This window comes from Palleronia caenipelagi (genome assembly GCF_007004065.1).
Classification (GTDB): domain Bacteria; phylum Pseudomonadota; class Alphaproteobacteria; order Rhodobacterales; family Rhodobacteraceae; genus Palleronia; species Palleronia caenipelagi.
This window is the reverse complement of sequence record NZ_VFSV01000015.1, coordinates 1-56849: the sequence shown is the minus strand read 5'-3', so window position 1 is coordinate 56849 and position 56849 is coordinate 1. Positions and strand designations below refer to the sequence as shown.

The window sequence follows — 56849 nt, the reverse complement described above, 5'->3', positions numbered from 1 at the left end:
CACGGTCACGGTCTGCTCATTCTGGTTCGAGGTCACGACGCCTTTGAGGATACGCTTGGGCATGGTCTCAGGCCTCCGTGCCAGCCGCTTCGGCGGCTTTTTGGTTCAGAATTGTCATCACGCGGGCAACGTCCCGACGAACGACACGCATACGCGCGGTGTTCTCGATCTGATTCGTTGCCGCCTGAAAGCGCAGGTTGAACTGCTCTTTCTTCAGTTGGGAAAGCTGCTCACGCAGCTCATCCGGGGTCTTGCCCCGGAGCTCTTGGGCGTCAAGCGCCATGATGCGTTCCTTTCAACATCACCGGATGGCCCGCTGGAGGCGGTCACCTTAAAACCCGGTGGAGGTAGATGAGCGCCGCACATACATGCGAGCAGGGGATGGCGCAACCCCGTTCTTCGCAGAGGGCGCGGAGTGACTTCTCCGCGCCACGGGCGCCCGACTCGCGGGCGTCCCGGCATGACCCCGGATCAGGAGCGTTTCTGGATCTCGGTGGGGATCGAGAAATAGCGCGACGGCAGGCTCCCCACCTTGCGCAGATCGCCCAGCACTGTGGTCGTGCGCTGCCCCTGTCCGTCGATCACCACCCACTGACGCAGCTGGACCGGACCGCCGGTGAAGACCATCTCCAGCTTGCCATATTGCGGGCGTTGGGGGTCCTGCGCGGTGACGATGGTCTTGTTGCCGTCCTGGCGGTGGCCCACGACCATCCCCGCCTGCCCGAGGTTCACGTTGCTCGCCAGAATGATCGAGAGCGGTGTCTGGTTAAGCGGGTATTGCTCCGGGCGCTTGCTGTTGGAGCCGCTGTCGAAAATCGCAACCTGCCCGCCCCCGGCCATGACCAGCATGTCGGTGGGCTTGTTATAGTCAAAGCGCAACCGGCCCGGGCGATGGATATAGAGCGTTCCGGTGGCGATGGTGCCGTCCGAGTTGATCTGGGTGAAGTCTGCCTGCGCGGTGGTCAGGCTGTTGAGATAGCCCGACAGCTGGTTCAGCGGTATCGTGGCGGCACTCGCCCGGCCAGCGGTCAGCGCCGTGGCACCAGCGGCCATGAGAAAGGTTCTGCGGTCGAGCATGGGGAAGGGCTCCGTGTCAGTGTCTGTGTTCGATATGGGCAGACAGGGCCGAAATGCCAGCGTCATGCCATATCAATCATCTGTCAGGCGATAAACGGGCCGGATGCGGGAGGGTTCCGTCAAAATCCGGCCCCTCCCCACGATCTCAGTTTGGCTCGGGCAGGAGAACCTCGCGCTTGCCCACATGGTTGGCCGAAGACACCACGCCGTTATCCTCCATCTGCTCCACCAGACGCGCAGCCTTGTTGTAGCCGATCGCCAGCTTGCGCTGGATATAGGAGGTCGAACATTTGCGGTCATTGGCCACGATGGCCACCGCCTGATCGTAGAGTGCGTCTTCGCCATCGGTGTTGCCACCTGTGCCAAGGCCGAGCACAGCGTCGATGTCAGCGCCTTTCTCTTCGTCAGGACCCTCGACCACGCCAGATTTGTAGTCAGGCGGGCCAAAGGATTTCAGGTAGCTGACGATCTCCTCGACCTCTTCATCGGAGCAGAAGGGCCCATGCACACGTGTGATCTTCGAGCCGCCCGCCATGTAGAGCATGTCACCCATGCCAAGCAGTTGCTCTGCCCCCTGCTCGCCGAGAATCGTGCGGCTGTCGATTTTTGACGTCACCTGGAAGGAAATCCGGGTCGGGAAGTTCGCCTTGATCGTGCCGGTGATCACATCGACGGAGGGACGCTGGGTCGCCATGATCAGGTGGATTCCCGACGCCCGCGCCATCTGCGCCAGACGCTGGATACAGGCCTCGATCTCCTTGCCTGCGACCATCATCAGGTCTGCCATCTCATCGACCACCACGACGATGAAGGGCAGGATCTCGGGCACAATTTCTTCGGTCTCGAAGATCGGCTCGCCCGTCTCGTCGTCAAAGCCGGTCTGCACGGTCCGCTCGAACAATTCATTTCGCGACAGCGCATCGCGCACGCGGCCGTTATAGCCTTCGATGTTGCGCACGCCCATCTTCGACATCTTGCGGTAGCGGTCTTCCATCTCCGCCACGACCCATTTCAGCGCCACAACGGCCTTTTTCGGGTCGGTCACGACGGGCGACAAGAGATGCGGGATGCCGTCATAGACGCTGAGTTCCAGCATCTTCGGGTCGATCATGATCAGGCGGCACTCGTCCGGCGTAAGCTTGTAGAGCAGCGACAGAATCATCGTGTTGATCGCTACGGATTTACCCGAACCCGTGGTCCCCGCGATCAGAAGGTGGGGCATCTTGGCGAGGTTGGCGACCACCGGATCGCCGCCGATATCCTTGCCCAAGGCCAGCGGCAGGCGCTGGTTGCCGTTCGAGAAGTCCCGGTGCGAGAGGATCTCGCGCAGCACGCACATCTCGCGGTTCTCGTTCGGCAGTTCGATCCCGATAACCGACCGGCCCGGCACAGTCGAAACCCGCGCAGAAAGCGCCGACATCGAGCGTGCGATATCGTCGGCGAGACCGATCACCCGGCTGGCCTTCAGGCCCGGTGCAGGCTCCAGCTCGTACATAGTGACCACGGGACCGGGGCGCACAGAGACGATCTCGCCCTTGACCCCGTAATCCTCCAGCACGGTTTCAAGCGTCCGCGCGTTTTCCTCCAGGGCTTCGTCCGAGAGCACATGCCGCTGAACCGTCGCAGGATCGGATAGCAGATCCAGAGGCGGATGTTCGTAAGCATCATCAACCTGAGACGCGGCCGACATCGCAGGCCGGGTCTGCATCTGGGGCGTGGCCATGGCTTGAGCGGGCGCAGGCTTCGGCGCATCACGGCGGATCTGCGGCGCGACCAACGGGGCGTTGCGAGAGACCGCCTGTGCCTCATCGACCACCGGTGCCTGAACAGGCGCGACCTCATCAACAACCACCGAGGGTTCCGTCTGCGGTACGATCGACATGCGACCCTGCGGCGTCACGGCGGCGGTCAGAGTCGGCTGCCGGCGAGCGCGCTGGCGAATAGCATCGCTGATCTTGCCCCGCACCCGGTCATCTGTCTCCGGCGCGGCCGTCAGCGGCGGCTCATCCGGGAGAACAGGGGCCGCGCCGCCAATGCCCAATGCCCCGCCTATCCGCGAAAAGAGACCTTCCTGAGTGGGCGCGTCCTCGTCGTCATCGAAGAAGTCATACGGATCCTCGCGCTCGACCGGCTGCGGCTTCAGCGCCCTCAGAATGGGGCGGGGCCGGTCCTCAGGTTCGAGGAGCAGATCGTCTTCTTCTTCCCGGCGCGCATCCGCCTGGGCAGCCCGGCGGGCACGGTGGGTCTCAACCCGATCCGACGCGATCTTTGCCCCGCTTTGCATGCCCCGTGCGAGCCCGCGACCGCCGAGACCAACGACCGAAAACAAGGCCGCATAGGTCTTTACGGTGCCTCGAAGGAGCCAGCCGCCGATGGCGTTCAATTCTTCACGGGTGAAGCCGAGCACAAACGCCCCGGCGACCACGGTCAGTATGGCCAACACCAGCGCCACAAGTTTGACGCCAACCGCACTCGACAGACCGAGGATACTGATCAACGCCCCCAGCGCCGTGTCGCCAAACATGCCACCGAGACCAAAGCTCTGCCCCCAGTCTGGACCGGGCACGTGGGTGGCGAGATATATCGCCGCCAACGCCACCCAGATCGGCACGAACACTGCCCGTCCCATGACGCGGTCATAGCCACGATGGGACAGGAACCGCCCGCCCCAGACAAACAAGGCAAGTGGAATTGCCCATGCGCCCTGCCCTGCGATAATCATCAGCGGAGCGGCAATCGACGCGCCGAACCGGCCCAGCGCGTTCTGCGCCTCATCCCCGGTAGAGGACAGCCAAGACGGGTCGTCAGGCACATAGCTCGCGAGCATCGCCGAAAGCGCCAGCCCGAAAGCCACGAGAAGAAGCCCGATGAGCTCCTTGCCGCGGCGTTCGAGAATGGCTTGGGTGTCGCTATCGAAAAGCGGGTCGCGCCCTCTGGTCTGGTAGGCCATGTGCTCACTCACCCCTTGAAAAGACAATCGCGGAGGCGCGTCAGCCCCTCCTCGAGTTCTTGCTCCGCCGCCACCAGAGCGACACGAATATAACCCGCGCCGGGGTTCTCACCGTTCACATCGCGGCTGAGATAGGCCCCGGGCAGCACGCGCACGCCCGTCTCGCGCCACAGACGCAGCGCCGCGGCCTCTCCGTCCTCGACCGGCAGCCAGAGGAAAAAACCCCCCTCGGGCGGCGCGCAGCCGTCAATCCCGTCAAAAACCCGCGCGACCATGGCGAACTTGTCATGATAGCGCGCAAGGCTCGCCTCCACATGGGCTTCGTCTGCCCAGACGCGCGCGCTGACCTCCTGGATCGGCCCGGGCAGCGGGGCGCCGGCATAGTCACGCAACTGCTTGCACTGCGCGAGGCTCTCCGCCCCGCCGGCGACGAAGCCAGAGCGCAATCCCGGCAGGTTCGACCGCTTCGACAGGGAATGAAAGATCATCACCCGCTCCGGGTCAGCAGCCATCTCCCGCGCGACCTGAAACGCACCGGGCGGCGGCGCGTTGGCCCAGATCTCAGAATAGCACTCGTCCGCGAAAATGCGGAAATCGTAGCGCTCCGCCAGTCCGATGAGATCGCGCCAATAGTCCCGCGTCGCGATCGCCCCCTGCGGGTTCGAAGGCGAGCAGAGATAGGCAATAGCCGCGCGGTCGAGGATCTCGGCGGGCAAGCCGCTGAAATCCGGGAGAAAGCCGGTGTCGCGCGTGGCGGGAACGTAAACCGGTTCCGCCCCGCAGGCCAACGCAGCAACGGCGTAGACCTGATAGAACGGGTTCGGGATCAGCACCACGGGCCGCTGTCCCCGCACCTCCTCGGGACAGAGCGCCAATGCCGCATTGAACAGCCCCTCCCGGGTGCCGTTCAGGGGCAGGATTTCTGTATCTGAAGCGACACGAACCCCGTAGCGACGGTCGATCCATGCGCCGATGGCCTCTTGCAAGGCGTCGATTCCGTCATTTTTAGGGTACTGGCGAAACGACGCCAGCGAACCCGCGAGCACCTCGCCCACGAAGGCGGGCGGGTCGTGGCGGGGTTCACCGATGGACATGTGCACCACCGGACCGCCCGGCTCATGCACGTCCAAAAGGGCGCGCAGACGCGGGAACGCGTAGTCTGGCAGAGCCGAGAACCGCTCAGGAAACTGCATTTTTGCCTCAGTATACGGGGTCTTGTGCCCCAGTTTTGAGACATCATAGCGCGGTTTGGCGGCTTCGGTCTAGCTTGAGTGTCTTTTTTTGTGTCAGGTGTCACATCTCTCCCGTGACCCTTGTGCCCAGCGCGGCCTCAGCCGCAGCGGCGAGCCGGAGCAGCAAGCCCTCCCGCCCGGGGACAGTCTGGAGTGTCAGCCCGGTCGAGGGCACGCCCGTAGGCAGGGTCACCGCCGCCAGCCCCATCAGGTTGCCGATCCGCGTATTGCGCAGAGTCATGAGGTTGCGGTCGCGGTAATAGGCGCCGTCCGTTTCCAGCCGCGCGCGGTTCGGTGGCAGGATGGGACAGGTCGGCAAGAGCACCGCGTCAAACCCCGCCGTCCGCTCCGCATAATCCGCCCGCAAACCGTCGAGTCGGGCCCAGGCAGCGACGAAATCGGCGGCAGAGACGTCCCGCCCGCCCCGGAACCGCTCACGGATCTCGGCAAACATCTTGTCCGGGCTAGCCTCGATGACGTCTTTCCAGATGCCGTAGGCTTCAGGGGCAAAGAGCGTCGCCGAGAGCGGCAGCGCCTCCTCGACGCAGGTGAGCGTCTCCTCTACCAGCGTGGCGCCAGCAGCCTCAAGCGCCTGTAAAGCGCCGGAAAAGCTCTGCGCCACGGCGGGTTCGAGATCCTGCTGCGCCACCCCGCCGAGGACGAGGAACCGCCGCCCCGCGAGCCCTGCCTGACGCAGATCCGGCGCCGGGCGTGCCGCGAGGACAGACCAGAGCGCGGCGACATCCTCTACCGTGCGGCAGAGCGGCCCGAGCGTGTCGAAACGGGGGCAGAGAGGCACGACCCCATCAATAGGCAGGCTGCCATGGGCGGTCTTGAAACCAACGAGGTCGTTCCAGACCGAGGGCAGCCGCACCGACCCGCCCGTATCCGAGCCGATCCCCGCTGCGGCCATCCCAAACGCCACCGAAGCCGCCGCGCCGGAGGACGACCCGCCGGGGGCGGCGTCGGGGTCGTTGATACAGGGCGGCGTCGCCGTAACCGGGTTCAGGCCGAGACCCGAAAAAGCGAGTTCAGTCATGTGGGTCTTGCCCAGACAGACGAGCCCTGCCGCCGACGCCCGCGCCAGTACCGCCGCGTCGCGCTCGGGCACCCGACCTGCCAGCAGCGCCGACCCTGCCTCGGTTGCCACCCCGGCCGAATCGAAGAGATCCTTCCACGACACCGGCACGCCATCGAGACCGCCGCGCCGCACCCCGAGCCGCGCCCGTTCGGCAGCGGCGGCGGCCTCGGCCTGCGCACGCTCTGGCGTCAGGCGCGCATAGATCCGCGCGCCCAGCTCCGTTCCCGCTGCGTCGAGATACCCCTCGACCAGATCGCGGGGGTCCAGCCTCCCCGCTCCGATCGCCCGGCCCTGCTCCACTGCGCTCTGTTTCAGCCAATCCGTCATTTTCCCCTCCAGCGGCGTCGCGGCGCATGGACATCCGCGCCCGGTCTCCCATAGTTCACGCCATGGAACACGATGTCATCATTGCAGGCGGTGGTCTGGCGGGCACGTCGCTGGCGCTTGCGCTCAGCCAGAACGGCCTGTCCACCCTGCTGGTCGATCCCGCCGCACCCGAAACTCTCGCCGCTAACGACTTCGACGGTCGCAGCTACGCACTGTCACTCGGCTCTTGCAACCTCCTGAAGATGCTGGGGCTGTGGCGGGATCTCGCCCCTGATGCGCAGCCGATCCTCGACATCCGCATTTCGGACGGTCGGCTGGGCGAAGGGCCGTCCCCCCTGACGCTGCATTTTGACCATACCGAGATCGAGGAAGGGCCCATGGGGCATATGGTCGAGGACCGCCACTTGCGCCCCGCCCTGATCGCCGCGGGGACCGGCATTGACCGAGTTCAGGCCACGGTCGTCTCGGAACGACCGGATGCGGGCGGCATCACCGTGACCCTGTCAGACGGCACGACCCAACGGGCGCGACTCCTCGTGGGCTGCGACGGCAAGCGCTCCGCCATTGCCCGGCGCGCGGGCATCCGCCGTACGGGTTGGGAATACGGGCAAAGCGCGCTGGTCGCCGCCATCGCCCATGAGCACCCCAATAATGGCGTCGCGCACCAGTTCTTTATGCCTGAGGGGCCGCTGGCGATCCTGCCGCTCAAGGGCAACCGGTCCTCCATCGTCTGGAGCGAACGGCGCGACCGGGCCGAAGCGCTCACCCGCCTCGATGACGAGGCCTATCTGGCGCTGCTGCGCCCCCGGTTTGGCGATTTCCTTGGTGAGATTTCCCTGGCCGGAAAGCGATTCACCTATCCGCTCTCTCTCTCCATCGCCAATCGCTTTTACGCTGACCGGGTGGCACTGGTTGGCGATGCAGCGCACGCCATGCACCCCATCGCCGGGCAAGGTCTCAATGCAGGACTGAAGGACGTGGCAACGCTAGCCGAGGTTTTGATCCATGCTGCACGGCGGGGCGAAGAGATCGGCTCCACCGATGTGCTGGCCCGCTATCACCAGTGGCGCAGTTTTGACGTGGCGGCGCTGGCGCTGGCCACGGACAGCTTCAACAAGCTGTTCTCAAATGACAACCCTCTTCTCCGGGCGGCACGGACCGCCGGGCTGGGGCTGGTGTCGAAAATGGCCGGGCTGCGGCGGGGCTTCATCCGCGAAGCGGCGGGCCTGACAGGCGACCGGCCCCTTCTGCTGCAAGGCCGGCCCCTCTGAGGCCGGTCAATCGTCGAGCCGACGCGCTTCGTCCACCAGCATGATCGGGATGCCATTACGGATCGGGAACGCCAGATGGGCGGCCTTGGAAATCAGCTCCTGCCGCTCGGCGTCATAGGTCAGCACGGCGTGCGTCTGGGGGCAGACAAGCGCCTCCAGCATGGCCCTGTCGTGATCAATCATTGTAGTCGATCCTTTCCGTCCCCCGCCATGGCAAAGCGGATCAGGGTTTCCAGCGTCTCGCGGCGGGTGGTGAGCGTGGGCGATTCGAGCAGCGCCTGTTTGTCCTCGGGCTCGAACGGGCAGAGCATCGACAGCGCGGTGATCAGCAGCTCGTCCTCCGCCTCGGTCAGCGCATCCCAGTCGGTGCGCAGCTCCTCGGCCGCGAAATAGCGCTTCAGCAGGTCGAGGAACGCCGTCCGGTCAAAGCCCGGATCCTGCTCCGGCTGGCCGAGATCCCGGGAAAACCCGTCCCATGAAATCCGGCACCGGCGGTAGGGCGCAAAGCCCTGCTCTTCTTCGATCACACGGAACCGCGATACCCCGGCAAGGGTGATCATGTAGCGCCCGTCTTCGGTCTCTGAAAACCCCGTAAGGCGACCGGCACATCCGATGGCGTGCAGGCGATCCTCTCCCGCAGGACCGGTACGGGGCTGGATCATACCGATCAGACGCTCGGAGGTTTTCATGCAATCCTCGATCATCGCCAGATAACGAGGCTCGAAGATGTGCAGGGGCAACCGTCCCCGGGGCAGCAGAAGCGCGCCGGGGAGCGGGAAAATCGGGATGGTTTGGGGCAGGTCAGATGCACTGATCATGAGGCAAAGCTAGGCCGAAGCCCGGATCAGGCAAATATCATGGACGACAGGCGACGGCGGCCTTTGAGCATCACCGGGTCGGTGGGCGGCAGCGCGTCGAAGATTGTCATCAGCTGCGCCCGTGCAGCACCGTCATTCCACTCGCGATCCCGCCGGAACAGCTCAAGCAGTTGGTCCACGGCCTCTTCCGTCTGGCCCGCACCATGCAGCGCCTTGGCGAAATCGAGGCGCGCCTGAAGATCGTCGGGATTGGCCTCCACCTGTGCGCGAAGCTCATCCACGGGACCAGCCTCCTGAGCCTGACGCGCCAGTTGCAACTGGGCTGCGGCGGCCTCAATCTCTGCGGCATGGCTCAGCTGAGCGTCAATCCCGTTCAGGATGGCTTCGGCATGGTCCAGATCGCCGGTCGCGATGTGTGCGCGCACCAGTCCACCATGTGCGGCGGTGTTCGCCGGATCCTCGGCGAGGATCGCGGCAAAGGTCTGAGCGGCGTCAGCCGCAGCCCCCTGCTCCAGCATTTCCTCGGCCATGGCGACGGCTTCGGCCAGACCACCATCGGCCTGCCCGCCGGACGCCTCGACGATCCGCTCGACAAAGGCCTTGATCTCAGAGCCCGGCACCGCGCCCTGAAACCCGTCAATCGGCTGCCCCTGCCAGAAGGCATAGACGGTCGGGATCGACTGGATGCGGAGTTGCGCGGCGATTTGCTGGTTCTGGTCCACATCGACCTTCACCATCTTCACGGCCCCCTTGGCCGCGCGCACCGCGTCCTCGAGCATGGGGCCGAGCGTCTTGCACGGACCGCACCACGTTGCCCAGAAATCCACGATCACGGGCACCGTCTGGCTGGCCTCGACCACATCCGCCATAAAGGTGGCCTCTGTGGTGTCTTTGATCAGATCATCGCCCGTCTGGCTGGTCGCTGCGCCGCCTTGTCCAAGTTCGAACACGCCGGTCTCCTTCCGTCATCCTGTTCCTGCGTACATGGGGCGGTATCGCCCCGGACACAACCACTCAGACGTCGAATGACGCAAAGACCGGGGCGTGATCCGAGGGTTTCTCCCAGCCACGGGCGTCGCGCAGAATGCGGCTGGATCCCGGCACCGTGGGCAGATCCGGGCTCGCCCAGACATGATCGAGCCGCCGCCCCTTATCCGCCGCCGACCAGTCGCGGGCGCGATAGGACCACCACGAATAAAGCTTGCCCTCAGGAAGGTGATCGCGGGTCACATCGACCCAGTTCCCGGCCTGCCGTACATCTTCGAGATGCGCGACCTCGATGGGCGTGTGGCTGACGACTTTCAAAAGCTGCTTATGGGACCAGACATCATCCTCAAGCGGCGCAATATTCAGGTCACCCACAAGAACCGCGCGTTCGGGCTTCTGTGCGGAGAAGAGGTCGCGCATGTCGGTGAGGTAGTCGAGCTTTTGACCGAACTTCTCGTTCACCTCGCGATCGGCCACATCCCCCCCCGCCGGAACATAGTAGTTGTGAACAGTGACACCCGAGGGATGGCGCGCGGCCACATGGCGCGCATGGCCCAGCCCCGCATGGTCATGGGCCGCGACCTCTTCGAGCGGCTGGCGGGAGAGAATGGCGACGCCGTTGTAGCCCTTCTGCCCGCGCGCAATGATGTGCCCATAGCCGAGTCCCTCGAAGGATGGGATCTTTTCCACCGGCGACTTGCACTCCTGAAGACACAGAATGTCGGGCGCTTCCTCGGTCAGAAGCCGCGCTACGAGAGCCTCGCGCAGGCGCACCGAGTTGATGTTCCACGTGCAGATCGTCAGGGGCATCGCTCACTCCGTTGTTGCGGAGTCCGGCTTAACGCTCCCCGACGCCGGGCACCAGCGCTCAGGTCGCCAGCCGATAGCCGCCGGTCTCGGTCACCAGCAGACGCGCGTTGGAGGGATCAGGCTCGATCTTCTGCCGGAGGCGATAGATGTGCGTTTCCAGCGTGTGCGTGGTCACGCCCGCATTGTAGCCCCAGACCTCGTGCAGCAGCACATCCCGGGCTACCATTCCATCAGGCGCGCGGTAGAGAAACTTGAGGATGTTGGTCTCTTTCTCAGTGAGACGGATCTTCTTCTCGTTCTCATCTACCAGCATCTTTTGCGCCGGGCGGAAGCTGTACGGCCCAAGCTGGAACACCGCGTCCTCGGACTGCTCATGCTGGCGCAACTGCGCTCGGATCCGGGCCAGCAAAACGGCGAACTTGAACGGCTTCGTCACATAATCATTGGCTCCCGCATCGAGCCCCATGATCGTGTCCGCGTCGCTGTCATGGCCAGTGAGCATGAGGATCGGGCATTTCACCCCCTCGGCACGCATCGCCTTGCACAGGTCACGCCCGTCCATATCGGGCAAGCCCACATCCAGGATCACCAGATCGAATAGCCCGGCGCGAACCTTTTCGAGCCCCTGCGTCGCATCTTCGGCCTCGAACACGTCGAAGTCCTCCGATGCCAGCAATTGCTCGCTCAGCGCCTCGCGCAGGTCGTCGTCGTCATCAACCAACAGAATTTTCTTGAATGCACTCATTTTATCCTCCGCCTCAGCTCTTTGAACAAAGATGTGCTCGCGCCGGTTCGGTTTGCACAGATGAGACAAGAACTCACGCTTCTGTGATGAGATGCAATCCATGTATTTCCCTTTTTCGCAGCGCTCTTCTAAGGGGAAAGCATGGACATCTTTGCGCCCAACCTCACCGAGCTCTACGCGCGCGCTCGCAGTGACATGCTGCTGGGTCTGCCGGTCTGTCTGTCGAACGATGGCTGCCTGTGGCTTGCCGGAGCGGTGGAGCGTCTCAGCGACGCCCGGATCGCGGCCATGCGGGCGGGGGGCAAGGCAGAATTGGCACTAACTCATCTCCGTGCTGAGACGCTCCGCATCCGGGTCTATGACAACGACCTGACGCGCATCACGCCGGATCCATTGTCGTCGGCGGCGGAATTGCGGGATCTGGTGGATCCAGGACGGGATCTCAATCGTCCGCTCATGGGACCGTTTCAGGAAATTCGTGGCGGCGTGCCGGACGTGGCGCGGCTGGCGTTGCGGCTGGCGAAGGCGGCGCAGCTCTTGCCTGCCGTTCTGCTATGCCCGATCGACACGACACCAAAAGGCGTGACGGTTCTGGAACTCGGATCCCATGGCACGCCAACGCGGGCCGATATTCGGCACGTCGTCAACGCGCGCCTTCCCATCACGGCGACACCGGCGGCGCGGCTCCATGTGTTCCGCCCCGATGACGGCAGCGTCGAGCATTACGCCATCGAGATCGGCCAGCCCGACCGTACTCAGCCCGTGCTCGCGCGGCTCCATTCGGCGTGTTTCACCGGTGATGTTCTGGGCTCGCTCAAATGCGACTGCGGCCCCCAGCTCCATGCGGCGCTGGACAAGATGGCAGCGGCGGGCGGAGGGATACTCGTCTACCTCAATCAAGAGGGGCGTGGCATCGGCCTCGCCAACAAGATGCGCGCGTACGCGTTGCAGGATCGCGGATTTGATACTGTCGAAGCGAACCACCGGTTGGGCTATGACGATGACGAGCGAGATTTCACACTCGGCGCGCGGATCTTGTCGCAGATGGGAATCAGAGCCGTGCGGCTGATGACAAACAATCCGCGAAAGGTCCGCCAGCTGGAGACCCAAGGCATTACGGTCGCCGAGCGCGTCCCCCTCTGGACGCCACCCACCGCCGAAAATGCCGCCTACCTGCGGGTCAAGGCCACCAAGTCAGGACATTTGAAATGACCCCTCTCGACATGGTCCTGACCCCACGGGGGCTGCGGTTTCAGGGCCGCCACCTGCCCTGCTCCTTAGGTCGCGGCGGCCTCACAAAGCGCAAGCGGGAGGGTGATGGCGCCACGCCTCGCGGGACCCACCGGATCGTCGGCCTGCTCTATCGTCCGGACCGTATGGCCCGCCCCACGGATTGGGCTGTCCCGATCCAGCCGCGTGATATCTGGTCTGACGACCCGGCCGACCCGGACTACAACCTGATGACAACAGCTCCGAGCGCTTACAGCCATGAAAGCCTGCGCCGGGCAGATCCGCTCTATGATCTGGTCCTGCTAACGGATTGGAACTGGCCGTATTCGGTCCCGGGCCGGGGCTCGGCGATCTTTATCCATCGCTGGCGGCGGCGCGGCTATCCGACGGAGGGCTGCGTCGCACTCGCACCAAACGATCTCCTTTGGCTGGCGCAACGCATTCGCTACAAAACCCGGCTGATTATTCCGTAGGACGTTCTCCAAAAATCGCCGAGCCCACACGCACATGCGTGGCGCCCGTGGCGATCGCCGTCTCAAAGTCGCCGCTCATGCCCATGGACAGAATGTCCAACCCATTCCGTTCGGCAATCTTCGCGAGCAGGGCAAAATGCAGCGCCGGGGTTTCCTCGACCGGAGGGATGCACATCAGGCCTCGGATCGGCAGGTCGAGCGCCAGGCAGTCGGCGATGAACGCATCCGCATCTGCGGGAAGGATGCCGGCCTTTTGCGGCTCTTCCCCGGTGTTGACCTGCACCAGAAGATCCGGACAGCTCCCGAGTTCCTGAGCAAGCCGAGCGAGGGTCTTCGACAGCTTCGGCCGGTCCAGCACCTCGATCACATCGAACAGCTCCATGGCAACGCGCGCTTTGTTGCTCTGCAACGGGCCAATGAGGTGAAGCATGCAGTCCCCAAACTGCTCGCGGAACGCTGGCCACTTCCCTTGTGCTTCCTGCACCCGGTTCTCGCCAAAGACCCGATGACCTTGCTCCAGTACGGAGAGCACCCGCTCGTCGGGCTGCTTTTTAGAGACCGCAACGAGTTCGACAGATCCTTCGGGCCGATCCGCCTTGCGTTCCGCTGCGGCGATTCTTTGGCGAATATCACTCAGAGACATGGGCACCCCTCCTGTGCGTTGGCTAGACCGACCGTCCACAAAAGAAAAGGGCGGCTCGTTAGAGCCGCCCGATCCTGACGTCCGATCCGGTTAGGATCAGAAGGCCATCGAGATACCGAAGGAATAGGTCTCGACGGAGTCATCGTCGAGGCCGAAGTCTTCGGCGTCGAGGCCATCAACTTCAACCTTGGAGTTGGAGTAGCCAGCCTGCAGGGAGGCACCACCGCCGAGGTCGTAGTTCATGATGAGGCCCCAGCCGCGGGACTCAGCGTTGTCGTAGTCAAACTTGCCGTAGTTGGCAGCGACCAGCAGCTCGCCGAACTCGTAGCCCATGGCGATGCCGTAGTGCTTGTCCAGCTCCTGAGCACCAACTTCCAGCGAGTTGTCGCCGTCGCCGGTGAAGTCGAAGTCACCCACTTTGGTCTGATACAGCTCGTCGTAGTCGGAGTAGTTGACGATGGCCTGGAAGCCGTTGTCCATGCCGAGGCTCATCGAGATGCCCCAAGCTTCGGGATCCACGTCACCGTAGTAACGACGGGTCACTGTGTACTCACCATCAATGATGTCGGCGTCGGTGTCGACGAGGACGTCATCAGCAGAACCGGACTGATAGCCGAGGCCAAAGCCCATATCCCAGCCGTTGAACTCGGTGGCGTACTTGAAACCGATGCCCCAGACCGGGTCGCGGTTGTCGGACTGGTCGAAGTCGGAGTCGGCGATGACATTGTCGTTCAGGACAATATTGCCATCGTCGTCAATGGTGACGTCGGACTCGTCATCGGAGATCTCGAACGACACGGCCACGCCGAAGTCGCCGAAGGAGTAGTCGTAACGGGCGATCTGGCCGTCATAAAGACCGTCCAGCTGCGAGTTACCGTTGTAGCCGAGGTGCTCGTTGTCGTCGATGAGCGAAGCGCCGATGATGGCTTCGTCCATCGCCCAGTCGAGAGCGCCGTCGGTGTCACCCATGGTCAGGGTACCCCAGTCGCCGGAGATGAAGATGGTCTCACCGCCCTGCTTGGAGTTATCAAAGGCGTCGCCGTCGTCGGACTCGTCGAGGTCGATGCTGGCGCCGAAGGTCAGGCCCTGATCGGTTTCACCGGACATGGTGAAGGTGACGTCGATGTCGGTGTGGAACTGGAGGTCCTGATCTTCACCGAAAGTTTCGCCGCCAAAGACACCCATTTCAGCAGAACCGGACAGGTCCACTTCAGCCATGGCGAAGGTCGCGGAGGCAACCAGAGCCGTGGAGGCAAGGAGAAGCTTGTTCATGTTTTCCCTCATGATCTTGAACTCGCCCAAAGGGTCCAGCCCGATGGGTACGCAACTGAGATGCGCCCAAATGATCCTTTCATCAAGCTTAGTAGACAACCGTGGGTACAAGCTTGGGCGACGTGGTGCAGTGATGCCACACCGGCCCTGCACGTGCCGCAAAACAAAACGACCGCCCCGAAAGGGCGGCCGTCCACTCTGCATTTATGAAATGCGTCAGGATATTACATGCCGTCGCGGGCCAGAGCTTCGATCTTTTGGCAGTCGTTGCTCTCGGAGCCTTCGACCATCAGGATGCCGGCGGCCTGGGTCATGGTCATGTTCATGACATCTTCATCCGTCATATCCACGTTACACTCCTGAAGCACCATAGCGAGACGCTTCTGGGCCTCCATCACGTAGTCCGGTTCCGCATGCGATTCGGCGAAAGCCGGAGCGGCGAGGAGGGCAGCAGCAGCAAAGGTCACAAAACGAGTCATTCGAGGTCTTCCTTGTCTATGCGGGACAGACCGCTTTCCGCGCGCCCGCCCAGGTTGCGAGGCTGGCTTGGTTTCGCCGCCCCTGTGAGTTGAGTTGTAGATCGCACTTTGCGTCCGTCACGGGTTCGGCTGAAAAAAATTTGGGCTCGAGGACAAACAGGTCTGCCGGACAGAATGTGCGGTCAGCCATCACGGTTCAGATGTATTCTTGCCGCGCTGCGGTGGCTCGGTTAGTCACAGGCTGACCGGTTCTTCGGAGGCACGACTATGATCCGTACATTTATTCTCCCGCTCTTTGCGCTGTCGCTCGGCGTCGTGGGCCTAGGCGGGTGCAGCGGTGGACAGGACACAGCCACGGGGAAAAGCGAATCAGCGCAGCGGCAGATCGACAGTTTTCGCAACTCCGAGGAACGCGACGGCGTGAAGATTTTCGACGACGACCGCGAAACGATCTGGGACCTGTTTCTGAACGTGGATGATCCCGACCGGAAGGTCGAAGTGAACAAGTATATATGGACCGCAGCGCAAGAGGTTCTGGACTTCCTGCCGGTGGAGACTGTGGACCCGTTCTCGGGTGTGATCGTCTACGGCTACGGCCGTCCGCCCGGAGGCGGCCCAGCCTATCGTGCTACTGTATTCGTGCAGGATCCTGCGTTGGACGCCCGTTCGCTGAACGTGGCCCTCGCGACGCAAGCCGGGCCGGTGAACCCGGACACCACCCGCGCCATCGAAGACGCGATCCTCACCCGCGCCCGGCAGCTTCGGATCGCAGACGGAAAGCGCTGAGATCGCTTCGGCACCCCTACGCGTCAAGAAGGCCTTCTGCCCATGCTATCTGCTGCGGCAGGCAAACAGACCGCAAGTCATAGTGCTCGCGCGCTGCCTCGCGCGCCGCAGCGCCGAGCCTCGCCCGGACATCCGGCGCGTCAAGTAACTCGACGACCCCTTTGACCAAGGCCTCCTGATCGAAGAAGTCGAAGAGGTGGCCCGTGTGATCGTGCGTCAGGAATTCCCGCACGGGGCCGGTATCGCTCGCCAAGATTGTGCAACCGGCGCTCATCGCCTCAACCATCGACCAACTCAGGACGAAGGGGTACGTCATATAGACATGGACGCCGGAGACCTGCAGCAGCCGGGTGAAGTCGTTGCGTTCCAGCCGTGGCACGAACAGAGCCCGGGCCCAGAGATCGTCAGTCATTCGCGGCTGGATCTCTTTGGTCAGGAGCTCGCGCCAGGTGCCGCCCTGCTTTGGCGCTGCTCCGTAACTGGTCGAATCGCCGCCGACAATGATTACTCTTGCGTTCGGGCGCCTGCGCAACAGATCGGGGAGCGCCCTCATGAAGACGTGAAATCCCCGATACGGTTCAAGATTGCGATTCACGAAGGTCACAATCTCCTCGCCCGCGCGCAGTTCCTTCCCATCCGGCAAGACAAGCCGGGCGTTTCTGTCAGGGTGGATGGCCTTTGTGTCGATGCCGTCAAACAAGGTGGTCATCTTGGCGCGCAACTCTGGCGCATGCGTCCGGCTTTGCCATTCGGTCGGGCAGATCAGCGCATCCGCCATCTGGGCCTGAAGCGAGGTGTTGAGGTTGCGCATCTGCACCCGGGCTCCCCGACCGAACTCGTCCGATGAGTCGAATTCAGGATCAAACCCGATATCGGCACCCTCAACTTGAAACATGAATTCACTGAATACCGCGATTTTGGTGTCCGGCCAGACCTGACGCAGGAAAAGCCCTTCGCCCCAACCGGAATGAACAACGATCAGGTCGGGGGTCAGCCCGTGATTCTTCAGAGACAGGCAGATCCGCATGACAGCTTCGGCGCGCTGCACCGCATTGTTCATGCCGCGCAACCAAGGATGCGTGCTCTCAGACCGATGTTGAGTAAACTTGTAGGGCTGTATTCGCACGCCGCGCCAGATCGTCGCCTCCATTTCCTTGTTGTTCAGCGCAACCACCCGATGCCCCCGCGCCGCCAGAGCCGGCGCCAGGTGAAGAAACTGCCCAGGAAAGTTCTGATGGATGAAAAGAATCGTCTTGGGCATCGATTTTCCTCTTTACGGCCACGCGAAGGCAGGCTTGCGGCTGGACCACCAGCCTGTCGCTGCATATCAAGGCGCGACCAGTTTGACAGCCCCGGGGTCCCCGATGGAACGATACGACGCCTCCCAGATCGAAGCAAAATGGCAAGAGGCCTGGCGCGAGGCCGGCTGCTTTGTCGCCAAACCCGATCCCGACAAGCCGAAATATTACGTGCTGGAGATGTTTCCCTATCCCAGCGGCAATCTCCATATCGGCCATGTGCGCAATTACGCCATGGGCGACGTTGTGGCGCGCTATAAGCTGTCTACCGGCCATGCCGTGCTGCACCCTATGGGCTGGGACGCCTTCGGCCTGCCTGCCGAAAACGCGGCTATGGAGCGTCAGGTGCATCCCGGCGCCTGGACCTATGCCAATATCGACAACATGAAGGCGCAGTTCGACAAGCTCGGCCTGACCCTCGACTGGTCGCGCGAGTTCGCCACCTGTGACCCGGAATATTACGGCCAGCAGCAGGCAATGTTCATCGACTTTCTCGAAAAGGGGCTGGTCTACCGCAAAAACGCAGTGGTGAACTGGGATCCGGTGGACATGACCGTTCTGGCCAATGAGCAGGTCGAAGACGGCAAGGGGTGGCGCTCGGGGGCTCCGGTGGAGCGGCGCGAGCTCACCCAATGGTTCTTCCGCATCTCCGACTACTCCGAAGAGCTTCTCTCCGCGCTGGACCGGCTCGACAACTGGCCGGAAAAGGTGCGCTCCATGCAGCGCAACTGGATCGGCAAGTCGCGCGGCCTGCAATTCTCCTTCTCCGTGGTGGACGGGCCTGCCGGATATGATCGGGTGGAGGTCTATACAACCCGCCCAGACACGCTGATGGGCGCAAGTTTTGTCGGCATTTCCCCCGACCATCCGCTGGCGAAAACCCTCGAGGCCGGGAATTCAGACCTGGCGGCCTTCAACGCGGAATGCCGCAAGATGGGCACCTCCGAGGAGGAGCTGGAAAAGGCCGAAAAACGTGGCTTCGACACCGGGCTGCGCGTCCGTCACCCGCTGGACACCGCGTGGGAGCTGCCGGTCTATGTGGCGAACTTCATCCTGATGGATTACGGCACGGGCGCAATCTTCGGCTGCCCGGCCCATGATCCGAGAGACCTCGAATTTGCACGCAAATTCGGGCTTCCCGTGCAATCGACCTTCGAGCCTCTGAGCGGCGAGCACCATTCTCCGGAAGAGGGTGGCGAGGCGTACGTGCCGGCCAAGACCGAGACCGTCCGCTACATCAGCGGATTTGCGGGCAAATCCGAGCAGACCGGCGATGAGGGCATCGACAGCGCGATCTCATTTTGCGAGCAAAATGGCATCGGCCACGGTGTCACGAAATTCCGCCTGCGCGATTGGGGCATCTCGCGTCAGCGCTATTGGGGCTGTCCGATCCCGGTGGTCCATTGCGACGCTTGCGGCGTGGTCCCGGAGAAAAAAGAAAACCTCCCCGTGCGCCTGCCGGAAGATGTCAGCTTTGACCGTCCCGGCAATCCGCTCGACCGCCATGACGCGTGGCGGAACGTCCCCTGCCCCTCCTGTGGCCAGCCCGCCAGGCGTGAGACGGACACGATGGACACCTTCGTCGATTCGTCCTGGTACTACGCCCGCTTCACCTCGCCCGGCGCCTCCACACCCACCAATCCGGACGAGGCAGCCTATTGGATGAACGTGGACCAGTATATCGGCGGGGTGGAGCACGCGATTCTCCACCTGCTCTACTCTCGCTTCTTCGCCCGCGCGATGAACGAAGCCGGCCACCTGCCCGACACCGCCCGCGAGCCCTTCGACGCGCTGTTCACTCAGGGCATGGTGACCCACGAGATCTACATGACCCGCGATGATACTGGCCGCCCGGTCTATCACTTCCCCTCGGACGTGACTGACGGCAAGCTCGCGGACGGTACCGAGGTCGAGATCATCCCCTCGGCCAAGATGTCGAAGTCAAAGAAGAACGTGGTCGATCCCATGGAGATCATCACTCGCTTTGGCGCCGATACCGCGCGCTGGTTCGTGCTGTCAGACAGCCCGCCCGAGCGGGACGTGGAATGGACCGATGCGGGCGCAGAGGCTGCGTCGAAGCACCTCGCGCGGGTCTGGCGCGTGGCGCAGGCCGCAAAAGACGCTCCTGAGGCCGGTCAGGGCGACGAGGACCTCCTGCGCGAGATGCACCGGGCAATTCGCGACGTGACTCTGGCCGTCGAGAGCTTTGGCTTCAACGCCGCCATCGCGCGGCTTTACGCGCTGACCAACACGCTGGCCAAATCAATGGCCGGGCGCGCGGCGCAGGTTGAGGCGGCCCGCACGCTGGCGCAGCTCATGTCCCCCATGACCCCCCACCTGTCCGAGGAGATCTGGGCTGCGCTGGGTGGCGAGGGGCTTATCGCCACCGCGCCCTGGCCGGTGGCCGATGAGGCGATGCTGGTGGACAGCCAGATCACCTTGCCGATCCAGATCAACGGCAAGCGTCGCGACGAGATCAAAGTACCGCGCGACATGGCAAAGGACGAGATCGAGGCACTGGCCCTCGCCACGCCTGCGGTTCAGAAAGCCCTTGACGGCGGCACCCCCAAAAAGGTGATCGTGGTCCCCGGAAGGATCGTCAATGTCGTGGTCTAGGCGCAGTCTCATCTTTGCTGCGGGCGGTCTCGCCGCCTGCGGCTTTACACCTGTCTACGGCCCCGAGGGCGCGGCGGACGGGATCTCGGGCCTCATCGCGATCGCGCCTCCTCGGGACGAACCCGGCTATATCTTCGTACGCCGCATGGAAGAGCGGATCGGCAGGGCCAAAGGCGCCCGCTATGAGCTCAATGCCGAGATTGAAGTCGAAGAAGAGGGACTTGGCATCACGCCGGGCCGGGATACCACGCGCATCCGGCTGGCGGGCACGATCGTCTACACGCTCCGGGACATGGCCACTGGCCAACAGGTCTGGCAGGGCCGGGCGACGAATTTCACCGGGTATTCGACGCCCGTTGTGGACCAGAGCCGGGTCAGTATCGCGGGTAACCCCGTCACCGTGCGGGCCGCCGAGCGCGACGCGCTGGACCGGCTGATGACCATCCTTGCCGATCAGGTCACCGGGCAACTTCTGGCGACGGCCCCCGACTGGTACCGGGGCCCGAGCGGGTGAAGCTCAGCGCCCGCGACGCCCGAAGCTGGATCGCCAAGCCCCCCGCCGACCGGCCCGGGACGCTGATCTATGGGCAGGACGCCATGCGGGTTGCGCTGAAACGGCAGGATCTGGTGGCAAACCTCGCTGGACCGGGTGCCGAGGAAGAGATGCGCCTGACGCGCGTATCGGGGGCGGAGCTGCGCAAGGAAAAAGCACTGCTGGCCGATGCGCAAAAGGCGCAGGGCTTCTTTCCCGGGCCTCGCGTGGTGCTACTGGAAGACGCGACGGCCCATGTGGCCGACACGGTCGTCGCTGCGCTCTCCGACTGGCTGCCGGGCGACGCTCATATGGTGGTGACAGCGGGATCTTTGAAACCGTCTTCGCCCCTGCGCAAAGCCTTCGAAAAGCATCCTCAGGCGGCCTGCATCGCGGTCTATGACGACGCGGCGGGACCCGAGGAGATCTCGGGCTGGTTGGCGGAGGCCAGGGTCGCGGCGGATCGGGACGCCATGGCGGCGCTGCTCGCTCTGGCACAGCAAGTCGGGCCGGGCGACCTCCGGCAGGTGATTGAAAAACTGGCGCTGTATATGCGCGGCGAGGACGGTCCGGCCAGTTCAGAGGACGTGCGCGCTTGTGCTCCGGCCTCGACCGAGGCTGATCTGGACGACGTGATCCACGCGGCCGCCGAAGGCCGGACGGACGAGATCAAGGCCACCCTGACCCGGCTCGAATCGCAGGGAGCGCAGCCCGTCGCGATCCTGATTGCCGCTCAGCGTCACTTCAGGCAACTCCATACTGTCGTTTGGGACCCGGAGGGACCCGGCGCGGGTCTCGGTCGCCTCCGTCCGCCGGTCTTTGGCCCGAGACGCGACCGGATGATGCGGCAGGCCCAGCGACTCGGGCGCCATCGCACCGAAGACGCGCTTGGTCTATTGCTCGACGCCGATATGACCCTGCGATCCCCGGCGCCGGTCCCCCAGCGCCCGCTGGTGGAACGCACGCTGATCCGCTTGTCCCTGCTAGGAGAAAGATGATGCTGACCCTTTACGGAACATCGAAAGCACGCCCCTTCCGCGTGCTCTGGATGCTGGAGGAACTGGGCCTCAAATTCACCCATAAGGCACTGGAGCCCCGATCAGATGACGCGTTCCGGCTCTCGCCTCTGGGTAAGGTGCCGGTTCTGGAGGTGGATGGTGAGGCTATCACCGATTCGGCTGCGATCCTGACCTATCTGGCTGACCGCGAGGGTCGCATGACCGCCGCTGCGGGGACGGTTGCGCGGGCGCAGCAGGATGCTGTGACCCATATGGTGCTGGACGACATGGATGCGCTCCTGTGGATGGCGGCGAAAAACACCTTCATCTGGCCTGAAGGCGAGCGTGTTCCGGAGGTCAAGACGGGTTTGCGGAGCGAATTTTCCCGCAACGTGGATCGTCTGATGGTCCGCAAGCGGGGGGATTACCTGATGGGCGATGCGCTGACCGTGCCTGACATCCTCGCCGTCCACTGCGGTCTCTGGGCCGGGCGGGCGGGGTTCGATGTCGGCAATGCCGATTTCGCCGCTTACCTCGAACGGGCCAGCGCGCGACCAGCGTTCGAGCGGGCGATGGCGTATTCCTGATTGGACGGCGCGCCGCGTCCTCTCCGCGTTAGAATTTGGGTCTTTCCAAACACAGAGAAGGGACGGACGCGCTCAGGGTCTGAGCGCGTCGGCAGGGAGGAGACCTTCGGCCTGAAGGCGCGCAGCGAACCCGGCGGAATGGGTGAAGAGGTGTGTGCGCCAGCCGCGATCGGCGGCGGCGGCGATGTTCTCGGCCCGGTCGTCGGTGAAGAGGATGCGGTCACCGGAGACGCCGCTCGCCTCTTCGAGGGCTTCGTAGATGGCGGGGTCCGGCTTCATGAGTTTGAGGCGCCCTGAAACGATCGTGCCGTCAAATTCGGCCAGCGGCGGATAAAGCTCTTGGGCCAGATCGAAGGTTTCACGCCCGAAATTGGTAAGCGCCCAACAAGCGATGCCCCGTCCGCGCAGTTCGCGCAGCAGGTGGACGCTGTCGGGGATCAGAGGCGTCGCCATGAGGTGCCAGTGATCGCGCCAGGCGAGGATCTCGTGGGACCATTCGGGGTGATCGGCGGCGAGGGCCTCAATCGTCTCGTGCCATGGAGCACCATTGTCGATGCTCTCATTGGCCTCGGAGAGGGGGACTTCGGCAAAGAGGCGCTGCCGGGCCTCGGGGCCAATGGCGCGGTCGTAAAAACCGTCCGGATCCCAATTAAGGAGCACCATGCCAATGTCAAAGACAACGAGTTCGGGTGTCATATCTGAGCCTCCGGGAGAGTTCTGAGGACCCGTTCCAGCGCATCGCTGAAGCGGGAGCGATCCGCGCGGGAGAAGGGGCGGCCGCCACCCTGTCGGAACGGGTCAGCGCTGCGGAGGTCCGTCATCAGATCGCGGGTGGCGAGAGCTTGTCCGACATTGCGCTCGGTAAGGAGTTCTCCGTCGGGCTTGATGACCTTCGCGCCCCCCTCAACGGCGCGAGCCGCCAGCGGGATGTCATCGGTGACGACGACGTCTCCCGGCCCAGCGCGGTCGGCAATCCACTGGTCTGCCACATCAGGGCCCTCGGGGACATAAACCGTCTCGATCAGCGGATTAGGCGAGGGGCGCAGGCCACCGTTGCAAACCATGGTCACTTGAGTCTTGCGGCGGGTCGCGACGGTGGCGATCTCGTCCTTCACCGGGCAGGCATCAGCATCGACATAGATCACCCGTAGAGCGCCTCGGCATGGAAGGCGACGTGCTCTTCGATGAAGGTCGAGATGAAGAAATAGCTGTGATCGTAGCCGGGTTGCAGGCGGAAGGCGCCCTGCTGGCGACGATCGGCCATAGCGGTGGCGAGGGCCGTGGGTTTCAGTTTGTCCCAAAACTGGTCCGCCGTCCCCGTATCCACCAGCACCGGACCGTCGAAGCCTCTGTCCCGCATCACCTCGCTGGCATCATGAGGTCGCCATTTCTCGCGGTCCTCGCCGAGATACAGGCCAAACTGACGGGTGCCCCAGTCACTGTCCATGGTCCGGCACAAGGGCGCAAAGGCGGAAATCGAGGTAAACCGATCCCGCCCCAAGGCCATGCCAATGGTCAGCGCCCCGTGGCCCCCCATGGAATGGCCAGTGATCGCCTGCCGGTCCATGTCGAGCGGGAATTCGGCCCCGACCAGCGCGGGCAACTCCTCGGTGAGGTAGTCCCACATGCGGAAATGGGACGCCCAGGGGCTCTCGGTCGCGTTCACGTAGTAGCTGGCGCCCTGACCCATATCGAAGCTCTCGTCATCGGCCACGCCCTCGCCCCGGGGAGAGGTGTCAGGAAAAATCAGCGCCACTCCGGTCTCGGCAGCGATGGCCTGAGCGCCGGCCTTGGTCATGGCGTTCTCATGTGTGCAGGTAAGGCCCGAAAGGAACCAGAGCACCGGAACCGGGCCAGTTTTGGCTTCCTCCGGAAGAAAAAGGCCGAACGTCATATCGCTGGCACAGGTCTCCGAGCTGTGGGTGTAGACCCCTTGCACGCCGCCAAAGCAGATATTTTCGGATCTGGTTTCCATCAGCCACCTCTTTTCTGCACGCCGTTGTGACGTGTTTTTCTACCCTGCGTCAACTGGTGGGAAAATTTGTGGCTGGCCTACCGCTACACCGATGGGTAGGTAACAAGTAAAGCCTTTTCCACCCAAGATTTATTGCTCTGATGCCATGGTACCTCCGGTGGCCTGAGAGTGATGCGTAAAAAAGGGACACCATGGCCGTTCTGACCGAGTATCTGAGTGGGTCCGCTGATGGCACGGCGGGGTATGACATCAAGATCAACTTCGATGGGTCAGGCTGGACCGAGGCAAATCAGCAGGCCTTCATCGATGCAGCCGATTTTCTGTCCTCGGTGATCCTGTCGGATTTGTCCGATGTGAACGCCACGTTCCTGATCAACGGATCGCCACGGACCCTCTCGATCGATGATCTGGAGATCGATGCGTCGCTGCAGGCAATCGATGGGCCGGGCGGCATTCTGGGTTCGGCCGGGCCCTATACGCCGCTTGCCGCCGACGGCGATCGAGTCGAGGAGTTGCCCTGGCTCGGAGTGATGCAATTCGACATCGCAGAATTTGAGCCGGGTGGTTTTTTCGAGGACGCGGACCTCTACGCCGCCACGATTCTGCACGAGATGCTGCACGTAGTTGGCGTCGGGACAATCTGGCAGGAGAAGGGACTGCTGACCGGCGCGGGCACGATCGATCCGCGCTTTACCGGCGCCAATGCGATGTTCGAATATCAAGCGCTTTACGGGTCGGCCTATGCCGCCGATCCGAATGCGGCAACCGGTGTGCCAGTGGAGAATGACGGCGGTCCGGGGACGGCGGACAGTCATTGGGAAGAGGACATCTTCACCAATGAGATCATGACCGGTTTTTTGAATCTCGGAGTCAACACGTTCTCGAACCTGACCCTCGCCTCGCTCGAAGACATCGGATACGCGACGACCTACGTGCCGACTTGCTTTGTCGCGGGAACGGTGATCCTGACATGTCACGGCTGGCGTCTGGTCGAAGACCTGCAGCCGGGTGATCGGATCCAGACCCGCGACAACGGGTTGCAACGTCTGCGCCATATCACCGACAGCACCGCGCCAACCGCATGGCAACGGCAGCGGGGAACGCTCCGCCCTCTGCAGATCACTCTGCCCGACCAAGGCAGCGGTGAGATGCGCCGCCTCGTCGTGTCGCGCCAGCACCGAGTATTGCTTGCGGATGCGGTGGCTCAGCGGATGTTTGGCGCTGACGAAGTTCTGTTACCCGCCAAGGATCTTCTCGGCAGCCCCGCGGCAAGGATTCTGCCACCTACAGGCTCTGTGCGCTACCTGAACCTGCTGTTTGACCAGCACGAGGTGATCTCGGCCAATAACCTTTGGTGCGAAAGCATGCTAGCTGGAGAGGAGGCTAGACGGGCTTTGCCCGAGACAGAGCGCCTGTTGTTGGAGGCAAGCAGTCACACTCGGCCTGCGCGGCACCTCGTCCGTGGCAAACGAGCCCGCCATATGGTCGCCCGAATTGCCCGGCACGACCGTCTCCGCGCGATGGCTTAGCCTGATCCGATGAGCATCCCGGCCGCCAGCACCAGCCCGCCGCCAATCACGACCTGAAGGGTCGCGCGCCAGAATGGAGTCTGCATGTAGCGGTTCTGAATCCACGCGATGGCCCAGAGCTCGACGAAGACAACCACGAAGGCGATGATCGTTGCCGTCCAGAAATCCGGGATCAGGTATGGCAAAGCGTGCCCGAGGCCACCGATCGTCGTCATCACACCGGTGGCGATGCCGCGCTTTACCGGCGAGCCGCGGCCCGAGATCTGCCCATCGTCCGAGGCCGCTTCGGTGAAGCCCATGGAGATCCCGGCGCCAACGCTGGCCGCGAGCCCGACGAGGAAGGTCTGCCACGTGTCGCCCGTGGCGAAAGCCGCCGCGAAGATCGGCGCAAGGGTCGAGACAGAGCCATCCATCAACCCCGCCAGTCCCGGCTGCACCCAGGTCAGCACGAACTGGCGGTGGGCGGCGTCGGCCTCCTTATCCCGGGTTTCGCCATCGAGATGTGCCTCGGTCAGATCCTCGGCCAGAGTCACATGGCCCGCCTCCGCCGCCGCCAGATCCCCAAGCAATGCCCGCGTTTTTGCATCCGTCGCGTGGGCTGCGGCGTTTCGGTAAAACGCACCTGCCTCTTCCTCCATCCGCGCGGCTTCATCGCGGATCCGCTCCAATCCGAGGTTTTCGACCAACCAGACCGGTCGACGCGCATAGAAGCCCGCCACGTGCTCCCGGCGGATCAGCGGAATCGTCTCGCCAAACCGCTCGCGGTGCAACTCGATCAGGCGATGACGGTGCTCGTCTTCTTCGGCGGCCATGCCCTCAAAAATTGCAGCAGACGCTGGAAACTCCTCGCGCAACCGCGCCGCATAGCTGCGATAGATCCGTCCGTCATCTTCTTCCGAAGAGATCGCGAGGGCGAGGATTTCCTGCTCGGACAGATCCTTGAACTGACGTCTGTATCCCAAATTCAGCCCCATCTCGCACGCCTCCGGACAACCGACAGCTCTACCCTAATCTGGCCCTGCCGCGTGGCAACCGCAAAGAGCGCGTATGAGGCGACCTTGATCAATATCCGTTCAGCGCCCATCTTATTGCGATCCACGGGACCTGTTCAGGTCCCTGCCGGGGAGAGCGCACATCGCAGATCTGACCTCAAATCCGCCGATCAAGCGGGGCCGCAAATTCGCGCAGGTCGTCGAGGGTGCGCGCAAAGTGTTCCTCTGCGACGGCTTCGAAGGTGCCAGCGTGGATACCATCGCGCGCTCCGCAGGCGTGTCCAAGGCAACCCTCTACAGCTATTTCCCTGACAAGCGCCTCTTATTTCTCGAAGTGGCCGCCAACGAGTGCCGTGTTCAGGGCGAAGCCGCGATCCGCGCGCTCGATTTTAACGCGGCACCGCGGGTCTTTCTGACCGAGGCCGGGCGGGCGATCATGTCTTTCCTCCTGTCAGAGACGGGGCGCAGCGTGTTTCGCATCGCCATCGCGGAATCCGGCCGCTTTCCTGAGTTGGGCCGCGCCTTTTGGGAGAGCGGACCGGGCATGATCGAGCGATCGCTAACCCGTTACATCGACCTCGCCGAAGCCCGTGGCGAATTGCACGCAACCGACAAGACGCTTGCCGCGCACCAGTTCGCTGAACTCTGCAAGGCTCAGATCTTTCCCCGGCTATGCCTCGGCCTGCAGCAGGACTGCAGCTGCGCCGAGCAATCCCATGTGCTCGACGAAGCCGTGGAAACCTGGCTGGCGCGCTACGCCACAGTCTAGAGCCGACCATCCCCGGAATGCCAACTTGTCGCGCATGACGCGACATTCCCTTGATTTTTCAACCTCTGCGCTAGTTCTCTGAAAATGGGGCAAAATCTCTGGAGGGAGTGATGAAACTCAGGGGGCATTCTGTTAAATCACTGCTCGCGGGCGGTCTTGCCGTCGTTGCGGCGGGCAGCGTTGTCGGGCTGATCGTTTTCGCCTTTGCCATGTTCGGGGGCATGGATCTGTCGGCGCGCAAGCCAGACCCGAAGATCGTCTATCACCTCCTGCACCGGACCTTCAAAAGCTCGGTCGCACGGCGCGCGCCTGACGAGGTTCCCGAAGATCTGGACGACCGGTCCCGGGTCCTGCTCGGCGCGCAGCATTACGCCAATGCCTGCGCGAAGTGTCACGGCGGACCCGGTCTGGGTCAGAACCCCCAAGCCCTAGCCATGCGTCCGCGGCCCCAGCACCTCGCATCGGTCGTGGAGCAATTCTCCGACGGCGAGCTGCATTACATCGTAGATGAGGGTGTACGCATGTCTGCTATGCCCGCCTGGCCCGCCGAGGGACGCGGCGATGAGATCTGGAATGTGGTCGCCTTCCTGAGACAACTGCCGGACATGACCGCTGACGAGTATGTCGCGCTCCTCCAGCCGCGCGATCTGTCCAACGCCGAAGCGGCCGAAGCGATTGCCTATGGCACACCCGGCGCACCGAAGGATAACGGCTTGCAGAATGGGATCCGCTGGCCCGAGGAGGAATACGCCTATGCATCGCCTGCCACCGAGTGGCGCGACTTTGCCATCGAGGGAGACCTCGTTCAGCGCTGCGCAGCCTGTCACGGGGCCGAGGGTGCGGGCAGCACCACCGAGGGCCGTGCTCCGAACCTGACAACCCTGTCAGCGGGCCAGATCACCCGAGCTCTCGACGCGTATGCTTCGGGCAACCGGAAATCCGGCATCATGCAGATCGTCGCGGCAAATCTCTCCGAAGGGCAGCGCAAGGCGCTCGGCGACTATTATGACAGCCTGCCGGACCAGCCCTCGCCGATGCAGGGCAAAGGCGACATGGCGCTGGGCGAGCAGATCGCGACCGAGGGCAAACTCATTGCAGGGGTGCCCGCGTGTCTGACGTGCCATAATGACAGCGCACCGTCGCTTGCCGGTCAGAGCGCCAGCTATATCGAAGACCAGTTGCACGTCTTCGCTACCGAAGTCCGGGGCGCGGGCGGCTATTGGAAAGCGATGCCCTATGTCGCCCAGAACCTCACCATGGAGGAACGCGCCGCCGTGGCGACCTACATGGCCGCACAGGATCCAGCCGCCAAACCGCCGGTGGTAGATTTGCTGGCGAGTGCCGATCCTGCCGCCGGGGCCGAAGTAGTCGAGCGGATCTGCAAGGAATGCCACCAGTCGAGCGGCCTTGGCAGCGAGGGCGGTGACGTGCCGAACCTGACCCTGACCAAAGCAAGCTACCTGCATCAGCAGCTCTGGAAGTTCCGCGAGGAATTGCGCCCAAGTTCCAAGATGAACCAGACCGCCCGACGTCTGAGCGAAGACGAAATCGCCAACGTAGCTGCCTATTTCGGCACCCTGACGCCGGTGCGCGTCGACAGGGATGGCGACGCGGAAGCTATCGCTCGGGGCGCGACAATTGCACAGAACGGTATTCCCGACTCGAATGTTCCGAGCTGTCTGGGCTGCCACGGAGGGGAGACCGCCAACCCGCTGATTCCGCGTCTCAATGGGCAGAATGTGGAGTATCTCAGGGACCGGCTCGATACTTTCCAGGGGGTCGTAGGCGAACGGATTTACGGCTTCTCGCCGATGCCCGCCATTGCGTCACAGATGACGGCAGAGCAGCGGGATGACGTGGCCGCTTGGTTCGCAGCGCAAGAGCCTCTGGCGAAGTAATCCTGAGCAGGGTAAGAAAGTTGCGCGCGGGCCCCGTGGCTCGCGCGTCTTTCATCCCAAGGCCCAGGACCCCATGACGGATCACGCCCCCCAATCCCTCGATAACCCTTTTGCAGCGACCGCGCGCACGCTCAGTCAGGCACTGCCGTTCTTCCAGCGCTACAACCACGCCACAGTGGTGATTAAGCTCGGCGGTCATGCCATGGGCTCAGACGAGGCCATGCGCAGTTTTGCCCGCGATATCGTGTTAATGAGTCATGTGGGCGTGAATCCGGTCATCGTCCATGGGGGCGGCCCGATGATCAACGCCACGCTGAAGGCGCAGGGGGTGGAGAGCGAGTTCGTCAACGGCAAACGCGTCACCGATGCCGCCACCATCGAGGTGGTCGAGATGGTGCTCTCGGGTCTCGTGGGCAAGCGCATCGTGCAGGCAATTCAGGCTGAGGGTGGTACGGCGGTCGGTATCTCGGGCAAGGACGCACGGCTGATGGTCTGCGAACAGACCGATCCCGCGCTTGGCTTCGTCGGCACGCCGGTGGAGTGCAATCCGGGCTTTCTGGAGCGTCTGAAGGACAGCAAGACCATCCCGGTAATCGCGCCCATCGGCACGGGTCGAAATGGCGAGACCTTCAACGTGAATGGCGACACCGCAGCCGGTGCCATCGCGGCAGCACTGAAAGCCGACCGGCTCTTGCTCCTGACCGATGTGGCCGGCGTGAAGGGCGCCGATGGAGAGGTGATTTCGGAGATCACACCCGAGGCGATCCGCGAGCTGACCCAGGACGGCACCATTGCCGGGGGCATGATTCCAAAGACAGAAACCGCCCTCGACGCCATGGAAGGTGGTGTACGCGCGGCGGTCATCCTCGACGGTCGGGTGCCCAATGCCTGCCTGCTGGAGCTTTACACCGAAGCCGGTGCCGGCACGCTGATCCGGGGCCCGAGGTGACAGCGCCCAATGTGACAGAGGCGTTGGCGCCCCATGGGCTCCGACCCCTCGGCACATGCACTGTCACCAGCGCTGACGAGTTGCCCGGGCTGGGCAGCCTGGTCCTTGTGGGGCCTGAAGAGCCCGGGTTCTGGGACGTCTTTTCCGCGTCACCCGAAGCTTCAGACGGCGTATCCGACCCGCTGGACCGTTGGTCGCAGCGGGTCCTGGATGACGTCGCGGACGAGTTGGGCGCGACCGCACTCTATCCTTTCGGCACTCCCGCCCGGCCCTTTATAGGCTGGGCGCTGCGCACTGGGGCCGCGTTTGCGTCTCCGGTCCAGCTCCTCGTCCATGCGGAGGCAGGGCTGCACGTTTCCTACCGGGGCGCCCTTGGCTTTACCGAGACACTCTCTCCAGAGGCCCCAACCCCATCGCCCTGCACGCCATGTCCCCGCCCCTGCCTGACCGCCTGCCCCGTGAATGCCATGGGACCTGACGGCTATGACACGGCGCGTTGCCGCGCACATCTCGCCGAGAGCAACACCTGCCGAGATGGATGTTTGGTCCGGCGCGCTTGCCCAGTCGGCCCCGACCGCGCAGCCGCTCAAGGACGTTTCCACATGGAGGCCTTCATCCGATGACGCTGCGCCTGATCCTCACCCGCCACGCCAAGTCTGACTGGTCCCATGCCGGGCTCGCCGATCATGACCGCCCCCTGAACGAACGTGGCAACGTGTCTGCACCCGCGATCGGCCTCTGGCAAAAGCGCCACGGCTACCTTCCAGACACCGCGCTGCTGTCCACGGCCACACGGGTTCGGGAGACCTGGTCGCTGATTTCAGCGGAGCTGGGCCGGACCGTGTCGGAGCGTTACGAGTCCGGCCTTTATCATGCCGACCCCGATCATATGCTCTGTTATCTGGCTGGCGAAACGGCACAAACCGTGCAGATGATCGGCCACAATCCAGGAATGTGCGAACTTGTTCGCCAGCTTTCTGCGACGACGATCCCGCATGAGGCGTTTAGCCGATTCCCCACATGCGCGACACTGGTACTCGATTTCAGCGCAGACAGCTGGACCGACATCCGGGATCGCAGCGGAACCGTCGTCGATTTCGTGATCCCTCGTGAGCTCGTCTGACAGGCCTCATTCTGCGCCATCGCGGGCGTAGACGTCCTCGTAACGAATGATGTCGTCCTCGCCGAGATAGCTGCCAGTCTGCACCTCAATCAGCACCATCGGGACCTTGCCCGGATTTTCAAGCCGGTGCACAGACCCCAGCGGGACATAGACGCTCTGATTTTCCGACAGGAGACTGACCTCGTCATCGACCGTCACCCTGGCCGTGCCCTGCACGACGATCCAATGCTCGGACCTGTGAAAATGGCTCTGCAAGGACAGTGCCCCGCCGGGATGAACGTGGATGCGCTTCACCTGGAAGCGATCGCGGACCACGAGGCTCTGGAACCAGCCCCATGGACGGTGATCGACGGGGAATGTCGTCGCCTGCCCGGCGCCCTTTGCCTTTAGCGCGGCCACGGCATCCTTGACCTCCTGCGCGCGATCCATGGGCGCGACCAGTACCGCGTCGTTCATCGCCACGGCGATCATGTCAGATAACCCGATGCCCACGAGCTCTACGTCCTGCGACTCGGAACGCAACAGCGTGTCAGTACAATCAATCGCGGTCGCATGGTTCGAAATTGCGTTCCCGGCAGCGTCCTTGTCCAGAACGCTCCAGATCGCGTCCCAGCCTCCCAGATCCGACCAGTCGCTGTCATAAGGGACCACGTGGAGGCCCGCAGACCGCTCCATCACCGCGTAATCGACGGAAATATCCGGGGCGCGGCTCCATGGCTCCGGCGCGAGGCGGAGGAAACCCAGATCGACCTCGGCCTGTTCAACCGCCTCCCGGACAGCAGCGAGGACCTCGGGCGCGTGAGTCTCGAAAGCGGCCAGGATATCACTGGCGCGGAACAGAAAGATACCGGCATTCCAGAGATGTTGGCCGTCGTCGATCAGGCGGGCGGCTGTCTCGGCATCGGGCTTCTCGACGAAACGTCGGAGAGGCGTCGGACCTTCGGCAGCGGCGGCAAGCTCCAGATATCCATAGCCTGTCTCAGGTCTTGTGGGCCTGATCCCGAATAGCGTCAGATGCCCCGACAGGGCCGATGGGACTCCTTCAGCCACCGCCGACCTCAACGCCCGGTCATCGGGGATCAGATGGTCGGAGGGCGCTACGAGCATCAGCGCATCGGGATCCGTCCGGGAAAGAAAGAGAGCGGCGGCGCAGATAGCAGGCGCCGTATTTCGGCCCTCAGGCTCGATCAGGATCGCACCGGGATCAATGCCTTCGCCCACGAGCTGCTCGGTCACAACGAAGCGGAACATGGCGTTGGTCACCACCACTGGCGCCGCGAAGTCGAGGCCTTCGCCGGGTCCATTCAGCCGCGCGGCTGTTGCCTGAAACAAGCTGCGACCATCAAGAATTGGAGTGAATTGCTTGGGAAAGCTCTTGCGAGAGAGGGGCCAGAGCCGCGTGCCCGATCCGCCGCAGAGAATGACCGGATGAATGATGTGCATGTGCGCCAACCTCGTCGTGAGAGCCAAGGGTAACAGCCCTCGGATTCGAGGTCCATCTGCCCTGAGCGCACGATGAGTTTGCAAATCCTTCACCCTGTATTGGCCACCTTTGCCAAGGCACGCCAAAAATTGGAGACTGACATGACCGATCGTTTCAAGGATTATTCCAGTGGCCTCGAAAGCCCCGCCACAGAACTCATAGAGATCACGCCCGACGACTCCGCAGTGCTGCCGGTTTGCGTGCGTGGGCTGAATGTCGCTCAAAGCGGGAGTGTCCGGGTCGAGACCGTCGGTGGCAGCCTCGCGACAATCTACGTTGTGGCAGGCGGGGCTTTCCCGGTCCGCGTAGCCCGGGTTCTCGCGACCGGCACCACCGCGACGGGCATTGTGGGGATGATCTGATGCGCATCGCGATTGGCTGCGATCTGGCTCAAACGATGCCGACGGCGGAGGGGGGCGCGCCGCCGGTGGATCAGGAACTCAACGTTCATTACGGTCAAAATGCCGGCGAGATTTTGCTGCATCTTCCCCTGTCCGACCCGTCACACATGACGATCGTTGCGGATAATATCGTTCAGACTGTCGCGAGTCTCGGTGGCGGCTCCTATCCTGACGCAACCGGCAGCCAGATCACTTGGACGGGATCTGAGACGCTTTTCAAAACCGGCACGGCAGACAACGAAAAACTGTTGCTGTCCACGGCTCTGGATCTGGATGGCGGGCATATCCTGATCCCCCTGAAAATCTACACGGCCGCTTCGGGAACTGCCCGATTTTTCGGAGAGGACGACCGGGCCAGCAACGGCGCGACCGGGGCGGTGTTGATCCACATCAGTGAAACGGAAAAATCCATCCGTTTTCTCAAAGGGGGTGTATTGGTCCATGCGAGCGGCAGTTTCACGGTCGCCGACAATGCCTGGGCGATGCTCGAAATTCGTGTGCAGGGGGGGCAGTGCTCCATCTGGCACAACGGGGGCATGGTGGATCTCGCCCCTTGGTCGCCGGGCGGCTATCTTATCGACTGCATCGGTCACGCCCGTCAGGAAAACGGCAAGTCGTGGCAAGGCAGCATCGGCGACGTGGTTTTCATCCCGGTGTCCGACGACCACAATCACGTATCGCCTGAGCCCGCAGCTCTCGCCGCTCGGTCGTATCTGATGAGCCTTTACGCTCTGTGACAGGAGCAACTGGCGGGACAAGGCGACCGTTGGTGCGTTCTTTGTCCCGCAGTGCTCGCAAAAGACGGATCAGCCGGGGCTCATGCCCCGAAGCCGCTCGGACCGGCGGCGCAGGATTTCCACGGTCGTCAGCAGGCCGATGGAGATCACCACGAGGATCGTCGCCACCGCGAGAATAGTCGGCGAGATTTGCTCGCGCAGGCCGATGAACATCTGCCAGGGTAGCGTCTTCTGACCCGCGGAGCCGACAAACAGCACCACCACAACCTCGTCAAAAGACGTGATAAAGGCAAAGAGGCCACCAGAGATCACCCCGGGCAGGATCAGCGGCATCTGGACCTTGAAAAAGGTCCGCACCGGATCCGCGCCGAGATTGGCGGAAGCCCGGGTCAGGGAGTTGTCAAAGCCCACCAGCGTCGCCGTCACCGTGATGATGACAAAGGGGATGCCCAGAGCGGCGTGGGCCAGCACCACACCCCAATAGGTGCCCTGCATCCCGATCCGGCTGTAGAAGAAATACATGCCGGCCGCCGAGATGATCAGGGGCACGATCATCGGCGAGATCAGGATCGCCATGATCGCACGACGGAACGGCACGTGGGGTTGCGACAAGCCCACCGCCGCGAGCGTACCCAACGAAACCGACAATAGGGTCGCCACGGGGGCGATTTTGATCGAGTTCCACATCGCCGATTGCCAGGACGGATTAGTAAAGAAGTCCTCGTAGTGCTTCAGCGAGTAGGCATCCGCCTCCAAAGCCAGCATCCCGGGCGTAAAGGTAAAGAAGTTCTCCGCGTTGAAGCTGAGCGGGATGATGATGAGGATCGGCGCGATCAGGAAGAAGAAGATCAGGCCACAGATCACGAGGAACGTGTAGTGCCAGACCTTCTGTCCGAGCGTGGCATAGGGGGGCAATTCCATGGTCGTCTCCTTATCCCAGGCTCACGTTGTCGATGCCGACGATGCGGTCGTAGATGTAGTAGAGTAGCAGCACGACCACGAGCAGGATGGTCCCCAGCGCCGCCGCCAGACCCCAGTTCAGCGAGGACGAGATGTGGTAGGCGATCCGGTTCGAGATAAAGATACCGTCCGTGCCGCCGACAATGGCCGGGGTGATGTAGTAGCCGATGGCGAGGATGAAGACGAGGATGCAGCCCGCGCCAATGCCCGGCACTGACTGCGGGAAGTAGACCCGCCAGAAGGCCGTCCAGTTGCTCGCGCCCAGCGATTTGGCGGCGCGCACGTAATAGGGAGGGATGGTCTTCATCACCGAATAGAGCGGCAGGATCATGAAAGGCAGCAGGATATGCGTCATGGCAATGATCGTGCCCGTCTGGTTGTTGATCAGCGCCAGTCGCCCGGCATCGGAAATGAGCCCCGACCAGACCAGCAGATCGTTGATCACGCCCTCATTCTGCAAAAGCGCTTTCCACGCCGAGGTTCGGACGAGAAGCGAGGTCCAGAAGGGCAGCAGCACGAGAATCAGCAACAGGTTCGAGGTGCGCAGGGGCAGGTTCGAGAGCAGAAAGGAGATCGGGTAGCCCAGCAGGATGCAGCTGACCATGATGATCATCGACATCTTGAAGGTCCGCCAGAACAGGGTGCCGTAAACCCGCTCATCATCGGGACGCAGCGACACGCCGTCAGGGGTCAGCTGGAAGTCGATGGCCGAAAGGAAATAACCGGCCGTGTAGGGGCTGGAGAACGCTTCGATGGTGCCCCAGATCTGCGGATCGGCCCAGTCTTCGTCAATCTCGTCGAGGAAGAACTCGCGAACCGGCTGGGTCTCGAAACCGCCGACTGCGCCTTGTGCTTCGGTGATGAGTGCCACCAAGTCACCGTCATAGAACGCCGCCGCATCAGCGCCACCGCTCAGGTCCTCGTAAAGCGCCTGATAGACGATGGCCCAGGGCTTTTCTTGGGCCGGGTTGTCCGCATCCTCGGTCTGGATGACGGTGGCAAACTGGCTGTACATGCGTGCCGTCTCGGGCAAGGCCTGCTGCGCGACAGGGGAGATCAGGAAGGGAGATCCGGCCCCTTCGGCATTGGCCTGACCCGAGATCCAGTCCGGATCGGCCATGAGGCCCACCCACGTCGCGGGCTCTTCCCAGGCTTCGTTCAGGTCTTCGAACTGGTCCTGATAGACTTCGCCAACCTCGTCGACCTTACGGCCCGACTTGCGGAACAAGGAGGAGACCCCGGTGGTCTCATAATTGAGGCGGGAGCCTAGGCGAGTGTGGGTTTTCAGCTCTGTCGCGACGGCCAGATCCTTGGCCAGCGCGGTAAAGGTCTGCTCGTCCGGCGCATCTCCGCCTTCCCAGCGGTCAAGCTCAACCACAGTGCGCGGGAGCGTTTCCGACACGATGTCGTTCTGCACGGACCGAAACAGCATGTCCGCAATCGGCGCGATGAAAGTGATCACGATGAACAGGAGCAGCGGTGCGATCAGTAACAGCGCCCGGATCTTCTGCGCCCGGAGCGCCCGGCTCAGGGATTTCTTCAACGGCGTGCCGTCGGCGGCCAGCATTGGACCGTCTGTCTGCTGCATGTCTGCGCTGCTCATTGTTCTTTTGTCCTCCCCTGCGCGCGCCGGATATCCGGTCGCGCTCAGTCGGTGCCTTCGACCAGAATGATGGTGCTCTCCGCACAGCGGCGGCGGATCTCGGCGACGGCCTGATACTCCGGATCGTTATAGGCGGCTTTGGCGGCCTCGTAGCTGTCAAATTCGATCACCACGTGGCGGCCCATTTCTTCTCCCTCAGGCGTCTCCGACTGCCCGCCCCGGACGATGAAGCGCGCACCATGGGCCTGCAGGATCGGCGTGTCTTTCTGAACATATTCGGGATAACCCTCCGGGTCCGTCACCCGGATATGGCCGATGATGTATCCTTTGGGCATGGTCGGTCTTTCGCCAGTGGGTGGGGGTCGGGACGGGCCACTCGGGCCCGCCCCTTTTGCTTTGGGTCGCAGACCTTACTGGGTCAGCCAGGCCTGGAACTTGGCGTCCAGATCGTCGCGATAATCAGCCCACCACTCATAGTTGTAGAGGAAGGTGTTGGTCGCGTTGGCCGGGTCGGTCGGCATGTGCGGCGCCATTTCGATGCCGAGATCGGCATGGGTGCTGACAAGCGGAGCCGAGGACATACGGGCCGGGCCGTAGGAGATGTACTTGGACTGGTCGGCCAGACGCTGGGTGTCAGTGGCGAAGTTCAGGAAGTCCTTCACGCGGGCCAGTTTCTCATCAGACAGACCAGCGGGGATGATCCAGCCGTCAAGGTCGAAGACCTGCGCGTCCCAGAGCATGGCAACCGGCTGGTTCTGCTCGGCAATCAGGCTGAACAGACGGCCGTTATAGGTCGAACCCATGACGACTTCGCCATCGGCCAGCAACTGCGGCGTGTCGGCGCCAGCGGTCCACCAGACCACCTGGTCCTTGATCTCGCTGAGCTTGGCAAAGGCCTGGTCCTGACCTTCGTCGGTCTCCAGCACGTCGTAAATGTCTTCCTTAGCCACGCCATCGCAGAGCAGGGCCCATTCGAGGTTGCCGATTGGACGCTTCTCAAGGCTCCGCTGACCCGGGAAGTTCTCCATATCCCAGATGGCGCAGATCGACTCGGGCGTGCCGTTCCAGCCCTCGGCATCGGTGCGATAGCCAACGGTGGTGGAATACACGATCTGCGGGATGAAGCAGTCGGAGACGATCAGATCGCCGAAATCGTCGCTGGCGGAGGTGCCATCGGGCGCGGCCGCGAGCACTTCGTCATGGTCGATTTCCATCGCCAGACCTTCGTCGCAGAGACGAATGGCGTCGGAGGCCACCACGTCCACGAGGTCCCAGGTGATGTTACCGGCCTCGTTCATGGCGCGCAGCTTGGCGACGGCCTCAGCGGAGGACTCGTCCCAGGTGACGCTCACGTCGGGGTTCGCCTCGACGTAAGGTTTCACGTAGGCGTTGTCCTGGCTGGACTGGTAGGCGCCGCCCCACGACACCACAGTCATCTCGTTGGACATGTTGCCATGGCCATCAGCGAAAGCACCGGTAGCGGCAACCGCGAACGCGGCGGAGCTCATCATAAGAGTCTGAATTTTCACGTTTCTCTCCTTGTTAGGATACCCTTGTTCGTAGCTCCCGGCAGGCTGGGCGACCCGCCGGGCTCATGGCTCAGACGCTCAGTGATCGAGCGCCCGGCAATCCTGAGGCAACCATCCAATCTTGACCTTATCACCCTTTTGGAAGCGGTGCTGATCGGCGCGGTTGCGGGTCTTGGCGATGAAGTCATCGCGTCCGGCGACCCGCAGACGGGTGCGGAACACGTCGCCCATATAGATGAATTCGAGCACTTCGGCATCGAGTGTATGGGCGTCCGGGCCAAGCTCGGGGTTAAATTCCACGCGCTCGGGCCGGATCGAAACGAGCGTCTGATCGCCCACATTGTTCACATTCACCGGCATGGCGTCGATTTCTTCGCCAGTGCCATCGAGCTGCACCACGCAGCGATCACCCGAGAGCTGCGTCACCTTACCGGCCAACGTGTTGTTCTCACCGATGAACTGGGCCACGAAACTGTTCTGCGGCTGCTCATAAAGCTCATCGGGCGGGGCGAGCTGCTGGATGCGGCCGTCATCGAACACGGCGACCCGGTCGGACATGGTCAGGGCCTCGGTCTGGTCGTGGGTCACATAGACCACGGTGATGCCGAGTTCATGGGCCAGATTGGTGATCTCGAATTGCAGGCTCTCGCGCAGTTGCTTATCGAGCGCGCCGAGCGGTTCATCCATCAGCACCAGTTCCGGCTCGAACACCAGCGCGCGGGCCAAGGCGATCCGCTGCTGCTGCCCCCCCGAAAGCTGCGCCGGGCGACGGCCCCCGAAGGCCCCCATCTGCACCATGTCGAGGGCGCGCTTGATCTTCTCGTCGCGCTCAGATTTGCCCATCTTCCGCACTTCGAGCGGAAAGGCGAGGTTTTCGGCCACCGTCATGTGCGGAAACAGAGCGTAGTTCTGGAAGACCATACCGATGCCGCGCTTATGCGGTGGGATGTTGTTGATCTCCTGCCCGTCGAGGCGGATCTCGCCGTAGGTCGCCGTCTCGAACCCGGCCAGCATCATCAGGCACGTGGTCTTGCCCGAACCCGACGGCCCGAGCATCGTCAGAAACTCGCCCTTGGGGATTGAGAGGTTGAGGTCTTTCACAACCAGATTTTCGCCATCGTAGCTTTTTTGCACGCGATCGAATTCGACGAACGCTTGTCCGCTGCGGGTGTCCAGCACCTGGTCTCTCCCTGTTCTCGCCGCCGTTTGGTCGCGGCTCTTTCGCCGGAACAAATCAAACGCGCTTCGGATTTGCAAGGGACGCAATAAAATTATCCAAAATACCGGGAAAACGCAGCCAATTTAATGAGGCGATAAAAATGCCGATGTTGCCGTTCCCGCCAAGAGGGCGGTCGGTTTCAGGCCAGATCCTTGTCCTGAGAAACCTGCCCAAGCAGATTTTCTGTCAGATGAAAAAAAGGCCTTTGCATCCCCGGAACGTTTCGCTAAACGGCGCTAACCCGGCCGGGAACTCAATGCGGTCGTGGCGGAATGGTAGACGCGCAGCGTTGAGGTCGCTGTGAGGTAACACTCGTGGAGGTTCAAGTCCTCTCGACCGCACCAGTCCCCGCCGGGTTAAACCCTCCCCGCAGTTTGGCTCCCTGTTGCAGTTGTGAGGACCCCATGCCTGTTGAATGGCGCATTTCATCAGAACTCGTCCCATACGAGGACGCTGTGGCCGAGATGGAGGCCCGATGTGCCGCGATTCGCTCGGGCACCGCTTCGGAGCTGGTCTGGCTGCTGGAGCATCCGCCCCTGTACACTGCCGGAACCTCGGCGCGGGTCGAGGATCTCACTGACCCGGATCGATTCCCGGTTTATGAAAGCCGCCGTGGCGGGCAGTACACCTATCACGGGCCTGGCCAGCGAATCGCTTACGTGATGCTGGACGTGGCTGCGCGTGGGCGGGATGTTCGCAAATTTGTGGCCCAGCTCGAAGAATGGGTGATCGCGACGCTCGACAGCTTCAACGTCAAGGGCGAGATTCGCGAAGGTCGCGTTGGCGTCTGGGTCGTCCGCCCGGAGCTGCCTCCCGGCCCCGACGGCCAACCCCATGAAGACAAGGTTGCCGCCATCGGCCTGCGCTTGCGCAAGTGGGTCTCCATGCACGGGCTGTCCCTGAATGTGGAGCCCGACCTGAGCCATTTCGACGGCATCGTCCCCTGCGGCATTCGCGATCACGGGGTCACCAGCCTCGTGGATCTGGGGCTGCCGGTGACCATGGAGGACGTTGATGTAGCCCTGCGGCGCAATTTTGAATCTGTGTTCGGCAAGGGCTGACGCCTCACCGTCTGCCCTGAAAAAACGCCTGCAACAAAGCCGCCGACTCAGCTGCCGCGAGTCCGTCATAGATCTCGGGCACATGATGCGACTGAGCATGGCTGAAGACCCGCGCACCGTGTGCCACCCCCCCCGATTTCGGGTCCGCCGCGCCGTAATATAGCTTTGCGATCCGCGCCGCCGCGATGATACCCGCGCAGGCCGCGCAGGGCTCCAGCGTAACCCAAAGCGACGCGCCCGGCAGCCGCTCCTGCCCCAGTGCCGCGCAGGCCGCGCGGATTGCCTGCACTTCGGCATGGGCAGAGGGGTCGTTTAACGCTCTGGTTTCATTGCCCCGCGCCGCGAGCACGCGCCCCTCGGCAGACACCACAACCGCGCCCACGGGCACTTCGCCCCGATCAGCCGCACGACGCGCCTCGTCCAGTGCGAGAGCCATATGAGAGAGAAACGGGCTTTCCATATGATCCGTGACAGCCTACCAGCTTCGTCATGGCAAGCGAAAATACCACCGGACAGCGTATTGCAAAAATCATCGCCCGCGCGGGCCGTGCCTCACGGCGTGAAGCGGAGAGGATGATTGAGGATGGGCGCGTCACCGTGAATGGCAAGCGCATCGACAGCCCTGCGCTGAATGTCACCGAAGCGGACAAGATCACAATCGACGGCGAAGACCTGGCGCCGCCGGCCGCGCCGCGACTTTGGCTCTATCACAAACCCGCCGGCCTGGTGACGACGGCCCGTGATGAAAAGGGCAGGCCCACGGTGTTTGACAACCTGCCGCCGGAGCTGCCGCGTGTGTCTTCGGTCGGCCGACTCGACCTGACCTCTGAAGGACTGCTGTTGCTTACCAATGACGGCGAGATCAAGCGCCGGCTCGAGTTACCCACAACCGGTTGGCTGCGCAAATATCGCGTCCGCATTAATGGCGCCCCCAAAGATGAGGATCTCGCCCCCTTGCGAAAAGGGATTGAGGTCGAAGGCATCCGGTTCCAGCCGATGGAGATCCAGCTCGACCGCCAGCAGGGTGCCAATGCCTGGGTGACCATCGGTCTCCGCGAAGGCAAAAACCGCGAAATTCGGCGCGCCATGGAGGCGATCGGGTTCAGGGTGAATCGCCTGATCCGAATTTCCTACGGTCCCTTCCGCCTCGGCGACCTGAAACCGGGTTCCGTCGAAGAGGTGAAACCCCGTGTTCTGCGTGACCAACTTGGACTGTCTACCGAAGGGTTTGCGGAAAAAGCCCCCAAAAAGGTGTATATCGGCCGCAAACGTCGTCCCCGACCTCGACCAAGTCGGTAGCGCTCAAGCCAGCCGCTCGACGTCGCTCGTTGCGTTGAAGACAGGCTCGTCCGGCGGGCGCGCAGATAGCGCTTTCTCAACTGTCGCGTCGAGCTCTTTCAGCCTGTACGGTTTGTGGAGAATGGACATTCCGCATCGCACGAGATCGCCCAGTTCCTTTTCTCCGCTGAAGCCGGTTACAAACACGACCGGGCAGTCCGGGCGGATCTCACGAATTGTCCGGAAGACCTGATACCCGTTGAGCCTGGGCAGGTTCAGGTCCAGCAAGCACAGATCAATCTCAGCAGAGTGTTCCGTGTACAGATCAACGGCTTCCTGACCATCAGATGCGGTAAGCACGTCATAGTTTCGCATCTTCAGGAAAGCGGAACCGGTCGAGCGCAAACCATCTTCGTCATCGACCAGCAGAATTAGCGGCTTCTCTGTCCGCAAGGGCGGGTCGGCAACAGCGGGGGCTGGTGCGATGCCGTCAGCGGAGGTCGCCGGGAGATAGATGTCGAACACCGTTCCGACACCAACCCGCGAGTTGACCTCAGCACCGCCTTTGTGGTCGATCAGCGTGCCGTATGCCGCTGCAAGCCCAAGCCCGGAACTGCCCCTGCCGGCGTTGGGCTGTGAGAATGGATCGAAAATCCGCTCTATCTCCCGCGCAGTCATCCCGGGGCCGGTATCCTCAATCCGCACAACGATGTAATCACCAGCAACGAGCTGGAATGTTGACCGGAGATCCGCAGACGTGGCCATGTGCGCTCGACGGAGGGAAACCGTCAGTTTTCCCCCTTCAGTCATAGACTGGACACCGTTCAGCACCACATTCAGCAAAACCGCTTGCAGCGCGCTGCCATTTCCTCGAACCGCCAGAGCCTCCTGCGGAGGATCCCACTTCAGCTGAACCCGCCGATCAACCGTTTCGGAGACAATTTGCAGCGCGTCTGAGACGACTGCCTTGATATCAACAACCGAAAACTCCAGCGTTTGAACCCGCGCAAAGGCTGAAAGGTTTCGGGTCAGATCCCGGGCCCTGTCGATCGTCCGGTTCATTGACGTGATCAGCATCTCGGAATCCGAATCCAACCGATCGGCGTTCTTAATGTGCAGCATCTCCAGCTGCGTCAGAAGCCCACCCAGCATATTGTTGAAATCATGAGAAATCCCTCCCGCAAGTTGGCCGATGGTATTCATCTTATCACTTTGATGCGCTCGCTCACGTAGACTTTGTTCGACCGATATGTCCCGAAAGACGATCACGGCGCCTCTCGCCCGGCTCTCATTGAAGAAAATTGGTGCAACCGAACAGGCGATGAGAATCTTGCCGCCACCATGGGGCACCAGTTCGAGATCCAGATGAGTTTCCTCGAGTGCACCTTCGCCAGAAATCGGAGCTGCATCAAAATGATGTTCCTGTCCCGTCTGGGGATTGCGAAGAAGGACCACATCCCCCAACAACTCACCCTGCGCCGTACCACGATTGACACCCGTGAGCCGCTCGGCCAACTGATTGAACTGGGTCACCCGGCCATGCTCATCCAGGGCGATCACTCCGTCCCCGATGGAATTCAGTGTGCTGCTGATAGTCTGATGGCTACGGCGCAGGATCCGTTCAACCTCGACACGATCGCCGACATCCACCAGCATCACGTAGACCCGTTGCTCTTTGAGATTACCGCACGACCGATCAGGAACGAGACTGATTTGGAACGTCTTCTTCCCCTCAACCGTATCGATCTCGGCGTCGAAATTTGCCCGCGCGCCCTGTAGCGCCGCCTGGAAAAACGGCGCGACGCGGGCCCAATTCTGTAATCCCAGCACCTGATCGACGGAACGACCCGCAAGGTCGCCCAAGGCACCCAGTTCCCGCGCGAACGTTTGGTTGACGATTTGCAGTTTGAGATCAGATCCAACCCAACATACGAGAGCGGGCATATTATCGAGGACCAGCCTTAGGTCGTCTTGCTGAGATCGCAGCACCTCCTGGGTCTGTTCCAGGGACGTCAGCATAGGCACCATAAGCAGTCTCCAGACCAGAGCAATAGCCACGGTAAGGATTACGAAGACCACGGATATGATGCGCCCCAGTACGACCAGCGCCCGGGATAAGGCCGGCTGCAGATATGCCTCCCGCACGCTGCCGACTTTGGACGCTTGGGTGCGCACGATGACCGAGGTCTCGGTCGGCCAGAATGACAGACTGGAATGTACGCTGTCAGGATTTGCCTCAGCAACCTCTCGAACGCGCTGAGTAAGTGATTTGTCGGCAATCGCATCCCGGACAAGCGCAAGCTGCTCCGGATCCAGACCTGCCAGTTGCCAAAACGCATTGGCTTTGTCGAGTTCAGCGTCGAGCGCTGCGGAAATTTCGGCCTCGGTGGCCAGTTCTTGCCGTAACCGTGCTTGTAAGCCGCGGATGGCAACTGTGTTCAGGACATTCCCTTCGGTCCGGGTGGAGACGTATTCAACCGTACGTCCAATGGTATTCCACGACTCCATGTAGCGACCGGTGCCGCTCACGAGGCTTTGAAGGGACAGAAAGGAAGCGATGAGCCAGGAAATGGCCATCATACTGGCCAGCGTGAAAAGCATGATCAGCCCAAATGTAAGCCGGTCACGCAATCGGCGGGGTGACGATGTTTCGTCAGATCCCTGCCCGCCCGTGTGCGCCGTTGCCACGGGTCAAGACTTCTCTAGCAGGCTGAGCGCACTCAGCTTTTCCGTTACCCGTTCCGCAGCGTCCTGCGCCGTCATCTGCGGATCACGCCAGAAGGTCCGAGCGACATTGGAGATCACATTCATATTCTGGGTCCAGGCACGGGACGGCAGGAACAGACGCGGGCGGGAACTTTCCCAGATGGATGCGGAGACCTGCGAACAGCCGTTCAAAGCACTGGAGTCGACACCCTGAAAGGCCGGAATGCCGCCTTTGCGGGTGATATAGAGAGTCTGGTTTGCAGGATCTGAGACCGCGCTCACGAGCGCGCGTTGCCCCGCGATCGCCGCCGGTTCGGCGAGGTCGACCAGTGCGAAGGTATCGAATGCCCAAAGATAATAGTCATTCCCTGGCGGCAATCCGCACGTAAAGTTGCCATCTTCCGGCAAGAGGGGTGAGGCGAAATCGCCGATGACGCTCGCCATCGCCCGACCCGACGCCGTGAGACCAACCGCTTCGGCCCAGGGTAATTCGGCCTCGTTCGGATTGGCCAGAGGTTGCAACCGGCGGAGACTCTGGAAGGCCCGCTCCACATCTCTGATCTCAAAGCCCTGCTCGTCAAAATCCACTGTCAGACTGCGAAATCCAGCCAGAGTGAGTTCGGAGATTAACAGCCCATGCATCAGGTTACGCAACTGCCAGCGCTCGTCTGAGATTGCGAGACCGAAATAACCCGCCTCGCGCGCTGCTTCGGCAGCGGCGATAAACGCGTCCCAGTCTTGGGGGACTTCTGCACCGATGGCGTCGAGCACATCTTGATTATAAATCACATGACTCAAGAGATGGATGCCGGTCGGCAGCAGCAGGTATCCATCCTGATGCGAGACAATCTCTGCAATCTCCGGGCGCATTCCCTCCAGCCGGAGATTGTCAAAATGCTCAGACGAAATTAGGCGGAATACCCCTGCGTCATGGAGCGCGAGCACATCCTCCCGACCACCGATCCACTGGACTGCGGTCGGCGGAACCCCAAGGGTCAACCGCTCGGAGAGGATTGATTTCACACCAGTGAAATTCGTTGTCGTGACCTGTTCCTGCCAATCAACCCCCATGCGCCGTACCGCCTGGCCGAACGCATCAAGAGCGAAGTGTTCCTCGTCGGTCGCCCAGAGATGCAGCATTTCGAGATAGGGTACCTCAGCCCGGACCAGGGCTGGCGTCGGGAGCCCGATCAACGTCGATGCAACGAGACTTTGTATGATCTGCCGGAACCTGCCAAACAATGCGGCTGCCGAAGGTCTAGTCGTACCGTTCGCCGTCAGAATACGCATCGGACACCTCCATCGGGCGACTTTATTGGCCTAATTATTAACTGAGGGTGAACGCAGATGGTTAACGTAACGTAAAAATCTAATAAAAATCGGCCGAAGCGGCGACTTACGGATGTGACAGACCGCTCGGAGATGCTGACAGCTTCAGCGCCGTTGGGCGTGACCAATTCGGCAGAAATTCAACCGGAACCGGAACCGGAACCGGAGCCTCGCATTGTCTACTGGTACGTCAAAATCTTTCTGGAGATCTGTATGTCACAATCTGTTGCCGATGCGCAGCGCCACAAGACGGGGACGAGCCTGCTCGTCCGGGCGGTCGCCGTGCTCCTCGCCATCGCCGGCCTGCCCCTATTTTTCGGTGGCATCTACCTGATCACCCTCGGGGGGTCATGGTATTACACCATCGCCGGTCTCGGTCTGACGGCCGCTGCGATCACCCTGTTTCAAGGTCGCATGGTCGGCGTCTGGCTCTACATGCTGGTTTTCATCGGCACAGCCATTTGGTCCTTCTGGGAATCTGGGCTGGATTTCTGGGCGCTGCTGCCGCGTCTGGTCGCCCCGATTTTCCTTGGTGGGGCCGTTCTTCTTGTTGTTCCCTTCATCCGGCCCGAGGGCGGGCGACCTTACAAGACAGGTGGTTTCGTTCTTGGTGGGCTAGCCTTCATGGCGGGATTTGCCGCGTTTCTGGCGGCAACGCTTTTCCCCCACGGTGTTGTTCAGAACGACATTGATTTCGCTGAAGGCGAGGTGTCGAAAACGACGGCTGCTGCCGGGAATGACTGGCCGAACTGGGGCCGCACCGGCGGTGGCGCGAGCTATGCGCCGTTCGACCAGATTACGCCCGAAAACATCGACCAGCTTGAGGTCGCGTGGACAGCGCGCACAGGCTTTGTCGTTGATCAGAGCAATTTCGAGCAGGATCAGAACACACCGCTTTATATAGACGGGACGATCTACCAATGCGCCCATTCCGGCCAGATCAGCGCCATTGATGGCGTAACGGGTGAGATCAAGTGGCAGTTTGACCCAGAGGCCGAATCCACCGACTGGAAGCGCTGCCGGTCGCTGGGCTGGTTCGATCCGGGCGAAGGCGACCAGTGCGGCCCGCGTCTTGTGGAAACCACCGTTGACGCCCGCCTGATCTCTGTGCGCGCCGACACCGGCGAGCCCTGCGAAACCTTCGGTGACGGCGGCACGGTGGATCTGTGGCCCGGTTTTGGCCCGAAGGATGAGAATTTTGAGTATCTCACCAACTCCTCCGGACCCATTGTCGCTAATGGCGTCATCGTTGTTGGCGGTCGCGTAACCGACAACATTCAAGTCAACAATCCGTCCGGTGTGATCCGGGCCTATGACGCAAAGACGGGCAAAATGGCCTGGGTCTGGGATATGGGGCAGCCTGACCTCAAAGACGTGCCGTCCGGGGGACGGACCTACACGCCGGGCACGCCCAACGCCTGGTCGCTTCTGTCCTATGACGAAGAACTGAACATGGTCTACCTGCCCATGGGCAACGCGTCCCCCGATATCTACGGAGCCTACCGCCGGGATTTCGATGAGAAATACAGCTCGTCAGTCGTGGCGCTTGATCTGTCCACCGGCGATGTGGTCTGGCACTTCCAGACCGTCCACCATGACCTGTGGGACTATGACGTGCCCTCTCAGCCGGTTTTGGCTGACGTGCCGGACGGTGAGGGCGGTACGATCCCGGCGCTCATCCAGACCACCAAACGCTCGCAGACCTTTGTGCTGGACCGCAGAACAGGCGAACCGATCAAGCCCGTGGAAGAGCGGGCGGTCCCCGAATCTGACGGATCGATCGAGGGCGAGCGGTACGCCAGTACCCAGCCCTATTCGCCAGACATCGCCGCAGTGGGTGCCACGCCCTTGCGCGAGCGGGATATGTGGGGCGCGACCCCCATTGATCAGATGCTCTGCCGCATCCAGTTCCGCAAGCTGCGCTATGATGGGGATTTCACCACGCCGGCGCTGGACTGGAGCCTGATCTACCCGGGTCCGCAGGGCGGCATGAACTACGGTTCAGCGGGCATCGACGAAAAGCGCAATCTGATGGTGGTGGTCGGGATGAAACTGGCCTTTGTCCAGCGGCTCCTGCTCACGGAGAACAAGCCTGAGGATGCGGAATATACCGGCGAGGCGGGGCAGTGGCACCCTATGGGCGACACGCCCTACACTATGGAGCGCGGAGGCTTCGTGTCGCCGCTGGGCTTCCCCTGCCAGGAACCTCCCTGGGGCTATGTGACCGCCATCGACCTGAACTCGGGTGAGGAAGTCTGGCGTCAGCCTTCCGGGACGACCAAAAATCTTGCGGTCGGCAGCATGCCTACAGTCCCGGTGCCCTTCTACATTGGCGTCCCGCCGCTGGGTGGTCCGATCATCACCGGCGACATCGTGTGGTTTGGCGGGTTCTACGACTACGGCATGCGGGCCTATCACGTGGAAACGGGCGAGTTGCTCTGGGAAGACGAACTGCCCTCCGGCAGCCAGTCCAAGCCGATGAGCTACGTTGGCAAAGACGGTCGCCAGTATATCGTTATCACCGCCAGCGGTGCACGGTATAACCCGAATGACTGGGGTGACTATGTGGTCGCCTATGCCTTGCCCGAGGGGTCGAACTAAACCAACACGCCCCTGAACTCAAAGGACAGGCCGCCCCTCACCGGGCGGCCTGATTTCTTTTGCTGGTGCCCGGGAAACTCTCCGGTTGATATATGTCAAATTTATCTTACAGTAGATGTGTTAAGCATGATTTACACATCGGAGAGTGACATGCGGATTCTATTTGTACACCCGAACTACCGCTCAGGCGGCGCCGAAATCGCCGGAACATGGCCCCCGGCCTGGGTGGCCTATCTGACGGGTCATCTCCGACAAGCGGGCTTTGACGATGTGCATTTCATCGATGCCATGACAGACAATATTGAGGACGCAGATCTCGCGATCCAGATCGCAGAGCTGCGGCCCGATGTGGTCGGTGTCACCGCCATCACCCCGTCGATTTACCGCGCCGAAGATGTGTTAAAGATCGCCCGCGATGTGGCGCCGGACGCGGTGAGGGTGCTGGGCGGCGTTCATGCGACCTTCATGTTCAAGCAGGTCCTCTCCGAGGCGCCTTGGATCGACGTCATCGTGCGCGGCGAGGGCGAAGAGATCTGCACCGAGCTGATGCTGGCCATCGAGGACGGGCGCTGGCCTGCGGATCGCCATAAGATCAGAGGTCTCGCGTTTCGCGACGGAGAGGAGATCGTCTCCACCCCCGCCGCGTCGACGGTCAAGGATCTCAGCAAGATCAAGCCCGACTGGACGGTGCTGGAGTGGAGCAAATACATCTACATCCCGCTGGGCACCCGGGTGGCGATCCCGAACCTCGCGCGCGGATGCCCCTTCACCTGTTCCTTCTGCAGCCAGTGGAAATTCTGGCGCGACTACCGCGTGCGCGACCCCAAGGATGTGGTGGATGAGATCGAGGATCTGGTCGAGAACCACGGCGTAGGGTTCTTTATCCTCGCTGACGAAGAGCCCACGATCAACAAACGCAAATTCATCGCTTTCTGCCAGGAGCTGATCGACCGTGACCTGCCCAAGCGGGTAAAATGGGGGATCAACACGCGAGTTACGGATATCTACCGCGACCGCGACCTGCTGAAATTCTACCGCAAGGCCGGGTTGGTCCATGTGTCGTTGGGCACCGAGGCCGCCGCGCAGATGAAGCTCGACCAGTTCAACAAGGAAACCAAGGTCGACGAGAACAAGACTGCGATCCGTCTCTTGCGCGAGGCTGATATCCTTGTGGAGGCGCAGTTTATCGTCGGACTCGACAATGAGACCGCTGAGACGCTGGAGGAAACCTACCGCATGGCCTGGGACTGGCAGCCGGATCTGGCGAACTGGTCCATGTACACGCCCTGGCCCTTTACCCCGCTCTTTCAGGAGCTGAAGGATCAGGTAGAGGTCTATGACTTCTCCAAATACAACTTCGTCACCCCGATCATGAAGCCCGCCGCCATGGAGCGGGGGGAACTGCTCGACCGGGTGATGAACAATTACCGGCGTTTCTATTCCCGCAAAGCCCTGTTCCACTATCCGTGGCGCGGCACAGGCTTCCGGCGGCGGTATCTGTTGGGCTGCCTCTATGCCTTCATGAAGGCCGGGTTCCAGCGGACGTTCTATGATCTCGGAAAGGCTGGCTATTGGGGCCCGCAGACGAAGAAATCGGTGGATTTCCACTTCGATGAGACCCGGCAGCTGGCCGAGGCGCAGCTCGAAGACTGGGAGGCCTCCGCCGACAAGGCCGCCCGCGCCGCCGAGCGCCGCGAAGCGGTGCGGGCGCAGATGAAAGAGCGCGCGACCGAGCGGGGAGAGGGCTTCAAGATGCCAAACGGCGCCGAGATCCGCGCCTGTGGCGGCGGCACACAGCAGATGGAGGATGTCTGAGGACGAAAGGGCGGCGGGGCTGATTGGCCCCAACGCCATCCTGCAACTCCTGCCCCAGCTCGCCCGTCTGGGTGACGCGGAGGGAATGCTGGCCCGCGCCGGGGCGACGATCCCCGACGGCACAGAGATGATCCCCGAGGGAGAGGCCGCGCGGCTGCACCGGCTGTTGCGGACTGAGCTTCCTGATCTCGCATCCGAACTGGCCGCCGCCGCGGGGCGCGATACGGCGCGATACATCCTCGCCCACCGCATCCCCCGGCCCGCGCAAATGCTACTGCAGGCCCTGCCGGCGCCGCTGGCCGCCCGCGCCCTGTCCCGCGCGATCACGAAACACGCCTGGACCTTCGCTGGATCCGGCCAGTTCCGCGCCATCGATCCGTGGGATTTCGAAATCCGTCACAACCCGCTCATCGCGGGCGAGACCAGCGACGTGCCGCTGTGTCACTGGCACGCCGCAGTGTTTGCGCATCTCTATCAGACACTTGTCCACCCCGGTTGCACCTGCACCGAGACCACGTGTGGCGCCCAGCCGGGTCACGCCACCTGCCACTTTACCCTTCACAGGTCCTAGCTTTTCTCAGAACTTCCACGCGGCCGTCAGGGTCGTCAGGTCCCCGTCAAAGCGGTTTTTCGTCTCGAAATCATGGATGTACTTCCCGAGCACGGAGAGCTGGCCCCCGGCAAATTTCGGGAACCAGACAAAGCCCGGCCCGATCCCGGCCCCTTTCCCACGAAAGCCGCCCAGACGCGCGCCTGAGCCACTATCATCGCTGATTTGCCGGTAGTAGTACCCGCGCAGACCGACCGCGAGCGTATCGCTCAGGAACTGATTGACGGTGAAATCCACGTGAAATTCGTCGCCGGAGTCGTAATCAGTGTCATCGTTCTCGAGATTGAACAGCAGGCCGGGCGCGATGGAAAACTCCGTCTTCGTGACCTCGTTGAAATAGGTCATAGCAAATGTGGTGTCGAAGCCCCAGCGATTGAGCCCAACATTGACCACGTCATCCTTGTCATAGCCTCCGGTGGGGATGAAAATCGTCTCCGCCAACTTGTAGGAGAAGCGGCCGCTGCTCCAGTTCAGCTGGATCGGGGTGATGGCCATGTCACCGATGGAAAAAGAGTCATCATTGACCGACACGCTGCGATTACCGAGGCGACTGGTCAGCGTCGCGTCCAGATCCGCCCGTCCCACAGGCAAGGCCGCCCCGACAGTGTAGGTGCCGCCAAAGACCTCCTGATCGAATGTGTAGCTGGCAGAAAGGATCCCCAGCGACAGGTCGAGATCCACACCAAAGTTCAACTTGCCCTGCGCAACGACCTCATCAACCTCGCCACTGCAATAAAGCGCGGTAAAGGCCACCTGCAGGCCCGGTTCGGGTGACTGGGCCAACACGATATCACCGGCGGCACCCGGCAAATACAGGCTGAACCCACTTTCAACAGCGGCAGCCGGACTGACAACCAGCGGGGTAAGTGACATGGCAAGTATAGCAGGTATGTAACGCATGGTCTTTCCCCACTGGATTGACCTAAATTTGGCGCGATTCCATCTCCACGAGCAGTCTAACACTTGACCTGTCATGAGAGAACCGATCCGCTCGGAGCATCTTCCGAAGAGGTGTTTCGCCAAATCGGGACCGGGCGGCGTGACATGCCCGCCACGTCGCGCTAGGTCCCTGCGAAACTGATACACGGAGGGACGGATGGCTGATCTTCTGACCATCGAAAATGCCGGCAACCTGCTGATGCTGCTGTTTCTGCAAGCGGTTCTGGGCTTCGACAACCTGCTCTACATCTCGATCGAGTCCCAGCGGGCACCGGTCGCGCAGCAGAAATCAGTGCGCTTCTGGGGCATCATCATCGCCGTGGCCTCTCGCGTCGTGCTGCTCTTCGTGATGGTGCGCCTGATCGACGCCCTGTCCGATCCGTTCTACATATTCGACTGGGAGGGCGTGCTGACCGGCGGCGTCAACTTCTCGACCGTGGTCTTCATCTTCGGCGGCATCTTCATCATGTACACGGCGGTCAAGGAGATCGCTCACCTGCTCTCGGTCGAGGATACCCACGCCGATATCGAAGGGAAATCCGGAAAATCGGCCCTGCAGGTTGTCCTGCTGATCGTGTTCATGAACCTGATCTTTTCCTTCGACTCCGTGCTGTCGGCACTGGCAATCACCGATGTCTTCCCAGTCCTGGCCACCGCAATCGTCCTGTCGGGCCTGCTGATGCTGCTGCTCGCGGACTGGGTGACGGCCTTTATCCAGAAAAACCGCATGTTCGAGGTTCTGGGCCTGTTCATCCTGCTGATCGTGGGCGTGGTTCTGCTGGGCGAAGCGGGGCAGGCTGCCGTGCATGGCGCCGAGGCCATGGGCATGGATCATGACAGCGCCAAGGATCTGGCCCTGAAGGTCTTTGGCTACGAGATCGTGCCGATGTCAAAATCGACCTTCTATTTCTCGGTGCTGGTGCTCTTTGCCGTCGAGATCATCCAGTCCGGCTATTCCCGGAAGCTGGCCGCGGAGCGCAAAGCCCAAAGCGGTGGATCTCTGCACGGCTGACCCTAGCCGCACGGAGTGCGGCATCCTATGTCAAAGGTGTTAACAACCGGAGACGAAGATGCCGCGCCTGATCCTGATCGCCCTCATCGCCTTCCTTGGCGCAGTGGTTCTGAGCGGGGTTATCCGGCACGTCAGCCCGGCCGCCCGTCAGGCGGGCACCGGGCTCCGAACCCTGACCCGAGCGGGAGATCCCCCGATGCAACGTTTGTCCTACCTGCTGCTCGTCGCTCTGATCGTCTACGCGGCGATCTGGGGAGGCGGCTGATGGCGCAGAAATACACCGGACCCCATTCCCCCGGCACCTCCTCGACATGGGACGGAGCGCGCAGGTCCCGGGCTGGCGCCCGCGCCAACGCGCTGTTCATCGCGCCGATCCCACTGCTGTTTACCGGATGGGGGCAAGATCCATCGGGCCTCGCGATGGATCTGTCAGCGTTCTTTGCACTGATCGCAGCAGCGAAGCTGACCCGTGACGGCCTGCGGGCAGAGGATGCCTATCTCGCCCGCGTCACCGCGCGCCGACCGGCCTTGCCGCGCAAGGCTCTCGGCGCCGCTCTGCTGGGCCTCGGCCTGTTCCTCGCCGGCCTGCCCTCGATTGGCGGCGGACTGGTGCTGGCAGCGCTGGGAGCAGCGCTCCATGTGGGTGCCTTTGGCTTCGATCCCTGGCGCAACAAGCTGCCGGGTGGCGCCCCGGTCTGGCAGGCGGAACGTGTCGCCCGCGCCGTGGACGAAGCCGAAAGCCACCTCGCCTCCATGCGCAAAGCCATTGAAGGCACCGGGGACCGCAAGCTCGTCACCCGCGTCGATCAGTTTATCGCCACCGCCCGCCGCCTGTTTCGCCGGATCGAGCAGGACCCCCGCGACTTGCCCCAGGCGCGCCGGTGGCTCGGCGTGTACCTGCTCGGCGCGCAGGAGGCAGCGCGGAAATACGCAGATCTCTCCGCAAAGGCTCGAACTGAGCAGGATCGCGCGCAACTTGTTGCGTTGCTCGACGATCTGGATCAGGGTTTCGCACAACGGACAGAAACATTGTTGCTGGACGATCGCGCCGATCTCGGCATCGAGATTGATGTGCTGCGCGAGCGTCTGGACCGCGAAGGGCTGGCTTTGAAAGCCCTGGAGGAAACGGAATGAGTGAGACACCCAAAACCGCTGTTGCGAAGATGCAGGAAGACATCGATGCGCTCGAAGAACTCGCCGCGCCGCGGGCCACCAACGTGCCCGTCTACGCTGAGGCGGACGGCGAGACCCGCGCCGCCATCGATCAGCGTTTGTCGCAGATCGACATGAGCGACACCGGCTCGATCATCGGGTTTGGCGCCCCGGCGCAACTAGAGCTGCAAAAGATCAGCCAATCCATGCTGGCCGACGTGAAGGCAAAGGATGCCGGTCCGGCGGGCGACAGCCTGCGCGAGATGGTCGCCGCGATCCGGGGCTTTTCCTCCGAAGAGCTCGATGTCCGGCGCAAGCGGACCTTCTTTGAAAAGCTTCTGGGCCGCGCCGCGCCCATTGGCCGCTTCATGGCGAAATACGAGGATGTGCAGTCGCAGATTGACGAGATCACGACCACACTGCACGGGCATGAGCACCAGCTCCTGAAGGATATCAAAGCGCTGGACCTGCTCTACGACAAGACACTGGCATTCTACGAGGAACTGGCGCTCTATATTGCCGCCGGTGAGGAAAAGCTGCGACAGCTCGATGCCGAGACGATCCCTGCCGCCGAAGCTGCGGCAAGCGACGGGCAGGGCGACGACATGATCGACGCGCAAGCCCTGCGCGATCTGCGCACCGCCCGCGATGATCTGGACCGCCGCGTGCATGACCTGAAGCTCACGCGACAGGTCACCATGCAATCCCTCCCCTCGATCCGGCTGGTGCAGGAGAACGACAAGTCGCTGGTCGTGAAGATCAACTCTACGCTCGTCAACACCGTGCCCCTCTGGGAGACCCAGCTGGCACAGGCGGTGACGATCCAGCGCAGCGAAGACGCCGCCGATGCGGTGCGCGAGGCGACAGATCTGACGAATGAACTGCTGACTTCCAACGCGAAGAACCTCCGCGAGGCCAATGCGAAAGTCCGTACGGAGGTTGAGCGGGGTGCCTTTGACATTGAGGCGGTGAAGGCCGCCAATGCCGAGCTGATTGCCACGATCGAGGACAGCCTCGCCATTGCCGATGCCGGGAAGCAAGCCCGTCAGACGGCTGAACAGGATCTCGTCAAACTGGAAGCCGAGCTGCGCGACACACTGTCCCGCGCGAAGTCTCAAAAGGTCGAGCAGGCGATTTGACAACATGACGAGCAAACTCACCCTGGCAACTCTCGGCCTGTTTACACTGGCTGGCTGCGCTCAACAATTTATGGCGGAACCTCCCGTGGCGCCGCCGCTTGAAACCGCTGCGCTCCCTGCGCCGGTCTCTCCGGTACCGCCGGCGCCAGCGGCCCACACGCAAAAGCCGGCTCGCCCTCAGGATAGCACGCTGGGCGACTATTATCAGCTCGTCCAGAACCGGCTCCTGCGGCAAGGCCTGTTGCGCACGGATCGGGGTGGCGCCGACACGCCGTGGGACGCGGACAGGCTCGCGCGCACATTCTTCGATCTGGCCTTTTATGAGGAATACGCGCCCAACAGCGGTGTCCACACCGCCCAGCTCACCCGTGCAAATCTGCGCCGTTTTGACAAACCGGTGCGGATCGAAATGCGCTTCGGCGACTCCGTCCCTGCGGAAATGGAAGCCTCAGACCGGGCCGAGGTGCGCAGCTACGCTGACCGGCTGTCCCGGGCCACCGGGCACCCCGTCTCGACTGTCGGAAGTGGCGGGAACTTCATCATCTTTGTGGTCGACGAAGATGAACGCCGATCGCTCGGACCAGAGCTGAAGCGGCTCGCACCGGGACTGACCGACCAGGCCCTGAATACGTTGCTCGACCTCCCACAGACCACATACTGCGTCGTGTTCGCCGTCGATAATTTCAACAATAACAAATACTCGCGTGCCATCTCTATCATCCGCGCGGAACACCCAGACTTGTTGCGGCAATCTTGTTACCACGAGGAAATCGCCCAAGGGTTGGGGATGTCGAATGACAGCCCTCGCGCACGCCCCTCGATCTTTAACGATGACGAGGAATTTGCGCTCCTGACCGACATGGACGAAAGATTGATGGGCATTCTGTACGATCCGCGTCTGCGCGCCGGGATGAGCCTCGAAGAAGCTCGCCCCCTCGTTCGCCTCATCGCAGAGGAGCGCGCGGGCGGCAGCTACTGAGTCCTCTCCGATGCCTGACAAGGCGGCCCTGAGCATTTGAAGAAACCGGGCGGCACCTCCTCGAACCCTGTCGAGGTGCCTTGAAATTCGCAAATCATGTGGCTGACATCGGACATGGCACCGCGGCAGTCCATCGCCAGCCCCCCTCGCAGCAGGATTGCCCGCACCCGGCCTCGGCAAGACAAAAGGCCTGTCGACCAATTTATAGAGGACATTGCACCGCAGCACCGATTCGGCGCCAGTTCCACTTGGATAGCCCCACGCGAACAGCGCCGACCCCAGGCATTGATCCTTATCTTCATGCAGCGGATCAAGGCTATATGTACTGTATCAAGGAGCTTTCATTATATATCCGCGCCCCGGTGGCGTCTGGTGTGCTGAGGTGGGTGATCCACGATCCACGAGGATGACGCTCATGTCGCAGATGATTACGGTACGGCTCGATCCGGCGGAGACGGTAGCACTGGGTGCGCGTGGCGTGGCGCATTGTTGGGCCGGGCGGTGGTCATGATCGCGTCGGCCTATGTGGAGCCAATCGCGCGCGCTACAAGCCTAGTTGTTTGATCCCACGGTTTGATGGTGTGATCCTTTCTCAGGAATGGAAGGAAGCATTATGGGACAAGTTCGTCACGGGAGCGCCTCGACCACGCACGCTGTCAGAGCTGCAATACAGCGATCGCAAGCTTCGCTCGCGCAGCTGAGCAAGGAGCTGGGCATCAATCCCAAGACCGTCGCGAAGTGGCGCAAGCGGGCGACGGTGGAGGACTTGAAGACTGGGCCGAGGGAGCCGCGTTCGACCGTTCTCACCGAAGCGGAGGAGGCCATGATTGTCGCATTCCGGCGTCATAC

Annotated in this window: 55 protein-coding genes, 1 tRNA gene and 1 pseudogene (1 of these 57 running past the window's edge); 28 read left to right on the top strand and 29 right to left on the bottom strand. The window is 62.2% G+C overall.

The window, feature by feature from the left end; translation table 11 throughout:
* The 6 genes from rpsQ to FEV53_RS10420 form a co-directional block, all read right to left on the bottom strand.
* On the bottom strand, positions 1–63 hold the start of the coding sequence (gene rpsQ / locus FEV53_RS10445; RefSeq protein ID WP_142834762.1) for a 30S ribosomal protein S17. The gene continues 183 nt to the left of window position 1, outside the view; only the first 63 of its 246 coding nucleotides appear in the window; its start codon is at positions 61–63; the stop codon falls past the left edge of the window.
* 4 nt (positions 64–67) lie between these two features.
* Complete coding sequence (rpmC, locus tag FEV53_RS10440; RefSeq protein WP_142834761.1) at positions 68–283, bottom strand: 50S ribosomal protein L29; 216 nt, start codon at positions 281–283, stop codon at positions 68–70.
* Positions 284–471: 188 nt separating this feature from the next.
* Entirely contained in the window at positions 472–1077 is a 606-nt protein-coding gene (locus FEV53_RS10435; protein ID WP_142834760.1) for a LolA family protein, read from the bottom strand.
* Positions 1078–1222: 145 nt separating this feature from the next.
* Positions 1223–4027, bottom strand: a complete 2805-nt coding sequence (locus tag FEV53_RS10430) for a DNA translocase FtsK (protein WP_142834759.1) — start codon at positions 4025–4027, stop codon at positions 1223–1225.
* Positions 4028–4035: 8 nt separating this feature from the next.
* Positions 4036–5220: an aminotransferase class I/II-fold pyridoxal phosphate-dependent enzyme gene (locus tag FEV53_RS10425; protein WP_142834758.1), complete on the bottom strand. Its 1185-nt coding sequence runs from the start codon at positions 5218–5220 to the stop codon at positions 4036–4038.
* A gap of 100 nt (positions 5221–5320) precedes the next feature.
* Positions 5321–6667, bottom strand: coding sequence for an amidase (locus tag FEV53_RS10420; RefSeq protein WP_142834757.1), 1347 nt, complete (start codon positions 6665–6667; stop codon positions 5321–5323).
* A gap of 62 nt (positions 6668–6729) precedes the next feature.
* Here FEV53_RS10420 and FEV53_RS10415 point away from each other — a divergent pair, with 62 nt between their 5' ends.
* Positions 6730–7938, top strand: a complete 1209-nt coding sequence (locus tag FEV53_RS10415) for an FAD-dependent monooxygenase (protein ID WP_142834756.1) — start codon at positions 6730–6732, stop codon at positions 7936–7938.
* Positions 7939–7944: 6 nt separating this feature from the next.
* Here FEV53_RS10415 and FEV53_RS10410 read toward each other — a convergent pair whose 3' ends face one another.
* The 5 genes from FEV53_RS10410 to FEV53_RS10390 all read right to left on the bottom strand — a co-directional run bounded on the left by FEV53_RS10410 (position 7945) and on the right by FEV53_RS10390 (position 11298).
* Positions 7945–8121, bottom strand: a complete 177-nt coding sequence (locus tag FEV53_RS10410) for a Trm112 family protein (protein WP_142834755.1) — start codon at positions 8119–8121, stop codon at positions 7945–7947.
* A complete protein-coding gene (locus FEV53_RS10405; protein ID WP_142834754.1) occupies positions 8118–8756 on the bottom strand; it encodes an LON peptidase substrate-binding domain-containing protein in 639 nt (212 codons plus the stop codon). Before FEV53_RS10405 ends, FEV53_RS10410 begins: the two co-directional genes overlap by 4 nt.
* A gap of 26 nt (positions 8757–8782) precedes the next feature.
* The gene (gene trxA, locus FEV53_RS10400; protein ID WP_142834753.1) at positions 8783–9706 is read right to left on the bottom strand and encodes a thioredoxin; all 924 of its coding nucleotides are present in this window, start codon (positions 9704–9706) and stop codon (positions 8783–8785) included.
* Positions 9707–9770: 64 nt separating this feature from the next.
* Positions 9771–10553, bottom strand: coding sequence for an exodeoxyribonuclease III (locus FEV53_RS10395; protein ID WP_142834752.1), 783 nt, complete (start codon positions 10551–10553; stop codon positions 9771–9773).
* Between the two features lie 58 nt (positions 10554–10611).
* Positions 10612–11298: a response regulator transcription factor gene (locus FEV53_RS10390; protein WP_142834751.1), complete on the bottom strand. Its 687-nt coding sequence runs from the start codon at positions 11296–11298 to the stop codon at positions 10612–10614.
* Between the two features lie 141 nt (positions 11299–11439).
* Here FEV53_RS10390 and ribA point away from each other — a divergent pair, with 141 nt between their 5' ends.
* Entirely contained in the window at positions 11440–12510 is a 1071-nt protein-coding gene (gene ribA / locus FEV53_RS10385; protein ID WP_142834750.1) for a GTP cyclohydrolase II, read from the top strand.
* Complete coding sequence (locus FEV53_RS10380; RefSeq protein WP_142834749.1) at positions 12507–13001, top strand: L,D-transpeptidase family protein; 495 nt, start codon at positions 12507–12509, stop codon at positions 12999–13001. The genes ribA and FEV53_RS10380 overlap by 4 nt, the downstream gene beginning before the upstream one ends.
* Here the strand turns inward: FEV53_RS10380 and FEV53_RS10375 are convergent.
* The 3 genes from FEV53_RS10375 to FEV53_RS10365 all read right to left on the bottom strand — a co-directional run bounded on the left by FEV53_RS10375 (position 12991) and on the right by FEV53_RS10365 (position 15395).
* Complete coding sequence (locus FEV53_RS10375; protein ID WP_142834748.1) at positions 12991–13644, bottom strand: YggS family pyridoxal phosphate-dependent enzyme; 654 nt, start codon at positions 13642–13644, stop codon at positions 12991–12993. The genes FEV53_RS10380 and FEV53_RS10375 overlap by 11 nt on opposite strands.
* A gap of 96 nt (positions 13645–13740) precedes the next feature.
* Positions 13741–14916, bottom strand: a complete 1176-nt coding sequence (locus tag FEV53_RS10370; protein ID WP_185962165.1) for a porin — start codon at positions 14914–14916, stop codon at positions 13741–13743.
* A gap of 224 nt (positions 14917–15140) precedes the next feature.
* On the bottom strand, positions 15141–15395 hold the full coding sequence (locus FEV53_RS10365) for a hypothetical protein (protein ID WP_142834746.1): 255 nt from the start codon (positions 15393–15395) through the stop codon (positions 15141–15143).
* 267 nt (positions 15396–15662) lie between these two features.
* Between FEV53_RS10365 and FEV53_RS10360 the strand changes: the two genes are divergently transcribed.
* The gene (locus FEV53_RS10360; protein WP_142834745.1) at positions 15663–16181 is read left to right on the top strand and encodes a DUF3576 domain-containing protein; all 519 of its coding nucleotides are present in this window, start codon (positions 15663–15665) and stop codon (positions 16179–16181) included.
* A 16-nt stretch (positions 16182–16197) separates the two neighbouring features.
* On the opposite strand, the gene FEV53_RS10355 is transcribed toward FEV53_RS10360, so the two are convergent.
* Positions 16198–17442, bottom strand: a complete 1245-nt coding sequence (locus tag FEV53_RS10355; protein WP_142834744.1) for a glycosyltransferase — start codon at positions 17440–17442, stop codon at positions 16198–16200.
* Between the two features lie 103 nt (positions 17443–17545).
* Here FEV53_RS10355 and leuS point away from each other — a divergent pair, with 103 nt between their 5' ends.
* Genes leuS through FEV53_RS10335 form a run of 4 tightly spaced genes read left to right on the top strand, consistent with a single transcriptional unit; the run spans position 17546 to position 22212 of the window.
* On the top strand, positions 17546–20095 hold the full coding sequence (gene leuS, locus FEV53_RS10350; RefSeq protein WP_142834743.1) for a leucine--tRNA ligase: 2550 nt from the start codon (positions 17546–17548) through the stop codon (positions 20093–20095).
* A complete protein-coding gene (gene lptE / locus FEV53_RS10345; protein WP_142834742.1) occupies positions 20082–20609 on the top strand; it encodes an LPS assembly lipoprotein LptE in 528 nt (175 codons plus the stop codon). The genes leuS and lptE overlap by 14 nt, the downstream gene beginning before the upstream one ends.
* Positions 20606–21625 (top strand): DNA polymerase III subunit delta, encoded by a 1020-nt coding sequence (gene holA, locus FEV53_RS10340; protein ID WP_142834741.1) that lies wholly within the window; start codon positions 20606–20608, stop codon positions 21623–21625. The genes lptE and holA overlap by 4 nt, the downstream gene beginning before the upstream one ends.
* Positions 21625–22212 carry a glutathione S-transferase family protein gene (locus FEV53_RS10335; RefSeq protein ID WP_142834740.1) on the top strand — a complete coding sequence of 196 codons (588 nt, stop codon included), beginning with the start codon at positions 21625–21627 and terminating at the stop codon, positions 22210–22212. Before holA ends, FEV53_RS10335 begins: the two co-directional genes overlap by 1 nt.
* A 72-nt stretch (positions 22213–22284) precedes the next feature.
* On the opposite strand, the gene FEV53_RS10330 is transcribed toward FEV53_RS10335, so the two are convergent.
* Genes FEV53_RS10330 through fghA form a run of 3 tightly spaced genes read right to left on the bottom strand, consistent with a single transcriptional unit; the run spans position 22285 to position 24187 of the window.
* The gene (locus FEV53_RS10330; RefSeq protein ID WP_142834739.1) at positions 22285–22908 is read right to left on the bottom strand and encodes an HAD family hydrolase; all 624 of its coding nucleotides are present in this window, start codon (positions 22906–22908) and stop codon (positions 22285–22287) included.
* Entirely contained in the window at positions 22905–23357 is a 453-nt protein-coding gene (locus FEV53_RS10325) for a YaiI/YqxD family protein (protein WP_142834738.1), read from the bottom strand. Before FEV53_RS10325 ends, FEV53_RS10330 begins: the two co-directional genes overlap by 4 nt.
* Positions 23354–24187: an S-formylglutathione hydrolase gene (fghA, locus tag FEV53_RS10320; RefSeq protein WP_142834737.1), complete on the bottom strand. Its 834-nt coding sequence runs from the start codon at positions 24185–24187 to the stop codon at positions 23354–23356. Before fghA ends, FEV53_RS10325 begins: the two co-directional genes overlap by 4 nt.
* Positions 24188–24378: 191 nt before the next feature.
* Between fghA and FEV53_RS10315 the strand changes: the two genes are divergently transcribed.
* On the top strand, positions 24379–25716 hold the full coding sequence (locus FEV53_RS10315; protein WP_142834736.1) for a Hint domain-containing protein: 1338 nt from the start codon (positions 24379–24381) through the stop codon (positions 25714–25716).
* On the opposite strand, the gene mbfA is transcribed toward FEV53_RS10315, so the two are convergent.
* A complete protein-coding gene (gene mbfA / locus FEV53_RS10310) occupies positions 25713–26690 on the bottom strand; it encodes an iron exporter MbfA (protein ID WP_142834735.1) in 978 nt (325 codons plus the stop codon). The two genes, FEV53_RS10315 and mbfA, sit on opposite strands and share 4 nt — an antisense overlap.
* Positions 26691–26859: 169 nt before the next feature.
* Here mbfA and FEV53_RS10305 point away from each other — a divergent pair, with 169 nt between their 5' ends.
* The 5 genes from FEV53_RS10305 to FEV53_RS10285 all read left to right on the top strand — a co-directional run bounded on the left by FEV53_RS10305 (position 26860) and on the right by FEV53_RS10285 (position 31447).
* On the top strand, positions 26860–27477 hold the full coding sequence (locus tag FEV53_RS10305; protein ID WP_142834734.1) for a TetR/AcrR family transcriptional regulator: 618 nt from the start codon (positions 26860–26862) through the stop codon (positions 27475–27477).
* Positions 27478–27587: 110 nt separating this feature from the next.
* Positions 27588–29375, top strand: coding sequence for a c-type cytochrome (locus FEV53_RS10300; protein ID WP_142834733.1), 1788 nt, complete (start codon positions 27588–27590; stop codon positions 29373–29375).
* 73 nt (positions 29376–29448) lie between these two features.
* Positions 29449–30324, top strand: a complete 876-nt coding sequence (gene argB, locus FEV53_RS10295; protein WP_142834732.1) for an acetylglutamate kinase — start codon at positions 29449–29451, stop codon at positions 30322–30324.
* On the top strand, positions 30321–30947 hold the full coding sequence (locus FEV53_RS10290; protein WP_142834731.1) for a ferredoxin: 627 nt from the start codon (positions 30321–30323) through the stop codon (positions 30945–30947). Before argB ends, FEV53_RS10290 begins: the two co-directional genes overlap by 4 nt.
* Complete coding sequence (locus FEV53_RS10285; RefSeq protein WP_142834730.1) at positions 30944–31447, top strand: SixA phosphatase family protein; 504 nt, start codon at positions 30944–30946, stop codon at positions 31445–31447. Before FEV53_RS10290 ends, FEV53_RS10285 begins: the two co-directional genes overlap by 4 nt.
* Positions 31448–31453: 6 nt before the next feature.
* Here the strand turns inward: FEV53_RS10285 and FEV53_RS10280 are convergent, their stop codons facing one another.
* Positions 31454–32890 carry a mannose-1-phosphate guanylyltransferase/mannose-6-phosphate isomerase gene (locus tag FEV53_RS10280; RefSeq protein WP_142834729.1) on the bottom strand — a complete coding sequence of 479 codons (1437 nt, stop codon included), beginning with the start codon at positions 32888–32890 and terminating at the stop codon, positions 31454–31456.
* A gap of 141 nt (positions 32891–33031) precedes the next feature.
* On the opposite strand from FEV53_RS10280, the gene FEV53_RS10275 reads away from it, so the two are divergent.
* Positions 33032–33292, top strand: a complete 261-nt coding sequence (locus tag FEV53_RS10275; protein WP_142834728.1) for a spike base protein, RCAP_Rcc01079 family — start codon at positions 33032–33034, stop codon at positions 33290–33292.
* Entirely contained in the window at positions 33292–34068 is a 777-nt protein-coding gene (locus FEV53_RS10270; RefSeq protein WP_142834727.1) for a hypothetical protein, read from the top strand. The genes FEV53_RS10275 and FEV53_RS10270 overlap by 1 nt, the downstream gene beginning before the upstream one ends.
* Before the next feature lie 69 nt (positions 34069–34137).
* Here FEV53_RS10270 and FEV53_RS10265 read toward each other — a convergent pair.
* The 5 genes and pseudogenes from FEV53_RS10265 to FEV53_RS10245 form a co-directional block, all read right to left on the bottom strand.
* Positions 34138–34989, bottom strand: a pseudogene (locus FEV53_RS10265) (ABC transporter permease); the annotation flags it as partial.
* Positions 34990–34999: 10 nt separating this feature from the next.
* Positions 35000–36631 (bottom strand): ABC transporter permease, encoded by a 1632-nt coding sequence (locus FEV53_RS10260; protein WP_185962164.1) that lies wholly within the window; start codon positions 36629–36631, stop codon positions 35000–35002.
* A gap of 44 nt (positions 36632–36675) precedes the next feature.
* Complete coding sequence (locus FEV53_RS10255; protein ID WP_142834725.1) at positions 36676–36966, bottom strand: DUF1330 domain-containing protein; 291 nt, start codon at positions 36964–36966, stop codon at positions 36676–36678.
* Positions 36967–37041: 75 nt separating this feature from the next.
* The gene (locus FEV53_RS10250; RefSeq protein ID WP_425465481.1) at positions 37042–38142 is read right to left on the bottom strand and encodes an extracellular solute-binding protein; all 1101 of its coding nucleotides are present in this window, start codon (positions 38140–38142) and stop codon (positions 37042–37044) included.
* A gap of 96 nt (positions 38143–38238) precedes the next feature.
* Complete coding sequence (locus FEV53_RS10245; RefSeq protein ID WP_142834723.1) at positions 38239–39339, bottom strand: ABC transporter ATP-binding protein; 1101 nt, start codon at positions 39337–39339, stop codon at positions 38239–38241.
* Between the two features lie 298 nt (positions 39340–39637).
* Between FEV53_RS10245 and FEV53_RS10240 the strand changes: the two genes are divergently transcribed.
* Both FEV53_RS10240 and lipB read left to right on the top strand, forming a co-directional pair.
* A tRNA-Leu gene (locus FEV53_RS10240) sits at positions 39638–39723 on the top strand.
* Between the two features lie 60 nt (positions 39724–39783).
* Positions 39784–40440 (top strand): lipoyl(octanoyl) transferase LipB, encoded by a 657-nt coding sequence (gene lipB, locus FEV53_RS10235; protein ID WP_142834722.1) that lies wholly within the window; start codon positions 39784–39786, stop codon positions 40438–40440.
* 4 nt (positions 40441–40444) lie between these two features.
* On the opposite strand, the gene FEV53_RS10230 is transcribed toward lipB, so the two are convergent.
* Positions 40445–40900, bottom strand: a complete 456-nt coding sequence (locus tag FEV53_RS10230; protein WP_246100782.1) for a nucleoside deaminase — start codon at positions 40898–40900, stop codon at positions 40445–40447.
* Positions 40901–40929: 29 nt separating this feature from the next.
* On the opposite strand from FEV53_RS10230, the gene FEV53_RS10225 reads away from it, so the two are divergent.
* Positions 40930–41739 carry a pseudouridine synthase gene (locus FEV53_RS10225; RefSeq protein ID WP_142834721.1) on the top strand — a complete coding sequence of 270 codons (810 nt, stop codon included), beginning with the start codon at positions 40930–40932 and terminating at the stop codon, positions 41737–41739.
* 3 nt (positions 41740–41742) lie between these two features.
* On the opposite strand, the gene FEV53_RS10220 is transcribed toward FEV53_RS10225, so the two are convergent.
* Both FEV53_RS10220 and FEV53_RS10215 read right to left on the bottom strand, forming a co-directional pair.
* Entirely contained in the window at positions 41743–44319 is a 2577-nt protein-coding gene (locus tag FEV53_RS10220) for a hybrid sensor histidine kinase/response regulator (protein ID WP_142834720.1), read from the bottom strand.
* Between the two features lie 90 nt (positions 44320–44409).
* Positions 44410–45714 carry an extracellular solute-binding protein gene (locus FEV53_RS10215; protein WP_142834719.1) on the bottom strand — a complete coding sequence of 435 codons (1305 nt, stop codon included), beginning with the start codon at positions 45712–45714 and terminating at the stop codon, positions 44410–44412.
* A 252-nt stretch (positions 45715–45966) separates the two neighbouring features.
* Between FEV53_RS10215 and FEV53_RS10210 the strand changes: the two genes are divergently transcribed.
* The 3 genes from FEV53_RS10210 (at position 45967) to bchJ (ending at position 50740) form a co-directional block, all read left to right on the top strand.
* Positions 45967–48354, top strand: coding sequence for a membrane-bound PQQ-dependent dehydrogenase, glucose/quinate/shikimate family (locus FEV53_RS10210; RefSeq protein WP_142834718.1), 2388 nt, complete (start codon positions 45967–45969; stop codon positions 48352–48354).
* A 150-nt stretch (positions 48355–48504) separates the two neighbouring features.
* A complete protein-coding gene (bchE, locus tag FEV53_RS10205; RefSeq protein WP_142834717.1) occupies positions 48505–50169 on the top strand; it encodes a magnesium-protoporphyrin IX monomethyl ester anaerobic oxidative cyclase in 1665 nt (554 codons plus the stop codon).
* Positions 50162–50740 (top strand): bacteriochlorophyll 4-vinyl reductase, encoded by a 579-nt coding sequence (gene bchJ / locus FEV53_RS10200; RefSeq protein ID WP_142834716.1) that lies wholly within the window; start codon positions 50162–50164, stop codon positions 50738–50740. Before bchE ends, bchJ begins: the two co-directional genes overlap by 8 nt.
* Positions 50741–50746: 6 nt before the next feature.
* On the opposite strand, the gene FEV53_RS10195 is transcribed toward bchJ, so the two are convergent.
* A complete protein-coding gene (locus FEV53_RS10195) occupies positions 50747–51679 on the bottom strand; it encodes a SphA family protein (protein ID WP_185962163.1) in 933 nt (310 codons plus the stop codon).
* Between the two features lie 196 nt (positions 51680–51875).
* On the opposite strand from FEV53_RS10195, the gene FEV53_RS10190 reads away from it, so the two are divergent.
* The 6 genes from FEV53_RS10190 to FEV53_RS10165 form a co-directional block, all read left to right on the top strand.
* A complete protein-coding gene (locus tag FEV53_RS10190) occupies positions 51876–52730 on the top strand; it encodes a TerC family protein (protein WP_142834714.1) in 855 nt (284 codons plus the stop codon).
* Positions 52731–52788: 58 nt separating this feature from the next.
* Complete coding sequence (locus FEV53_RS10185; protein WP_142834713.1) at positions 52789–52995, top strand: hypothetical protein; 207 nt, start codon at positions 52789–52791, stop codon at positions 52993–52995.
* On the top strand, positions 52995–53864 hold the full coding sequence (locus tag FEV53_RS10180; RefSeq protein ID WP_142834712.1) for a 5-bromo-4-chloroindolyl phosphate hydrolysis family protein: 870 nt from the start codon (positions 52995–52997) through the stop codon (positions 53862–53864). Before FEV53_RS10185 ends, FEV53_RS10180 begins: the two co-directional genes overlap by 1 nt.
* Entirely contained in the window at positions 53861–55021 is a 1161-nt protein-coding gene (locus FEV53_RS10175) for a toxic anion resistance protein (RefSeq protein ID WP_142834711.1), read from the top strand. Before FEV53_RS10180 ends, FEV53_RS10175 begins: the two co-directional genes overlap by 4 nt.
* A gap of 85 nt (positions 55022–55106) precedes the next feature.
* On the top strand, positions 55107–56000 hold the full coding sequence (locus FEV53_RS10170) for a DUF2927 domain-containing protein (protein WP_246100781.1): 894 nt from the start codon (positions 55107–55109) through the stop codon (positions 55998–56000).
* A 613-nt stretch (positions 56001–56613) separates the two neighbouring features.
* The coding region (locus tag FEV53_RS10165; RefSeq protein ID WP_425465470.1) for a helix-turn-helix domain-containing protein at positions 56614–56849 on the top strand (236 nt) is incomplete at its 3' end.

Coding starts and splice junctions, on each gene's coding strand:
- rpmC (WP_142834761.1), bottom strand. CDS start 283: ATGGCGCTTGACGCCCAAGAGCTCCGGGGCAAGACCCCGGATGAGCTG.
- FEV53_RS10435 (WP_142834760.1), bottom strand. CDS start 1,077: ATGCTCGACCGCAGAACCTTTCTCATGGCCGCTGGTGCCACGGCGCTG.
- FEV53_RS10430 (WP_142834759.1), bottom strand. CDS start 4,027: ATGGCCTACCAGACCAGAGGGCGCGACCCGCTTTTCGATAGCGACACC.
- FEV53_RS10425 (WP_142834758.1), bottom strand. CDS start 5,220: ATGCAGTTTCCTGAGCGGTTCTCGGCTCTGCCAGACTACGCGTTCCCG.
- FEV53_RS10420 (WP_142834757.1), bottom strand. CDS start 6,667: ATGACGGATTGGCTGAAACAGAGCGCAGTGGAGCAGGGCCGGGCGATC.
- FEV53_RS10415 (WP_142834756.1), top strand. CDS start 6,730: ATGGAACACGATGTCATCATTGCAGGCGGTGGTCTGGCGGGCACGTCG.
- FEV53_RS10410 (WP_142834755.1), bottom strand. CDS start 8,121: ATGATTGATCACGACAGGGCCATGCTGGAGGCGCTTGTCTGCCCCCAG.
- FEV53_RS10405 (WP_142834754.1), bottom strand. CDS start 8,756: ATGATCAGTGCATCTGACCTGCCCCAAACCATCCCGATTTTCCCGCTC.
- FEV53_RS10395 (WP_142834752.1), bottom strand. CDS start 10,553: ATGCCCCTGACGATCTGCACGTGGAACATCAACTCGGTGCGCCTGCGC.
- FEV53_RS10390 (WP_142834751.1), bottom strand. CDS start 11,298: ATGAGTGCATTCAAGAAAATTCTGTTGGTTGATGACGACGACGACCTG.
- ribA (WP_142834750.1), top strand. CDS start 11,440: ATGGACATCTTTGCGCCCAACCTCACCGAGCTCTACGCGCGCGCTCGC.
- FEV53_RS10380 (WP_142834749.1), top strand. CDS start 12,507: ATGACCCCTCTCGACATGGTCCTGACCCCACGGGGGCTGCGGTTTCAG.
- FEV53_RS10375 (WP_142834748.1), bottom strand. CDS start 13,644: ATGTCTCTGAGTGATATTCGCCAAAGAATCGCCGCAGCGGAACGCAAG.
- FEV53_RS10370 (WP_185962165.1), bottom strand. CDS start 14,916: ATGAACAAGCTTCTCCTTGCCTCCACGGCTCTGGTTGCCTCCGCGACC.
- FEV53_RS10365 (WP_142834746.1), bottom strand. CDS start 15,395: ATGACTCGTTTTGTGACCTTTGCTGCTGCTGCCCTCCTCGCCGCTCCG.
- FEV53_RS10360 (WP_142834745.1), top strand. CDS start 15,663: ATGATCCGTACATTTATTCTCCCGCTCTTTGCGCTGTCGCTCGGCGTC.
- FEV53_RS10355 (WP_142834744.1), bottom strand. CDS start 17,442: ATGCCCAAGACGATTCTTTTCATCCATCAGAACTTTCCTGGGCAGTTT.
- leuS (WP_142834743.1), top strand. CDS start 17,546: ATGGAACGATACGACGCCTCCCAGATCGAAGCAAAATGGCAAGAGGCC.
- lptE (WP_142834742.1), top strand. CDS start 20,082: ATGTCGTGGTCTAGGCGCAGTCTCATCTTTGCTGCGGGCGGTCTCGCC.
- FEV53_RS10335 (WP_142834740.1), top strand. CDS start 21,625: ATGCTGACCCTTTACGGAACATCGAAAGCACGCCCCTTCCGCGTGCTC.
- FEV53_RS10330 (WP_142834739.1), bottom strand. CDS start 22,908: ATGACACCCGAACTCGTTGTCTTTGACATTGGCATGGTGCTCCTTAAT.
- fghA (WP_142834737.1), bottom strand. CDS start 24,187: ATGGAAACCAGATCCGAAAATATCTGCTTTGGCGGCGTGCAAGGGGTC.
- FEV53_RS10315 (WP_142834736.1), top strand. CDS start 24,379: ATGGCCGTTCTGACCGAGTATCTGAGTGGGTCCGCTGATGGCACGGCG.
- mbfA (WP_142834735.1), bottom strand. CDS start 26,690: ATGGGGCTGAATTTGGGATACAGACGTCAGTTCAAGGATCTGTCCGAG.
- FEV53_RS10300 (WP_142834733.1), top strand. CDS start 27,588: ATGAAACTCAGGGGGCATTCTGTTAAATCACTGCTCGCGGGCGGTCTT.
- argB (WP_142834732.1), top strand. CDS start 29,449: ATGACGGATCACGCCCCCCAATCCCTCGATAACCCTTTTGCAGCGACC.
- FEV53_RS10285 (WP_142834730.1), top strand. CDS start 30,944: ATGACGCTGCGCCTGATCCTCACCCGCCACGCCAAGTCTGACTGGTCC.
- FEV53_RS10280 (WP_142834729.1), bottom strand. CDS start 32,890: ATGCACATCATTCATCCGGTCATTCTCTGCGGCGGATCGGGCACGCGG.
- FEV53_RS10275 (WP_142834728.1), top strand. CDS start 33,032: ATGACCGATCGTTTCAAGGATTATTCCAGTGGCCTCGAAAGCCCCGCC.
- FEV53_RS10270 (WP_142834727.1), top strand. CDS start 33,292: ATGCGCATCGCGATTGGCTGCGATCTGGCTCAAACGATGCCGACGGCG.
- FEV53_RS10260 (WP_185962164.1), bottom strand. CDS start 36,631: ATGAGCAGCGCAGACATGCAGCAGACAGACGGTCCAATGCTGGCCGCC.
- FEV53_RS10255 (WP_142834725.1), bottom strand. CDS start 36,966: ATGCCCAAAGGATACATCATCGGCCATATCCGGGTGACGGACCCGGAG.
- FEV53_RS10250 (WP_425465481.1), bottom strand. CDS start 38,142: ATGATGAGCTCCGCCGCGTTCGCGGTTGCCGCTACCGGTGCTTTCGCT.
- lipB (WP_142834722.1), top strand. CDS start 39,784: ATGCCTGTTGAATGGCGCATTTCATCAGAACTCGTCCCATACGAGGAC.
- FEV53_RS10230 (WP_246100782.1), bottom strand. CDS start 40,900: ATGGAAAGCCCGTTTCTCTCTCATATGGCTCTCGCACTGGACGAGGCG.
- FEV53_RS10225 (WP_142834721.1), top strand. CDS start 40,930: ATGGCAAGCGAAAATACCACCGGACAGCGTATTGCAAAAATCATCGCC.
- FEV53_RS10220 (WP_142834720.1), bottom strand. CDS start 44,319: ATGCTTTTCACGCTGGCCAGTATGATGGCCATTTCCTGGCTCATCGCT.
- FEV53_RS10215 (WP_142834719.1), bottom strand. CDS start 45,714: ATGCGTATTCTGACGGCGAACGGTACGACTAGACCTTCGGCAGCCGCA.
- FEV53_RS10210 (WP_142834718.1), top strand. CDS start 45,967: ATGTCACAATCTGTTGCCGATGCGCAGCGCCACAAGACGGGGACGAGC.
- bchE (WP_142834717.1), top strand. CDS start 48,505: ATGCGGATTCTATTTGTACACCCGAACTACCGCTCAGGCGGCGCCGAA.
- bchJ (WP_142834716.1), top strand. CDS start 50,162: ATGTCTGAGGACGAAAGGGCGGCGGGGCTGATTGGCCCCAACGCCATC.
- FEV53_RS10195 (WP_185962163.1), bottom strand. CDS start 51,679: ATGCGTTACATACCTGCTATACTTGCCATGTCACTTACCCCGCTGGTT.
- FEV53_RS10190 (WP_142834714.1), top strand. CDS start 51,876: ATGGCTGATCTTCTGACCATCGAAAATGCCGGCAACCTGCTGATGCTG.
- FEV53_RS10185 (WP_142834713.1), top strand. CDS start 52,789: ATGCCGCGCCTGATCCTGATCGCCCTCATCGCCTTCCTTGGCGCAGTG.
- FEV53_RS10180 (WP_142834712.1), top strand. CDS start 52,995: ATGGCGCAGAAATACACCGGACCCCATTCCCCCGGCACCTCCTCGACA.
- FEV53_RS10175 (WP_142834711.1), top strand. CDS start 53,861: ATGAGTGAGACACCCAAAACCGCTGTTGCGAAGATGCAGGAAGACATC.